The 57,671-nt window shown below is 32.4% G+C and carries 47 protein-coding genes and 5 pseudogenes (2 of these 52 cut by a window edge); 8 read left to right on the top strand and 44 right to left on the bottom strand.

Translation table 11 applies throughout. From position 1 onward, the window contains the following. On the top strand, window positions 1-94 hold the end of the coding sequence (locus ATHE_RS04650; protein WP_015907456.1) for an FMN-dependent NADH-azoreductase. Its footprint begins 512 nt before the window's first position; the window shows 94 of its 606 coding nt (coding positions 513-606); its start codon lies off the left edge, out of view; its stop codon occupies window positions 92-94. Window positions 95-222: 128 nt separating this feature from the next. Here the strand turns inward: ATHE_RS04650 and ATHE_RS04645 are convergent, their stop codons facing one another. The 10 genes from ATHE_RS04645 to ATHE_RS14985 form a co-directional block, all read right to left on the bottom strand. Then, entirely contained in the window at window positions 223-1,302 is a 1,080-nt protein-coding gene (locus ATHE_RS04645) for a hypothetical protein (RefSeq protein ID WP_015907455.1), read from the bottom strand. After that, window positions 1,284-1,571, bottom strand: coding sequence for a septal ring lytic transglycosylase RlpA family protein (locus tag ATHE_RS04640; protein ID WP_015907454.1), 288 nt, complete (start codon window positions 1,569-1,571; stop codon window positions 1,284-1,286). Before ATHE_RS04640 ends, ATHE_RS04645 begins: the two co-directional genes overlap by 19 nt. A 98-nt stretch (window positions 1,572-1,669) precedes the next feature. Then, the gene (locus tag ATHE_RS04635) at window positions 1,670-2,077 is read right to left on the bottom strand and encodes a hypothetical protein (protein ID WP_015907453.1); all 408 of its coding nucleotides are present in this window, start codon (window positions 2,075-2,077) and stop codon (window positions 1,670-1,672) included. A gap of 384 nt (window positions 2,078-2,461) precedes the next feature. Beyond that, entirely contained in the window at window positions 2,462-2,875 is a 414-nt protein-coding gene (locus ATHE_RS04630; protein WP_015907452.1) for a hypothetical protein, read from the bottom strand. A gap of 36 nt (window positions 2,876-2,911) precedes the next feature. Then, complete coding sequence (locus ATHE_RS04625; protein ID WP_015907451.1) at window positions 2,912-4,114, bottom strand: hypothetical protein; 1,203 nt, start codon at window positions 4,112-4,114, stop codon at window positions 2,912-2,914. 198 nt (window positions 4,115-4,312) lie between these two features. Then, window positions 4,313-4,690, bottom strand: a complete 378-nt coding sequence (locus tag ATHE_RS04620) for a hypothetical protein (protein ID WP_231503281.1) — start codon at window positions 4,688-4,690, stop codon at window positions 4,313-4,315. A 25-nt stretch (window positions 4,691-4,715) separates the two neighbouring features. After that, window positions 4,716-5,183 (bottom strand): DUF5412 family protein, encoded by a 468-nt coding sequence (locus ATHE_RS04615; protein WP_041727110.1) that lies wholly within the window; start codon window positions 5,181-5,183, stop codon window positions 4,716-4,718. Window positions 5,184-5,304: 121 nt separating this feature from the next. Beyond that, window positions 5,305-5,571 (bottom strand): polymorphic toxin type 44 domain-containing protein, encoded by a 267-nt coding sequence (locus ATHE_RS14990; RefSeq protein WP_232422018.1) that lies wholly within the window; start codon window positions 5,569-5,571, stop codon window positions 5,305-5,307. 987 nt (window positions 5,572-6,558) lie between these two features. Further along, window positions 6,559-7,320 (bottom strand): hypothetical protein, encoded by a 762-nt coding sequence (locus ATHE_RS04605; protein WP_015907446.1) that lies wholly within the window; start codon window positions 7,318-7,320, stop codon window positions 6,559-6,561. Window positions 7,321-7,341: 21 nt separating this feature from the next. Further along, window positions 7,342-7,686 carry a zinc metalloprotease gene (locus tag ATHE_RS14985; RefSeq protein WP_015907445.1) on the bottom strand — a complete coding sequence of 115 codons (345 nt, stop codon included), beginning with the start codon at window positions 7,684-7,686 and terminating at the stop codon, window positions 7,342-7,344. Window positions 7,687-8,036: 350 nt separating this feature from the next. Between ATHE_RS14985 and ATHE_RS04595 the strand changes: the two genes are divergently transcribed. Both ATHE_RS04595 and ATHE_RS04590 read left to right on the top strand, forming a co-directional pair. After that, complete coding sequence (locus tag ATHE_RS04595) at window positions 8,037-8,333, top strand: hypothetical protein (RefSeq protein ID WP_015907444.1); 297 nt, start codon at window positions 8,037-8,039, stop codon at window positions 8,331-8,333. A 21-nt stretch (window positions 8,334-8,354) separates the two neighbouring features. Continuing rightward, window positions 8,355-8,804 carry a zeta toxin family protein gene (locus ATHE_RS04590; protein WP_015907443.1) on the top strand — a complete coding sequence of 150 codons (450 nt, stop codon included), beginning with the start codon at window positions 8,355-8,357 and terminating at the stop codon, window positions 8,802-8,804. A 632-nt stretch (window positions 8,805-9,436) separates the two neighbouring features. Here ATHE_RS04590 and ATHE_RS04585 read toward each other — a convergent pair. The 7 genes and pseudogenes from ATHE_RS04585 to ATHE_RS04555 all read right to left on the bottom strand — a co-directional run. After that, on the bottom strand, window positions 9,437-10,522 hold the full coding sequence (locus ATHE_RS04585) for a radical SAM/SPASM domain-containing protein (protein ID WP_015907442.1): 1,086 nt from the start codon (window positions 10,520-10,522) through the stop codon (window positions 9,437-9,439). Window positions 10,523-10,531: 9 nt separating this feature from the next. Next, a complete protein-coding gene (locus tag ATHE_RS04580; RefSeq protein ID WP_015907441.1) occupies window positions 10,532-11,638 on the bottom strand; it encodes a radical SAM/SPASM domain-containing protein in 1,107 nt (368 codons plus the stop codon). Next, window positions 11,639-11,902, bottom strand: coding sequence for a PqqD family protein (locus ATHE_RS04575; RefSeq protein WP_015907440.1), 264 nt, complete (start codon window positions 11,900-11,902; stop codon window positions 11,639-11,641). It abuts the gene before it with no gap. A gap of 28 nt (window positions 11,903-11,930) precedes the next feature. Further along, complete coding sequence (locus ATHE_RS04570; RefSeq protein WP_015907439.1) at window positions 11,931-13,103, bottom strand: MFS transporter; 1,173 nt, start codon at window positions 13,101-13,103, stop codon at window positions 11,931-11,933. Window positions 13,104-13,780: 677 nt separating this feature from the next. Then, entirely contained in the window at window positions 13,781-14,542 is a 762-nt protein-coding gene (locus tag ATHE_RS04565; RefSeq protein ID WP_015907438.1) for a hypothetical protein, read from the bottom strand. Window positions 14,543-14,563: 21 nt separating this feature from the next. Further along, window positions 14,564-15,253 carry a hypothetical protein gene (locus ATHE_RS04560; protein WP_232422007.1) on the bottom strand — a complete coding sequence of 230 codons (690 nt, stop codon included), beginning with the start codon at window positions 15,251-15,253 and terminating at the stop codon, window positions 14,564-14,566. Window positions 15,254-15,711: 458 nt separating this feature from the next. Next, window positions 15,712-16,115, bottom strand: a pseudogene (locus ATHE_RS04555) (MMPL family transporter); the annotation flags it as partial. Window positions 16,116-17,457: 1,342 nt separating this feature from the next. Here ATHE_RS04555 and ATHE_RS15460 point away from each other — a divergent pair. Next, window positions 17,458-18,711, top strand: a pseudogene (locus tag ATHE_RS15460) (IS110 family RNA-guided transposase). Between the two features lie 167 nt (window positions 18,712-18,878). Here the strand turns inward: ATHE_RS15460 and ATHE_RS04535 are convergent. From ATHE_RS04535 to ATHE_RS04520, 4 genes and pseudogenes are all read right to left on the bottom strand, one after another. After that, window positions 18,879-19,310, bottom strand: coding sequence for a DUF3244 domain-containing protein (locus tag ATHE_RS04535; protein WP_015907435.1), 432 nt, complete (start codon window positions 19,308-19,310; stop codon window positions 18,879-18,881). A 770-nt stretch (window positions 19,311-20,080) separates the two neighbouring features. Continuing rightward, window positions 20,081-21,027: pseudogene (locus ATHE_RS04530) on the bottom strand (transposase). Window positions 21,028-21,274: 247 nt separating this feature from the next. Then, a complete protein-coding gene (locus tag ATHE_RS04525; RefSeq protein WP_256861303.1) occupies window positions 21,275-22,174 on the bottom strand; it encodes an ABC transporter ATP-binding protein in 900 nt (299 codons plus the stop codon). 80 nt (window positions 22,175-22,254) lie between these two features. Beyond that, window positions 22,255-22,680, bottom strand: coding sequence for a hypothetical protein (locus ATHE_RS04520; protein WP_015907431.1), 426 nt, complete (start codon window positions 22,678-22,680; stop codon window positions 22,255-22,257). A 177-nt stretch (window positions 22,681-22,857) separates the two neighbouring features. Between ATHE_RS04520 and ATHE_RS14260 the strand changes: the two are divergent. Next, window positions 22,858-24,292, top strand: a pseudogene (locus ATHE_RS14260) (transposase). Between the two features lie 669 nt (window positions 24,293-24,961). Here ATHE_RS14260 and ATHE_RS04510 read toward each other — a convergent pair. The 6 genes and pseudogenes from ATHE_RS04510 to ATHE_RS04485 all read right to left on the bottom strand — a co-directional run. Next, window positions 24,962-26,174 (bottom strand): annotated as a pseudogene (locus tag ATHE_RS04510) (MMPL family transporter); the annotation flags it as partial. A 273-nt stretch (window positions 26,175-26,447) separates the two neighbouring features. Continuing rightward, entirely contained in the window at window positions 26,448-28,064 is a 1,617-nt protein-coding gene (locus tag ATHE_RS04505) for a nucleotidyltransferase family protein (protein ID WP_015907430.1), read from the bottom strand. A 29-nt stretch (window positions 28,065-28,093) separates the two neighbouring features. Beyond that, a complete protein-coding gene (locus ATHE_RS04500; RefSeq protein ID WP_014042880.1) occupies window positions 28,094-29,698 on the bottom strand; it encodes an ATP-binding cassette domain-containing protein in 1,605 nt (534 codons plus the stop codon). A gap of 17 nt (window positions 29,699-29,715) precedes the next feature. Then, entirely contained in the window at window positions 29,716-31,323 is a 1,608-nt protein-coding gene (locus ATHE_RS04495; RefSeq protein WP_015907429.1) for an ATP-binding cassette domain-containing protein, read from the bottom strand. 44 nt (window positions 31,324-31,367) lie between these two features. Beyond that, window positions 31,368-31,559, bottom strand: a complete 192-nt coding sequence (locus ATHE_RS04490) for a hypothetical protein (protein WP_041727102.1) — start codon at window positions 31,557-31,559, stop codon at window positions 31,368-31,370. Further along, complete coding sequence (locus ATHE_RS04485) at window positions 31,556-31,864, bottom strand: hypothetical protein (protein WP_232422004.1); 309 nt, start codon at window positions 31,862-31,864, stop codon at window positions 31,556-31,558. Before ATHE_RS04485 ends, ATHE_RS04490 begins: the two co-directional genes overlap by 4 nt. A gap of 566 nt (window positions 31,865-32,430) precedes the next feature. Here ATHE_RS04485 and ATHE_RS04480 point away from each other — a divergent pair. Together ATHE_RS04480 and ATHE_RS04475 are read left to right on the top strand one after the other, a co-directional pair. Further along, complete coding sequence (locus ATHE_RS04480; protein ID WP_015906731.1) at window positions 32,431-33,870, top strand: ISLre2-like element ISCbe4 family transposase; 1,440 nt, start codon at window positions 32,431-32,433, stop codon at window positions 33,868-33,870. Window positions 33,871-33,986: 116 nt separating this feature from the next. Then, the gene (locus ATHE_RS04475) at window positions 33,987-35,216 is read left to right on the top strand and encodes an IS256 family transposase (protein WP_015907427.1); all 1,230 of its coding nucleotides are present in this window, start codon (window positions 33,987-33,989) and stop codon (window positions 35,214-35,216) included. Between the two features lie 418 nt (window positions 35,217-35,634). Here ATHE_RS04475 and ATHE_RS04470 read toward each other — a convergent pair whose 3' ends face one another. The 16 genes from ATHE_RS04470 to ATHE_RS04390 all read right to left on the bottom strand — a co-directional run bounded on the left by ATHE_RS04470 (window position 35,635) and on the right by ATHE_RS04390 (window position 55,452). Further along, window positions 35,635-38,715 (bottom strand): MMPL family transporter, encoded by a 3,081-nt coding sequence (locus ATHE_RS04470; protein WP_015907426.1) that lies wholly within the window; start codon window positions 38,713-38,715, stop codon window positions 35,635-35,637. A 468-nt stretch (window positions 38,716-39,183) separates the two neighbouring features. Then, complete coding sequence (locus ATHE_RS04465; protein WP_015907425.1) at window positions 39,184-39,936, bottom strand: hypothetical protein; 753 nt, start codon at window positions 39,934-39,936, stop codon at window positions 39,184-39,186. A gap of 561 nt (window positions 39,937-40,497) precedes the next feature. Beyond that, window positions 40,498-40,848 carry a hypothetical protein gene (locus ATHE_RS04460; RefSeq protein WP_015907423.1) on the bottom strand — a complete coding sequence of 117 codons (351 nt, stop codon included), beginning with the start codon at window positions 40,846-40,848 and terminating at the stop codon, window positions 40,498-40,500. 406 nt (window positions 40,849-41,254) lie between these two features. Beyond that, complete coding sequence (gene tyrS / locus ATHE_RS04450; RefSeq protein ID WP_015907422.1) at window positions 41,255-42,445, bottom strand: tyrosine--tRNA ligase; 1,191 nt, start codon at window positions 42,443-42,445, stop codon at window positions 41,255-41,257. 30 nt (window positions 42,446-42,475) lie between these two features. Beyond that, window positions 42,476-44,032, bottom strand: coding sequence for a murein biosynthesis integral membrane protein MurJ (gene murJ, locus ATHE_RS04445; RefSeq protein WP_015907421.1), 1,557 nt, complete (start codon window positions 44,030-44,032; stop codon window positions 42,476-42,478). A 35-nt stretch (window positions 44,033-44,067) separates the two neighbouring features. After that, a complete protein-coding gene (locus tag ATHE_RS04440; protein WP_015907420.1) occupies window positions 44,068-45,354 on the bottom strand; it encodes an amidohydrolase in 1,287 nt (428 codons plus the stop codon). 5 nt (window positions 45,355-45,359) lie between these two features. After that, complete coding sequence (locus ATHE_RS04435; RefSeq protein WP_079504052.1) at window positions 45,360-46,610, bottom strand: adenosylhomocysteinase; 1,251 nt, start codon at window positions 46,608-46,610, stop codon at window positions 45,360-45,362. Between the two features lie 32 nt (window positions 46,611-46,642). Continuing rightward, window positions 46,643-47,986, bottom strand: coding sequence for a replicative DNA helicase (gene dnaB / locus ATHE_RS04430; RefSeq protein ID WP_015907418.1), 1,344 nt, complete (start codon window positions 47,984-47,986; stop codon window positions 46,643-46,645). A 25-nt stretch (window positions 47,987-48,011) separates the two neighbouring features. Continuing rightward, on the bottom strand, window positions 48,012-48,458 hold the full coding sequence (gene rplI, locus ATHE_RS04425; RefSeq protein WP_015907417.1) for a 50S ribosomal protein L9: 447 nt from the start codon (window positions 48,456-48,458) through the stop codon (window positions 48,012-48,014). A 29-nt stretch (window positions 48,459-48,487) separates the two neighbouring features. Continuing rightward, entirely contained in the window at window positions 48,488-50,491 is a 2,004-nt protein-coding gene (locus tag ATHE_RS04420) for a DHH family phosphoesterase (RefSeq protein WP_015907416.1), read from the bottom strand. Beyond that, entirely contained in the window at window positions 50,488-51,399 is a 912-nt protein-coding gene (locus tag ATHE_RS04415; RefSeq protein WP_041727355.1) for a DUF2232 domain-containing protein, read from the bottom strand. The genes ATHE_RS04420 and ATHE_RS04415 overlap by 4 nt, the downstream gene beginning before the upstream one ends. A gap of 20 nt (window positions 51,400-51,419) precedes the next feature. Next, window positions 51,420-52,253 carry a prephenate dehydratase gene (gene pheA / locus ATHE_RS04410; protein ID WP_015907414.1) on the bottom strand — a complete coding sequence of 278 codons (834 nt, stop codon included), beginning with the start codon at window positions 52,251-52,253 and terminating at the stop codon, window positions 51,420-51,422. Between the two features lie 154 nt (window positions 52,254-52,407). Continuing rightward, a complete protein-coding gene (locus ATHE_RS04405; protein WP_015907413.1) occupies window positions 52,408-53,346 on the bottom strand; it encodes a thiamine pyrophosphate-dependent enzyme in 939 nt (312 codons plus the stop codon). A 17-nt stretch (window positions 53,347-53,363) separates the two neighbouring features. Beyond that, on the bottom strand, window positions 53,364-54,545 hold the full coding sequence (gene porA, locus ATHE_RS04400) for a 2-ketoisovalerate ferredoxin oxidoreductase subunit alpha (protein WP_015907412.1): 1,182 nt from the start codon (window positions 54,543-54,545) through the stop codon (window positions 53,364-53,366). Between the two features lie 32 nt (window positions 54,546-54,577). Beyond that, the gene (locus tag ATHE_RS04395) at window positions 54,578-54,877 is read right to left on the bottom strand and encodes a 4Fe-4S binding protein (protein WP_013290123.1); all 300 of its coding nucleotides are present in this window, start codon (window positions 54,875-54,877) and stop codon (window positions 54,578-54,580) included. Beyond that, entirely contained in the window at window positions 54,877-55,452 is a 576-nt protein-coding gene (locus ATHE_RS04390; RefSeq protein ID WP_015907411.1) for a 2-oxoacid:acceptor oxidoreductase family protein, read from the bottom strand. The genes ATHE_RS04395 and ATHE_RS04390 overlap by 1 nt, the downstream gene beginning before the upstream one ends. Window positions 55,453-55,688: 236 nt before the next feature. On the opposite strand from ATHE_RS04390, the gene ATHE_RS04385 reads away from it, so the two are divergent. Further along, window positions 55,689-56,399: a TVP38/TMEM64 family protein gene (locus tag ATHE_RS04385; protein ID WP_015907410.1), complete on the top strand. Its 711-nt coding sequence runs from the start codon at window positions 55,689-55,691 to the stop codon at window positions 56,397-56,399. A gap of 37 nt (window positions 56,400-56,436) precedes the next feature. On the opposite strand, the gene serS is transcribed toward ATHE_RS04385, so the two are convergent. Further along, window positions 56,437-57,671 carry the 3' portion of a serine--tRNA ligase gene (serS, locus tag ATHE_RS04380; RefSeq protein WP_015907409.1) on the bottom strand. 28 nt of this gene lie beyond the right edge of the window, so the window shows 1,235 of its 1,263 coding nt (coding positions 29-1,263); its start codon lies beyond the right edge, outside the window — the gene reads right to left on this strand; it ends in the stop codon at window positions 56,437-56,439.

The raw sequence follows: 57,671 nt of genomic DNA, 5'->3' as shown, positions 1-57,671 counted from the left end.
AACAGCTCAACGGCTTGACATCGTAGGTGAGGATGTAGAAAAGATTATGTTCACTGCGTTGAAAGAGGCTGAGGAAATAGCAAAAGGATTTTAAAAAGAAAATTTTGGGAACAGATTAAAACAGGGGCTGTCAAAAAAAGATAATTTGATAGCCCCTTTCTTGCAATACAAAGTGTTCGTTTATTTCATACTTTGATACAGTAATTAGATTTAACATTATTTTTATTTTCCATATGAAACTGTCATTCCTGTTACAAAAGTATTCTTTTTTTCAAATATTTTTCGTACCTTTTTCTCTCTTAAATCATATTCAAAAACAGCGCTTGGATAAGCTTCAATCCCTTCACCAAACATCATTCTCTTTACATTTTTAGGAATACCGATAAACCAGAGTTTTTTTCCATCATTACTTAAATAACCTTCTATCGGAGAGGCAAACTCCTCAACAGGTGTATCTTTTATTTTTTTTAGCATACTTTCAGTTAGTATTGGCACTATTACTTTTGACTTTAGATCTAACTTGTATATGCCCGTTTCTCCCTTTTTTCTGGTAGAGTTTAGATAAATATTGGTTGCACTAAAAGTAATAATATTACTCTTTGGTACAAAACCTAAAGCTCCAATTGATCCCGCTTTGAGTTCAGTAATTTTTGTATATTTTTGATTTTTTAAATCAATGATGTAAAAAGTATGTTTTATTGAATCAACTGAGGAATTATCCTCATACATCTTTTTCTCATCCATAGATGAATAAGAGACAGTAAAAATATGATTACTATCAATCACTTCAATGCTATCAAATACCATATCAGAATTTATAGGTTTTACCATTTGAGCTTTTTTCTTTTCAACATCAAAAATCCATATTCTTGGTATTGGAGAACTCAATCCAACTCTTGATACACATATTTTCAAAGGTTTTTCACTGAGAATTTCAATATCTATTTCTCCAGCTTGATCATTAGTAACTTGGAATACTTTCTGATTTTTTAAATTCTTCACAAACAACTCCCAAGGTCCAGTTCCAATTGCATCAGCATACGCAAGCCATTCTTCATTTGTGGAAATATCACCAAAGGTCATGACTTCCCTGTTTTTAAGAATTAGTTCTTCCTTTTTCTTTTTAGGTATAACCTTCCACATATGAGTCTTTCCATTTTTATCATATACTGAGACAAGTAACTTTTCCACTACCTCTTCTTTACCGGCTTCTGCTTTATTATAAATTCCTAAAGATAAGGATAGTAGCAATAAAATTGCTACTATCCTTATTACATCTATTTTTAACTTTGAGTATTCCATTCTATTTTCCCCCTAAAAATTCCTTTACTTGTATTATGAATTTTTGAAAATGCTGTTTTTACCATATCCAATATTCTACCTTGCACATATGGACCTCTATCTAATATTTTTACTGTTGTGCTTTTGCCATTTTCAAGACTGGTTACCTTTACCCTTGTCCAAAATTCAATTGTCTTATGTGCAGCACTTTCGCTATCCAATATTACTCCTGCTGCTCCTTTTTTCCCTTCACCATTATACCATGAAATATAACCTGTTTCTGTATTCAACTTTTTAGCACCCTGTTGCAAAATGTTATTACTATTTTCATCATCGTTTGCTTTATTTTCTATTTTTTCTGATTTACTATCATTAGTTTTGATTTCATCTAATTCACTTCTTTTAAATCAATTTTCAAAGGTTCTTCTTGCCCCTGATGAATAACAACTGGTGCACCTAATGCGTCATATACAACTATCATTCCAGGCTCTACTTCAGGTAAATCCTCTTCAGGTAGCGGTTTACAATTTTCTGCTATTTTTTTGTCTTCTTTTGATAATGAAATTAAATTATCACTGCCTTCAGACAAAATAATTAATTTCCCATTTTCATCAAATGTAATAATCGTGCCTGGCTTCATATAAGAGGGTATTTTATTATTATGGCTTTTATCAATTTCGTTACTATTCAAAGCCGTTGCAGCTAAAGAATTCCAACTACTTAACACTAAAAGCAAAACTGAACAACAAGCAATGATTTTGACAAAGTTCATTCTAAGCATTTTTTTGGAAAACATCTACCATCCACCTCCCATTTTATTTTGCATCCCTTCATGGGCGCCCATGAAAGGTTAATGCCAATACCAGTTGAAATATCTCAAAATTAAAATAAATAATTTCTTTTTTATATTCCCTGGTATACCATCCTATTTGCATATAAACTATCTCATTTGCGAAAGGCAATATGGAAATTGCTATATTTATTAATATTCTCCTTGGAATTTTCACCTCAATTTTACTTTATTAACTTTCATCCTGTCAAACTCGTTTTTTTAGTTAATTTTAAGCAATTTTTAGCTATCAGCTCTCTCTTTCTTCAAATATCTCTAAATTCCTTAAATTTTCTCTTGTTTTTCCGCAAACAAATAGAAACCCCTTTAATTTTTTAGTAAAAAACTTTGTTATTTTATATCGTCAATTTTATACTCTTTTATTCCACTACTGCTTCTAATCTGAATAGAATTATCAGTAAACGTTACCGCTCCCGTTTCTTCATCCCACTTTACCCTTTTATTAATTACAATCCTTTCATCTTTAACTTTGCCTATATTAAGCTTCACTTCATCTTCAGCATTTATATCTTTCGTGTAGAATGCAATATCATTATTTTCAGAAATATAAGGACCTTTGAGGATACTCTCATTATCAGACGTTTCAAAAATGACTTGGTCATTTTTATAAATCTTTTCTCTGCCTCTCAGATTTGAAAAGTGTGGTTGCGGCAAAACATAATAAATATTTTCTTTCCGACTATCCCAAACAAATCCTATCCCATAATACTCTTTTACTTTTTGTAATTTGTTTGCATCAAGCAAGCAATAGACATCTAAACTTGGATTAACATAAAAGTTTTACCTTGAAATCACATCATAACTCACAATACCGCCCTTTATTTGAAATAATAGCTCAACCTTTTTATTTTTTAGTCTATAAATATTAGTATCAAAAATTTTATTAGGTACAAATGACTGATAGTTTCTGTCAATAAAATAAATTGCTTTATCATTTCCATATATCGGCCAATAGGCATTAATGTCTTTGGGCACATCGTTAACAATCTCCAACTTTCCAGTATTAAGGTCAAGAATAACTGGTTTTGATCTAAATGGGTCAATAATAGAAGAATAATCCCCAAATTCTCGATATTCTGGTTCTCCCTGTGCAAACATGTATTTATCATTTGAAATAAAGAAACCTGGTGAGTTGCATAAACCTGTAATTTCAGAAAATTCTCTTATAGTTCCGCTTTTTAAGTTTACAGCCATTAGATATACATATGGTGGAGACGCCGATGAGGAGGTGCTAATTACAACCCACTTATTATCGTTGCTTATAGCAGTAGAAAATATCAATCTATAATCTTGTGTTAAGGGTAAATTATCTATTTTTTCAGAGAGAATCTTTTTCTTTGTATTATTCTGCAAATCAATCATAACAAACGATGTAGCTGAATAGTTTTCCTTATTGTTATTTTCTCCACACACTATATATCTGCTATCACACGAAAGAGAAGGCCAGCAAAATTTGCCTTCTGCTATACGTGCCAATATGAACGAAGATTTTTTCTCATTACTCTTTTTTTTCTGATATTTCAATATATATAGTGCCTTTTCAGAGGCAATTACAAATTCTTCTCTTTCCTTGTTTACATTAATAAACTCAACCCTCTCATTTAGTCCTTGCCTATATACTTCTTTTCCGGTTTTATAATCAACCAGAATTACTTCTTTAAGATTTTGTGTATAAGCTACATAATTTTTCCCCCATGCAAAAAATCGACGTGGAAAAAGCGTAAAATTATTGTCAATCCCAGCATCTGTTGTTTTAAATTTGAATAATAATTTATCATTCCCTCTGCTGTCAACAAGTCTTCCCTCAAACTCTCTACCATATAACACATTTCGATTTTTGTTATTTAATACTTTTACATATCCTATTTTTTCAATGTCTGATTGAAGAAAATATGCATACAAAAATCCTATTAAAACTATTGCAAATAATATCAGTCCAGCAAAAAGAAGTTTTTTCATAGTAACTTTATTATTTGACTTCATGTACTCACATCCTTTTTCTTATTTTGTTATAAAATTATCAAAATTTTATTTAACACATTTGCAATAGAGGTTTTTAAACATCGTAAACCTAACAAATTTAAAGTTAAGAAATATGAAAATCCTCTCTTATGGTCAATTAGACATACAACCACAAGAGAGGCATCACTATCATGCATAATGCAATCAATAAAAATATACTTAATTACTTACAAAAGGACATTTGTATGCACCATATGAACTTTCTACATCAGACTTACTTCGCGCGCGGTGAATAACTTGAACATAACCTGGTCTTCGCCACAAATTAGGATTTGCTGCCTTTGAACCATCATAATTTTGTTTTGAACAATACCATTTGTAATTATTGTACTGGTAAGCAATAGACATTATTTGGTCTCTTGTCAGACCAGAAGTACCTATACTATATTTAGTAGTTTGCTCTTTAAACTGTGTAGCATAGTTCTTGTTTTCAATTAAATTTTCATTAATTCTCAATGATTCTTTATATTTGATATACTGCTCACTTGTCATCCATGAATCGACTTTTAATACATATACATTCTTTTCATACGGCAACAATACAAAAACATCACCGCCTTAATCACTTACCGTGAAATTTTGTTTTTTTACTTCGAAGTTTTTCTATCAGCCTTTTTAAAGATTCTTTTCTAAAATCAAAAGAGTCTTTAAAAATGTCTAATCTGTGACCATTAATTATAACTACATGATTATTTATCCATTTAACATCAGCTTTATCTTCCGGGTAGTTCCAGTATATGTTTCTAATTTTTAAGCCATTTTTATAACACAGCTCCCCTCTAACTCCATATGCTGTTGTTGCACCACCATTGATTAAGTAAAATTTAATTTTATATTTTCCATCAGGGGATAAAGATTCACTTAAAAATTCGCCATGCGGAAGTCTGTTTATATCAAAAAATAGCCAGTAGACAAAAAAAGAAAATAATAATATAAGCATTAATATTGTTTTCAGTAATTTGATTAATATTCTTTTAAAAGAACCATTGTTTACTTCAGCTGAACCATTAGATTTATAAACCTTGCTCATACCATGATATCCCTTTCCTAATTGCTTCTTGATCTTTCGGATCATCAAAATAGCTTTTATAGTAAGAAATATCCCATGTTCCAGATAATATTTGAACAAGTCCGTCAGCTGCACATAAAACTTATGCTGGAAGAGGTAGTGATCTACCTGTATATCCATAATGAATATTACCAATATCTTCTCCATGTATATACTCTATCTTACCATCAACAACGATTTTATATAATTTATTCCATCCATATATTCTTTTGTAATCCCAATCACCACCTTCTCTTACTTTAGATGTCCAATATGCAACTTTTGCAGAATACGCTAAGGCAGCATTTCCATTAATAATTAATGTTGATAAATAAATACCGTTCAATTCATTTACATTAGCTCTGCACATTTCTATCAAATATACACGCTCTGGCTCATCTGGATCATGCTGAATAACAATTGAATTTTTATTGCTTTTTACACTTTTATTTTTTAGTTGTATATTTTTTGAAAGCTGTATACTAAAATCATCTTTTACTTCTATAATTCATTCCTCTATAGCTAAGTTAAGGTATTTTATGCATTCTTTACACTTCAATATTAAATTATCGTCTTTGACTATATCTTTTATTGATTCATTGACAGTAATACTTCCATCATCATTAATCCTTAAATAATTTTTAGGACTTTTTAGCACAAGACTATTAATGTTGAGCAAACTTTCTATCAATTTACTATCTTGCAATGTATAGTTGCCAACTATCTTATATTTTTCATCTTCAGCATATGACAAAGAGAAGTTAAATACATTAAATATTAAATACAAAAATCGTCATAATACTTAAAAAAGCTAACTTCTTTTTACTGCTTTTCATATTCCCATTCCTCCTACCTATTTTATTTTGCATCCTCTCATGAGCGCCCATGAGAAGTTGATGCCATTGTAACTTGAAATCTTTTAAGTATAATAAACAAATAGACAAATAATGGTAACAAACATAAACATGTTGCAATATATTCTTTTTATATTCCCTGGCATACCATCCTATTTGCATATAAACTATCTCATTTGCGAAAGGCAATATGCAAATTGCTATATTTATTAATATTCTCCTTGGCATTTCTCTTTCAATTCTACATTAGTAATTTTACTTGGTCAAACTTGTTTTTTCTCTTTTTAGGCTGATTTTATGCAATTTTTAGCTATCAGCTCTCTCTTCCTTCAAATATCTCTAAATTCCTTAAATTTTCTCATATTTTTATGTAAATAAAAAGCTACCCCTTTCATGGAGGTAGCTTTTATATTCTCTCAAAGATGCTTTTTTTAGACTATATTCCTTTTTATCCTCACCAGTACCCTTCGCTTTTAACTTAACTTCAAAATTTTATTAACTCTTTAGTTACTTGTGTTATTGTCCATTTTTTGTTTTCTTATTAATTCCTCATACATCGTTTGCGATGCGCTTGGCGGCAATTTCTCATACATGGGTGGATTCTTCACCTTTTCTGCTTCTTTAATTTCTTCTGCTAACTGTTCTATAGTAATATTCAAAAATCTTTTCCTACTTTTTTCATCATACCACCAGCAAGCTGGATATACCGTGTTGTCATCGTTAACCTTGAAAATAAATCTGTCATCAGCTCTATGCCACCATATACCAGGTTTATCTGACTCCTCTAACATAAAGACAAATCTTTCTCCTGGGTTCATTTTGAAGAGATCTTCATTGTTGTCACAAAGCTTAGTAAATTCAAGGATTAGTCGTTTATCGGCTTTTCCTTTAAGAAACTTTTCAACTTCAATTGTAACATAAAATCTCGGTATTTGAATAATTACAGGATAATTTAAAGAGGAATCTTTATTCATTATTTTTGATAATACAGCATGCTCTGGTGTTCCTGGTTTTGCTTCTATATCTTCAAGTTTTTCATATTTATTAATAACTTTCCCAACAACTATTACTTTTGCCTTTTGAACTCCATATTCAAATGTTAGTGGTATTGCTAAGCCAATTCTTGTTACTGCACCTGTGAAGAAAGGTTTTTCATAGGATTTCATTTTAATAGCATTTTTAACGTAATGAACAAAGATGATAGATATACCTACAATCATTGTCAAACTAAACATCAAAGCTATAATTTTAGTTTTCTTTTTCATTCGATTTGCCCCCTTCATTTTTTACTTCCAATTTCGACAAGAAAAGCCATACATTATTTCCACATCATATATGTCATGTAGAGTTGGAAATTGCGCTAAGTAATCATAAGTCATAACACTTCTACCTGGTACTGTATTAGGTGGGTAAGGATTTAACAAGTCATCATAGCTTATATGACCAAGTCCTATAATATGTCCCATTTCATGCATTAGGATATACGTTCTCTCAAATTCGCTTGTACTTGCAGTTATATATGGACTTACGAAAATAGAACCAGCACCAATGTTTCTGTTGTTAATTCCTATAACATTACTTTCTGTAATTTGAATCCCATCTGTATTTGTGATGAAAGCAAATCCCGCCATATCCCCATTATTTCCAACGGTAGCTTTCCACTATTCTTTTGTCGGTGTCGCAAAGAACAGTTTAGCTGAATTGAATGAAGTATTTTCAAACTTCACATGTGAGTATGTGTGTATTTTTAGGTTCAAAGATCTTGCAAAGCTAGATGATGAATTTAAGCTCCAAGCATTGTTCCAGTTGTTTAGTGCATTGTTGTATACCTCAACAAATGGTGATTTCAAATAATCGCTATTAATTTTAACACATGGCTAACGCTATTTCAATCTCAAAATAACTCAACATTTTTTTATAACAAAAACTTGCATATTTCAGCTCAAAAGTGCTATTATTTAATTGAAGGAGGATGATGAAGATGAGCGATATAAAAACTATTCAAGAAGATATTAAACATGAGGTTGCTATTGATACAGTTATGGGACTTCTCGGTAAGCTAACCAATATAAAAATTAAAATTGAAGATTTGTCTCTTGATAACGAAACAAAAGAACGAAAGATTCAAAAAATAGAAAAAATCTTAAAAACACTGTGGAAAGAAAGAGATCTCATCTATCGTGGTGACAAAGATGCAACTGAAAGGGCACTAACTGCTTATGCTCTCCTCTCTCGGTCAATCGATGAAGAAAAAATTATAAACTCTAAAACCTTTTAAATCAAGAAGGGAAAAACACAAATGATTAATGAAAATCTTTATAAACTAAATAGTAAAGAGCATGATAAAGTTTTACATGATATAAGGGAAAAAATTTTTGAAAACAAGAGTCCAGTTGATTACCCTAAAATAATTATTCTTGGCGGACAACCTGGGGCAGGAAAAAGCAAAATAATAACATTATCAGAAAACGAATTTTTTAAAGATGGCAACGTTGTAAAAATAAACGGTGATGATTTTAGAAAATATCACCCGAAAGCTGAAGAAATATTTAAAAATTACAATAAGCTATTCGCCAAATTAACAGATCCAGATGTAAGAGAATGGACACTGAAAATCTTTGAAGAGAGCATGGATAAAAAATTTAATATAAAGCTTAGTAACTCCTCCTTCTGTAATTTTCCAGTACCACCGAACAGAATATTTCTGACCGATTATATAATACAATTCGTGAGAATAGGCAATGGTTAACAAAGAAGAAACTACGATTAAAATAATTAAGGCAATTGATATCACAATCTTATTGTATAACTTTTTTAAATTCTCAGCAATCATTTGCTTTTCCCCTCCTGTCAGTATACTTTGTTTTACTAATATTTGCTAATGATACTAAATTTATATTTTCTACAACATATTCACATACCACCTCCTCTTTAGGACTCTTAAAGAAGTTAATGCTCCTGTAATCTTGCAGATTGCTATATTTACTAATTTTCTCCTTGGCATTTTCACCTTAATTTTACTTTATTAATTTTCATCCTGTCAAACTCGTTTTTTTTTTTTTAGTTAATTTTAAGCAATTTTCAGCTATCAGCTCTCTCTTTCTTTTAATATCTCTAAATTTCTTAAATTTTCTCTTGTTTTTTCGCAAACAAAAAGCTGCCCCCTTCTCTGGAGGCAGCTTTCAAATTTTTTCGAATTTCCTTTTATATTATATCCCTTTTTACTCTTATTAAAGTACTATACAAAAACGGATGTAGGAAAAATGCAGGCAGAACTAACTCTATTACAATGCAGATATAAACTTCTATCAAAGCTAAAATTCTTAATAAAAGTACATTTATGGAAACATTTGGTTTGCTAACGAAATAAAAAAATATAAACTATGTCTTTAAAGATTCTTTAGGAAATAAACCAGCTTCGTAAATTTCTTGACATAATGGATCAGAAGCATAAAAACTACCTGTTTTGATATATGCATAAGCTCTACAGCCACCTCTACAAGTAGAGAGAAATTTACACATTGAGCAGACTCCTTTTAATTGATTTACATTGATATTTCTTATTTCCTCCATAACAAAACTGTACCAGCATTCTTCTATAGTTTTTTTTCTAATATTCCCAATAATTAATTCATTTATATTTAATAAACCATCACATGGTGCTATATTCCCATTAGAATCAATTCCTATTATGTTTGGAAATGTACAGTAATAACCTTTCCCATACTTTCTTGTTGATAATACTTTTGGTATTAAACCAGGTGGTAAAATAAGACTTAGCTCGGTAGAAGTATTTTTACTTACAAAATATTCTGCTATATTACTAAAAATATCCATTTTTTCTTTTACTGATACATCTATTGCAGAACAAGCTCTTCCTGTTGGAAGTAATGGAATTAATGCATATGTATCAACGTTTAATTCACAAGCTAAATCATATAACTTGAAAATTTGATTTTTGTTATCTTCCATTAATGTCGTTGCCATTATTACTGTAGTATCAGAATTTTTAAAATATCTCTTTGCTAAATTTAATGCTTTTATTCCTTCTCTAAAAGCTCCTATTTTATTTCTTATTTTATCATGTGTTTCTTCTAATCCATCTATACTAACTTGAAAAATCTTCAAATTAAATTTTGATAATATTTTTATTATTTCTTCGTCGATAGTAATTCCATTAGTACTCACTGAAATTCTCAATCCTTTATTATGTGCAAATTCACAAATTTCTAATATGTTTTCATTTAGAAAAGGTTCTCCACCATTTAAATACAAGTCTAAACAACCTGCCTCATATAACTGTTCAATTATCAATTTAATCTCGTTAACAGAAAGTTCACTTTGATAATCAAAATTTTTATTTGCTACATAACAATGTTTGCAAGCTAAATTACATTTGCGAGTAACTTTAACCGAAGCAGATAATATGGGTATGCTACTGAAAATATCTTCACTATTTACAAACATTTTCAAAATTCACTCTCCTACTATACAATCTGGCGGGAAAAGACCCTCTTCATATAGTTTTTGGCACGTTGGAAATGGTGCATGTATATCTTTATAATACGCATACGCTGAGGCACGACAACTACCTGCACATGTACTTAGAAATATACATTTACTACAAACACCTTTAATATCTAATCTATTTAGTTCGGACAACTTTGAAAATACATTAGACCTTTCCCATATATCCAAGACAGAAGATTCTCTTATGTTTCCTGCAATATACTCAGGAAAAGTAAAAAAACCATCACATGGAGCAACATCACCATTTGCTTCAATACCTATGATATTAGGAAATGCACAACATACCTCAAATTGCTTATGCAGACCTTCTTCTCGTAAATCGGCAGGTACTAAAGCTGGCGGAATAATACTATTTTCTGCTAACTTGAATTTTCCTTTATATTTTCTATAAGCACTAAACAAATCATTAATTGCTAATTTTAATTCTTGCGAAGTTACATCTAATTCACTATTAGCTCTACCAGCTACTAAAAGTAAAACTAAAGAATATATATCAACTTCATATTCAACTACAATATCAATTATTTTATTAATTTGATCATAATTTTCTTTCATAAGACAAGTAGCTATTGTCACATTTTTAAAATTCAACTCTTTTAATAATTTTAAAGCATTTATTGCTTTTTCGAAAAACCCATCACCTCTAATTTTATTATGAATTTCCTTAGGTCCATCAATACTAATTTGAAACATAGAAAAGTTTATATTTTGTATTTCTTTTAGTATATCTTTTGTGAGTAGAGAACCATTAGTACTTATTAATATTTCCATATTTTTATAGTACGCATATTGTAATATCTCTACTATATCTCCTCTTGCAAATGGCTCACCGCCTGTAAAAAAGATTTTCTTTACTCCAAATTCATCACTATAAACGTCTATTAGCTTCTTAATTTCTCGAGTAGTTAACTCATTATTAAATGGTTCACCTGAGTTACCATAGCAATGTTTGCAAAATGCATTACATCTTTTTGTTACTCTTATTGAAGCAGCAAGTATTGGTATATCACCTAATATCTTCCTAATTCTAATAGAAGTATCCACTAATTCCATTCATTTACCAATCCTTTCGATAAGATTCCCTTCTATCAATAAATTCAGGCAATTTTTTATATCTTCAATAATCATTTTTTTATCTTCATCAGATTGAGGCATATATTTTTCAAAGAACTTTTTTACAATTATATTCTCATCTACAGGTTCTCTACAACATTCCCATATTTCAAAAGCTGTCTTGTTTAAAGCAATTCCATTACTAAATAAATATCCATTTTTAAATATTCTATAATCCACTTTTACTTGTTTATATTTAGGCATCTAAACACCCCCCATTTTAATCAATATTTCAATATATCCTTTCAAAAAATAACAAAACAAAAACTGCTAAACCCGAAATTAAAATAAATACGGCACTTACAAACAAACCATATGAAATGCCTAAAACCTTTATAAAGTAACCAATTCCTATACCTGCTAAAATTTCGCCGCACGCTTCTGCAAATTGAAAAAAAGATAATGTAGTAGCCCTTATTTCAGAATCAATAAATTTATTTAGATAGCTTTGAAGATAAGGTCTAAGAATAACTTCTAATACAAAAAAGGACACTAAACATAAGTATGAGATAATATTTAAGTTTATAAAGATAGCAACAGTTAGTATTATAAACATTGAAATTTTTAGATTGCCAATTATTAATAAATCATTTTTTTTATTGTTAATCAACATGTTTTGTAAAAACATAAACGCAAGACCAAAAATAGCACTAATTATATATATATTGCTTATCCAAAAAACGTTGAATTTTCTATATTTTAAATATGTCTGATAAAATCTTTCTATACCATCAAATCCTATTGCAAATAAAAACATTGCTAATGACAATAACAATAGAGTTTTACTTGACATCACATAAGAAACAGATAATTTTATTTTATTTATTATTGACTTATTGATATTCGAACTACGAGATACTGGCAACGATTCAGGTACAAAAATACATGTTATTAAGGTAGCAATTAAATATAATACTGCTGACACTAAAAATGGCATAATAGTATTCATTTTGTACAAATGGGTTATAAAAATTGCTCCAATAATACTTCCAGCAATCAAAATAATGTACATTTTTCTCAACTCATTTTCAAGTTTATCGACTTTCCCTTTCAGAATCAAATGATCAGCTAACCATGCCTCTAATGCTCCAGATTCGAAAGAATCAGCTAATCCCATTATTAATACTGAAAATACAAACATATAAATTGTATTTCCCAATGAAAATAAGAAAAAAGCCATAAAATATAAAAAAGCTGATAAAAATAATGAAACTTTTCTACCATATTTATCTGCAAATGCCCCAAGAGGAATTTCTGTGATAAACCTAACTGTTTCCAAAATTGTACCTAATATGCCAATAAAAAACAAAGAAATTTTGTTGTTTGATATATGCAATATCCAAATAGGAAAAAATAACCCTTTTGCAGTGCCTTTTAAAAAAATTGTTACATAATAAGCTAACATAAAATCCCCTCGCGTTTCTTGATAGTAGTGGCAAGTCACTTTTAGTGACTTGCCACTAATGATTTAAACTTTGTGACCGCCCATTACTACTAAACCTCTAACTACCCTTTTAACAACAGGTTTAGAGTAATTTTTCATCGTTAAATAGCACCTCCTCTCTTGTTAGAATATTTTGTAATGTTATAAAACGCTCATTATGAGCGTTTTATGTAATAGTTTAGATGATCAAGTGTCAAATCATTCTTTTGTAAGATAAAATTGAACCTCAATAATTATATATAAGCATGTTTTAATATTTTCTTTTTTATATTCCCTGGTATACCATCCTATTTGCATATAAACTATCTCATTTGCGAAAGGCAATATGCAAATTGCTATATTTATTAATATTCTCCTTGGCATTTCTATTTCAATTCTACATTAGTAATTTTACTTGGTCAAACTTGTTTTTTCTTTTTTTAGGCTGATTTTATGCAATTTTTAGCTATCAGCTCTCTCTTCCTTCAAATATCTCTAAATTCCTTAAATTTTCTCATATTTTTATGTAAATAAAAAGCTACCCCTTTCATGGAGGTAGCTTTTATATTCTCTCAAAGATGCTTTTTTTAGACTATATTCCTTTTTATCCTCACCAGTACCCTTCACTTTTAACTTAACTTCAAAATTTTATTAACTCTTTAGTTACTTGTGTTATTGTCCATTTTTTGTTTTCTTATTAATTCCTCATACATCGTTTGCGATGCGCTTGGCGACAATTTCTCATACATGGGTGGATTCTTCACCTTTTCTGCTTCTTTAATTTCTTCTGCTAACTGTTCTATAGTAATATTCAAAAATCTTTTCCTACTTTTTTCATCATACCACCAGCAAGCTGGATATACCGTGTTGTCATCGTTAACCTTGAAAATAAATCTTTTATCAGCTCTATGCCACCATATACCAGGTTTATCTGACTCCTCTAACATAAAGACAAATCTTTCTCCTGGGTTCATTTTGAAGAGATTTTCATTGTTGTCACAAAGCTTAGTAAATTCAAGGATTAGTCGTTTATCGGCTTTTCCTTTAAGAAACTTTTCAACTTCAATTGTAACATAAAATCTCGGTATTTGAATAATTACAGGATAATTTAAAGAGGAATCTTTATTCATTATTTTTGATAATACAGCATGCTCTGGTGTTCCTGGTTTTGCTTCTATATCTTCAAGTTTTTCATATTTATTAATAACTTTCCCAACAACTATTACTTTTGCCTTTTGAACTCCATATTCAAATGTTAGTGGTATTGCTAAGCCAATTCTTGTTACTGCACCTGTGAAGAAAGGTTTTTCATAGGATTTCATTTTAATAGCATTTTTAACGTAATGAACAAAGATGATAGATATACCTACAATCATTGTCAAACTAAACATCAAAGCTATAATTTTAGTTTTCTTTTTCATTCGATTTGCCCCCTTCATTTTTTACTTCCAATTTCGACAAGAAAAGCCATACATTATTTCCACATCATATATGTCATGTAGAGTTGGAAATTGCGCTAAGTAATCATAAGTCATAACACTTCTACCTGGTACTGTATTAGGTGGGTAAGGATTTAACAAGTCATCATAGCTTATATGACCAAGTCCTATAATATGTCCCATTTCATGCATTAGGATATACGTTCTCTCAAATTCGCTTCTACTTGCAGTTATATATGGACTTACGAAAATAGAACCAGCACCAATGTTTCTGTTGTTAATTCCTATAACATTACTTTCTGTAATTTGAATCCCATCTGTATTTGTTATGAAAGCAAGTCCCGCCATATCCCCATTATTTCCAACGGTAGCGTTCCACCATTCTTTTGTCGGTGTCGCAAAGAACAGTTTAGCTGAATTGAATGAAGTATTTTCAAACTTCACATGTGAGTATGTGTGTATTTTTAGGTTCAAAGATCTTGCAAAGCTAGATGATGAATTTAAGCTCCAAGCATTGTTCCAGTTGTTTAGTGCATTGTTGTATACCTCAACAAATGGTGATTTCAAATAATCGCTATTAGTTTTAATATAAAGCTTAGTAACTCCTCCTTCTGTAATTTTCCAGTACCACCGAACAGAATATTTCTGACCGATTATATAATACAATTCGTGAGAATAGGCAATAGTTAACAAAGAAGAAACTACGATTAAAATAATTAAGGCAATTGATATCACAATCTTATTGTATAACTTTTTTAAATTCTCAGCAATCATTTGCTTTTCCCCTCCTGTCAGTATACTTTGTTTTACTAATATTTGCTAATGATACTAAATTTATATTTTCTACAACATATTCACATACCACCTCCTCTTTAGGGCTCTTAAAGAAGTTAATGCTCCTGTAATCTTGCAGATTGCTATATTTACTAATTTTCTCCTTGGCATTTTCACCTCAATTTTACTTTATTAATTTTCATCCTGTCAAACTCGTTTTTTTTTTTTTTTTTAGTTAATTTTAAGCAATTTTCAGCTATCAGCTCTCTCTTTCTTTTAATATCTCTAAATTTCTTAAATTTTCTCTTGTTTTTTCACAAACAAAAAGCTGCCCCCCTTCTCTTGGAAGCAGCTTTCAAATTTTTTCGAAGTTCCTTTTATATTATATCCCTTTTTATTCTCATCAAAGTATTGTACAAAAATGGAAGCAGGAAAAATGCAAGCAGAACAAGGCCTATCACAACACAGATGGAAACCTGCATTAATGTCAAAATCCCAGATGGCAGCATTGCCGCAAATGTGCCAGCTAAAATTATCACCGCTGATGTTACAACATGACCAATGTTTGCTGAGGTAAACTTAAGTGCTTCTGAAAGTTCTAAATTTCTATATTCGTAAAACCTTATCAGTAAAAATACACTGTAGTCTATACCCAGAGCTAATAACACAACAAAGGTGAAAAATGGCACTGCCCAGTTGAGTGCTTCGTACTTGAATATTCCTTTGAAAATCATCTCTGCTATTGAAAGATATAAACATAATACTTAGCAAAAACTATTAACAGAAATACTTCAATAACGAAAATTAATTTTGAAAATATTTAATTATTTTCTTCATTTAGATGAAAACTTTTCACTTTTGATAAATAAAAATTGAACAGTAAACATAAAGATTAAATAACTCAAAAGTATAAAAAATGATCCTAACAGCGAATTATATGCTTGATTCTCAGGAACTATTATTATGCTTCCATATTTTAAATTTTTAAAAAATCCATTTAAGAAACCGTATATATTAAATATAACCAAAAACTTTATATAAAAAGCTTTGATAGAAAATTTATGAATTGCTGGTTCAAAAAATATCAGAAATAAGGGTAAACTTAAAGAATAAACAAAATTCTTAGTTAACAGATGCAACGTATATGATAAATTTCCCACCAAATATAAACAAAAAACAACACTAATTAATTGTATAATTAGTTTGTACCATGGTAAAGTAATAGCAATTATAACTTCATCAAAAACCACACCCAAAAGTATAGAAATCAAACTGAAAAGTAAAGAACACCAAAATATTGTAAATTGCTTAAGTAAAAAAAAAGTATTTTCTTTTCAGAATTGTAGAATAAATAAAGAGTAAATTTGCTTGGTATTCTCTATCACATATTAGAGCAGAAATAATTGTTATCGCTATACCGCCAATTAAATTACAATATAACAACAAACCTGATGCATAAGGAGAAAAAATACTATTTGAAGTTATGTCTCTATTTGTGTTTCTATATATCATAATCATTAGTATTACGTAGAAAAAATATATTAAAAGAATAAGTTTAGATTTAAACAGCTTTTTTATCTCAGATTCTAATGTTTTGAAGCTTATCACTATACCACCTACCACTCGTAACATATAATTATCAAATCACTTAAAAATTCATATCTCAATTGGTACATTAAATTATTAGTACCAATTGATTACTGGAAATTCATTTTGATAATGCACCTTTCTTAAAATACTCACTTCTCAAAAATTGAATATTAAAATTGACTGCTACAGTTTAAATTTGCCCTTTATCTTTGGTAAACTAAAATCAGAAAAAGTTTAAGCCTGATTTAGTTTATTTGGATATTTTTGAACACCTCCTGCTGGACGTGCTTTGATATCTGCACGCCACAGCTTGAGAAAGACTTCAGCCCCAAAGGATTACATGAGTAATGTTTACTCGAAGGCTTAAGCACTAGCAGTTTACCACATCTGATTTGAGCATGTCAGATGTGTGCTACAGCATAAACTGCTCAAGTAGCTCTAATATCGGCGAGGCTGCTATTGTCATGTAATCCCCAGGGATAAAGGGCTTAATACTTTTTCTTACCACTACTTGCAAAAAGGAGGTCTTCAAATTGCCAAATACTTTAATAGTGGGCATTGATATCAGTAGTCAGTCAAATTCTATCTTCTTCGTCGATGATGCCGGTAATCACTTGATTAAAAAATCTTTTTCCTTGCCTAACCATCAAGAAGGTGCTAATGAATTAATCAGAAGGAGTTATTGATTACTTCAGCCAGTACAATCTATCCTACGTTAAATTTGGCATGGAAGCAACTTCACATTACGCTTGGCATCTGCACTTGTATCTTGCTTCTTCATCTGAACTGCTGCCATATAAACCAACTTTTTATGTTCTCAACCCAAGCATAGTCAAAGGCTTTAAAAAAATCTATACTTTCTTGCCTAAAACAGATAGCATCGATGCAATTATCATCGCTTCAATAGTGTCAGGTTCAGCAAACTCAACCCAACACCTTTGCCTGATTTTAAATATGCTGCGCTACAACGCCTTACCAGAATGCGCTATCATCTTGTTCACAATTTGACACGTGAAAAAAACAGAGCCCTCAATCTCATATACCTTAAATTCTCTACTTATTCTCAAGACTGTCCATTTTCAGATATCTTCGGTAAAGCTTCTTGTGCTATCATCGAAAACTTTACACCTGACGACATTGCCTCCATGCCACAAGAAAGATTTAATTAAGTTCATATCCGATAACGGCAACAATAGACTCTCAGATGTCAATAAAATCGCTGAAATACTTAAAACCGAGGCTCAAGCGTTCATACAGATTACATCCTCTGTTGGCTGAGGCAAATGACTTAGCTTTGTCTATGACTCTTGAAAACATCAGATTTATGCAAGAACAACTCAAAAAACTCGACAAAGAAATCTCTAAACTACTTAAAGCTTTCTCTCAAACCCTGACTACCATCCCTGGCATAGGAGATGTTCTTGCAGCTGCTATCTGTACTGAAATCGGTGATATCAAGCGTTTCAAAAATGTAGCTGCTTTGGCAAAGTATTCTGGCTTGATTTGGACTTAGTACCAATCAGGCAACTTCAATGCCCAAGATGTTTCATTAGCTAAGTGTTGTAACCAATATTCTCAGAATACTATCTTGTTGAAGCTGCTAACTGTGTACTGTAGCACACAGTACGTTACAAAGCCTTCTACAACAAGAAGTTTTCAGAGGTGGACCTGTCATCAGCATAAACGTGCCCTCGTCCTCACCGCAAGACGATTAATTCCTCTGATCTTTGCAATGCTCTAGCCTTGGTCAAATATATCAAGAAAGAGGTGATGTTTACAATACTTAGTTAGTCCCAATTTTTTAATTTAATAATCTTTCCCAAACAAGCTGCCAGTTAAATTTTTCCATGCTGAGCGGCTCGGTATTCTATTGCCTTTTTCACCCTAATTATCTAAAAAAATTTTTTTAAAAACCTCCTTGACATTATACCGTTTGTCTTAGTAATACAATACTTTACTCTATTTTTATATACCCTTCTCCTACACCTTTATGAAAAGCAAGAATAACCTCATACTCTCCATTTTTCAAGTTACTGATCTCTAACTTTTCATCTTTTTCATCCCCAATGTCTTTTTTGTAAATTATCCTGCCTCTTCTGTCTTTTATTTTAATTGTTACCTTATTAGTACACTTTATGTGTTGACAATTAAGCACCAATGAATCCTTGTTTACATAAATCAAAAAAGGTTTTTCTTGTCCATATGTAACACTGTAGTTAAATTTTATTTCTGTTGTATATTCTTTTGTGCCAATCCTATTAATAGAAGTATTATAACTTATTTTATCACTACTTAACTGCCGAAAATTTACTAAATTAAAAAACAACAACACACCTAAAAATAGAAAACAAACCAAAATAACTTTTAGTAAAAATTTGGCTCTCATTTGCTCAACCACCACCACCTGTACACACTAATTATCTGAAACAAAAAAAGCCAATTAGTAATATAATTACTAAAAACACTATAAGATAACTAATAGAAACTAATAACAATAGATTGAAACTATTTAAAATGCTCTTATCAATCAATTTTATTGTTACATAATTTTCTGAAGAAGCTATATTAGAAAAAACTTGAGATATTAACATAGAATTAACTGTAGTAAACCAATATTGATTTAAATATTTAAATACATTAGAGATGTTACATAAAATATTTATCAAAAACGGTAACAATACTGCAACAGAAATCGCAACATATATTTTTCTTATAACGATTGCTAATATATATGAAAAAAGACTTAATTCAAATGAAATCAGTAGTACAACTAACGATTGTCCGATTAATCTTTTAAAATTAAATCTAAATTCAATATCAGAAATTCGAAAAACACAGAATACGTTTGTGATTATAAATGTAATTAACAAAATTCCAATCAATAAAATAAGTAGTGTAAATATTTTGAGAACATGTTGTTTTATTCTACCTTCAAATATATGAGAAAAACAAAAAGTGTTACTATGAAACTCATATCCTCCTACGTACCCTCCAAGTACAGCTCCTAAAAACAGAACATGCATTATATAAAAGAAAATCAATGAAAATGAATTTAGCTTTTCTAATTCAATCTTATATAAATAAACTCCTGAAGTTTTATTAAAAAACCTTAAGTTGTTGAATAAATAATTATACCATTAATGTTACTATATAGGATTACAAATTATTCCACGTGTATTTAAAAGAAAATTTACAGTTTTCAATTTTTTGAATATAGACTTCTATCAAATAAGTAATCATTATCCAGTCCACATGCCTCTTATACGTTCTAAAACCTCTTAACCTTACTTGTTCTAAATTGTATTCTCCTTTTAATTTCCCAAATAATCTTTCAATTTTTGTCCTTTGCTTATACAACCTTTGCCCTTCTTCACTTCCTAAAAATTCTATATTCTTTATCCTCAAAATATTTTTTACATTACCGAAATCCTTACTATTTCTCTTATTTACCGCCGCTACAAACTTTATCTCAAGTTTATCTGCCACCTCAAACCACTTTACACAATCATAACCTGCATCCGCTAATATCACATCAAGCCAAATATCTTAGATCAATACAAAAGTTCTACTACTTTACTGTCATGGACATTTGCACGTGTCAACCACCATACTATTGGTATAACCTCATCTCCAATTGTTGCTATTACATGTAATTTATATCCATTGTAAAAACCTAAACTAATACATACTCCTGTTCCTGCTTCTTTGTCACCCCTCAAACTTCTCAAAGGGGTAGAATCTATAGCACAAATTTTTGTCTGTGGATCTATTTCTCTCACTAAAATTCTTGCTATTCCTTCTATATATTCTTCTTCAATTATCTTGGCCCATTTCGAAAAATATGAATGATCGGGGCTCTTCTCTATCCCTATAGCTTTTTTAAATTCTTCATCTTCGTTTATCTTGTATTCTAATTCCCTGAAGCTGTTTATCTTGTTTTTGACTTTGTAAACAAAACAAGCTATTATATGGCTTAACTTAAACTTCTTTGGTTTTTTACTTCTGCTGCTTTTTATCTTTAATCCCAGAGCTTTTATTACTTTCTCAATTGTCATAAGTATCTTTAAAAATTTTTGATTTTGTGTTTTAATAAAATTAGTCATTGCCATCCTCCTTTGTTATGTGTTTTTTGTCTTCTCTTCCTATAATTTTACCTCAAGGAGGATGGCTTTTTATATATCTATTTATTATCTTTTATGTTAATCTCTTTTATTCAACAACCTAAAAAAACCTATTAACTAAAGCTACCACAAAAATTAAAATATAAATAATCATTGAAATTAAAAATAATTTGGATTTTAAAACTTTCTTTAATTCACCTGCAAGAATATTATAAATCATTTTCAACACCTACTCCTTTGTCACTGCCTTAAATACACTTTTTATTGTTTCCCTATATGTTTCAAACCTCTGTAACTTAATACCATTTACTACTATTTGTTCAAGTAAATTTATTTTTTCATTTTCTTCAACTATAAATTCAGTATTAGCAACTCTCGTGTAATTCAACTTTAATAAATCTACAAGTTTAGTAAATTTTTCTGTATCTTTGTTGCTAACTTTTACAAATTTTTTATTTTTAATTTCTAAATCACAAACATCGCTTTTTTTCTTTATTTCTCCTTTGTGAATTATGATAAACTCATCTATTACATTTTCAAGCTCCTCGAAAGCGTGTGTTGAAATAATTATAGTCTTATCTTTTTTTTCTTTCACTTCTTTAATCTTTTCTTTAAACCAAAACACACCTTCAATATCAAGTCCATTAGTTGGTTCGTCTAAAATAAACAATTTTTTATCACCAATGCAAAATGCAAAAGCAAGTTGAAGTCTCCTCTTCATCCCAAGCGAAAAATCTTTAACTTTTTTCGATGCTACTTCTTTCAAGTTAACAGACTCAAGAATTTTAAAAATTTCTTCCTTTCGTAATTTTACTCCCTGCATTTTAGCTATTATGTCAATATTATCATACGCATTTAAGTCAAAATATCCTGCTAAATTTTCGGAAAGATAACTAACTTCTTTTAAGCCACCATCGCGTGGATTTTTACCAAAAACAGAAACACTTCCTTGTGTAGGAAGCAAAAGTCCCAATATAATTTTTAACAATGTGGATTTTCCTGCACCATTTTTGCCAAACAAACCATAGACTTTACCTTCTTCAAACACAATATTTATTCCTTTTAAAACTTCCTTGTTGCCAAAGCACTTGAAGATATTATTAACACATACTGTTGTCAATTTTTTCACTCCTTTAAACGCTTAATATTCCATAAAGTGTTATCAATGGGGCAATTTCTTAACGAAATTGCCCCGTACTTCTTAAATACTTAAGGCAATGCTGTAGCCTGAACAAACACATCTCGTGTTTGTATTGGTAAACCCAAAAATAAATATTGTGTTTGAACACCAACACCTAAGGTAAATCTAGCATATGCCTCACAAATACCTTTAGTGGAGGTTTGATAAATCCATGACGAGCTAGCATTACTATATTGCCAAAGCGATAAAGTGTTTATCCATGGGAGACTATAAGTAGTAGAATAATTTACAATTTTAGAACCATCTGAAGAATAATGTCCCTTTACACCCAGTCCAAATATAGGAACACCACACCACGAATAATATTGTACCGAATTTTGCGCTGTTTTTAAAGTTGTTCCACCCAACGTAGCAGTAATATTATTTAATGTAAAAAAGATAAAAACAAATACAAAAACCGCAATAAATTTTAGTAACTTTTGCTTTTTGAACATCTTACTTCTTACCCTCCCTACTTTTTATTTTTGCATTTAGCCTTTTGCAAAAACGCTCAAGATGAGCGTTATCAAGCTTTACATAGAATCAAAAAAGTCTGGTCACCTTCCTCATAATTGTAGGTAGTAAAATATGATTATATAAAACAAATCTTCTACTATGAGGAGGGTTCCAAAATCTTCAAAACCAAACCTAAACAACTTTCATTTTTAGACTTATTTTCCCACCTAAAGGTTTTGGCTCTCTACAAGCCTTGATACCCTCTCGGGCTTGTTCAATAGATTTATCGACTTGTCACATTATATACCTTCTTCTTTCTACAATGCTTACTATAAACATTTTGCAAGCATAGATACTTCTCCTTAGAATCTATGCTTCTGTGCTTCCTTGTCCAAAAATTACTCAAACTAAATACCCTTACACAGCTTCGCGCTGTTCTTCTTAACTCTTATGAACTTCGTTCTTTCTGTAACCTAAATGGAAATGTTCCCTCTATTTCCACTTTCTCTCGCTTCAGAAAACTATTTAACAGTGAAATCCATAAACTCTTTCAAAATATCTCTATCCACGCAACAATATTTCTCTCCAACAATGCCCTCAAGCTTCTTCAATCTTAATCTTTGATACACAACAGGTATTGTCCCTCAGGTCCGTGAAAATAACCCTAAGTTCATTCATCTACTGCTGAAAAATACATCAAAAGCTAATCCTGAGCTGTCTTCCGATAAAATCTACTTCTGCTGTTTATTCTTCTTTGCCTAAAAGTGCTAACGCTAATCCTAACATCCGCCTTATGTTCACAAATGGCCATTTCTGCTGGGCTTTGAAATTTGCTGTCATCATAAGCGCTCTCGGTATTCCTTTAGCATTAGTCCCTCTGTTTAACTCTGATTCTACTTCTTCTGACCCACATCAAGAAAAAGCTATCTCCGACTTCTGCCGCTTTAATTCCTTCGCTCGAAACTTTATTCTCTTATATCCCCAAAAATTTCTCCACTTTCATCGCTGACAGTGCTTTGGATTCCCACAACATATACTCCACTTTAAAAAATACTTTTAACTTCTTCAAAATCGTTATTCTTCTTAATACAAGAGCTTCTAAAAATAATACTACACCTACATCAAGCCCTAATATTGTTATTTCTGAAGATGGTGCTTCTTCTTGTAAAAAGTTCAATCTACCTTTTAAACCCAAAGGCAAATGTCAGGGTAAAAATCGCTCTTTGCGCCTTAAATGGACTTGCCCTATGTCACAATACAAAGATGGCAAACGTGTCTGCTCTTGCCCTCAACCTTGTACTACCTCTAAATCGGGGGCAATAGTTTATATATCCTGACGATTTTCGCTCTTTCCCAAGTCTGAGCAGAAATTCTCAAGAGTTTTTTGACCTCTACAAAAAACGTGTTGCTGTAGAGCAGACTATTTTCCACCTGAAATCCTACATGGGCTCTGATACTATTCTGTCCTTATGACCATATTTCTATTTTCTCTGATTTCTTGCTATCTGCCATTACTTTTTCTCTTTTATTTATCCTCGCTCACAACATTAAGCTTTATTGTTCTAAATTGACTATAAAAAACTGAACAAACTTAAAAAGCTTATAGCTTAAACTCACAATTTTTATCGAATTATTAACTTTTGAAAAATTTACGATTTTGTTTTTTCTTAACCTTCTAAAACCAAGAAGCTTAGAAGGCTTAGGATATTATTGTCTTTTTAAAAGTTGTTAATTTTCGTCATATGTTTGTTGCTGATTAATCTTGTTTGTATTGATAATGTTTGGTTATCATTTTGCTTTTCTTTTTGTATCTTGATTGTATTTCATGTTAGTATTGGCATCTCTTACCTTCAATCACCACCCATTTTGCAAACGCCTATTTTATTTTTTGCATCCCTTCATGAGCGCTCATGAAAAGGTAGATGCCTCTGTAAATCAAAATTTTTTATGCAATGTAAGTAAGTTACAATATCTTTTGCATTCCCTGGTATACTAACCTATTTGCATATAAATTATCTCATTCGCAAGAGACAATATGCAAATTGCTATATTTATTAATATTCTCCTTGGCATTTTCACCTCAATTTTACTTTATTAATTTTCATCCTGTCAAACTCGTTTTTTTTTTTTTTTTTTAGTTAATTTTAAGCAATTTTCAGCTATCAGCTCTCTCTTTCTTCAAATATCTCTAAATTTCTTAAATTTTCTTATGTCTTTTCACAAACAAAAAGCTGCCCCCCTTCTCTTGGAAGCAGCTTTCAAATTTTTTCGAATTTCCTTTTATATTATATCCCTTTTTATTCTCATCAAAGTATTGTACAAAAATGGAAGCAGGAAAAATGCAAGCAGAACAAGGCCTATCACAACACAGATGGAAACCTGCATTAATGTCAAAATCCCTGATGGCAGCATTGCCGCAAATGTGCCAGCTAAAATTATCACCGCTGATGTTACAACATGACCAATGTTTGCTGAGGTAAACTTAAGTGCTTCTGAAAGTTCTAAATTTCTATATTCGTAAAACCTTATCAGTAAAAATACACTGTAGTCTATACCCAGAGCTAATAACACAACAAAGGTGAAAAATGGCACTGCCCAGTTGAGTGCTTCGTACTTGAATATTCCTTTGAAAATCATCTCTGTTATAGAGAGTGCAAGGTAGCAGTCGACAAAAACTATTATTACCATTATTGCAGCATTAAAGATTGACCTTGAAATTAGGAACATGAGAATAAAGATGCTTATTATCATTATAAGTCTCAAAGTCTTGAAATCCTTAAAATAAATGCTTCTCAAATCGTGGTTTGAAGATGATATCCCACCAACTCCTACCGACACAAACTTTGTGTTTATAAACTCTAAAGAGTTATTTAAAACCTTTTCCACATTGTCAACTATGTCAATTGCCTTGTTTGTATATGGATTTGTGTCAAGAATCAAGATTATCTTTGTTATTGTTCTATCTTTGTTCATATATGAATCTAAAGCCTTTTTGAAGCTACTGCTTTTTATAGCCTCTGGTGGGACGTAAAAGATGTTTGTTGTTTTGTATCCTTCAAAATAACCCTTTATACTCTGCATAGAATTTGCCATCTTGTTAAGTGCATCAGAAATCTGCAAAAGCGCTGATTTTAAACTTGTAAACCATGTCTGAAGTTCATCCACTTTTTTTAGAATCTGTTCTTTTTGTTTGTCAAACTCCTGAATTTTTGAATACATAAGATTTACACCTGAGATTATTTCCTTTTGCCCCTTGTCAATTTTGTTATAACCACTTACAACTTTTCCTTGAGCATCTGCAAGATGTTTGGTAGCTACAGCAATACTGTCAATCGAATTTGAGATAAAGTTTTAAAGAATTATCTGCCTCTGAAATTTGTAATGAAATCCTTTCACATTCAGATGAAAATTCTTTTAGCTTAAGGGCAAGTTTGCTGCTTTCACTTTCAATCTTCGATAGAATCTCTGCAGCCATAATATAATTGATACACTTTTCGCTTGCAAAATTTACATAAATTTATGGATGCTTTCAACTTTCTTTTGTTTTTAAATAAAACTACTTTCTTTGCTGAAAATGCACATTTTATATTACCGGTAATTGCTTTGTTATTATCTATTTTACCCAACATTGAACCAACAATAAATATACCCTTGCGCAAAAAAATAAATCTAACTTCTATAAAAATTGAGTCTACTATTGATATTTCGTCATCGTTCTATCAATCTAATTCATCGCTCTAATTCATAGATATAACAAAACAAATCTTTATTTAACTAATATTACTTCTGCCATTGTTGTAGGATCATTTATTGCTAAAAACCAACAACCCAAATAATTTATTTTATCAATATTTTTATCTACTTTTCCATTAACTTGAATATCAAATAAAAATCTATTGCCCTGTTTTTGATTAATCAATATAACATTCCAAGGAATTTTTAGCTGAAGTAAAAAGCTATCATCGTTTTTTGTTATTTGTACTTTATCAAGTATATTTTCTAATATCTTATCTTGATTAACATTATACTCACCTTCAATTATTCTTTTCTCCCCACTAACATCTTTGATTTTAATATCTATCATCTTTAATATTTGATAATTGTAAAAACTTAAAATAATTTCCATATCTTTTTTATACCAATGCTCTAATTCTGATGATGGTAATTTTATTACAATAATGAAAAAACTATAGTCCCAGCTAACTCCAATAGAAATATTTTCTCCATTTAAAATTATTTCATTCCTTTCATATGTTTCTGTATTCAACAAACAACATTTCAAATTATAAAATAATATATTTTCGCAAGATTTTCTAATTTTATATGGGCAAATAAGAAATATACCTTCTCTCAATTTAAAAATAGCTGTTTTTATTATGTCTGCTTTGTTACTAAAAATAAGCTTTGAAGCATTATATTTCAATAACTCTTTAATAACTTTTTTTCTAAAACCTTCTTTTACATTATGAAGAGAGTTATGATAGACATTTTGGAGTTCAACTATATATTTTTGATACATTCCTTTAGGAAATATTTCTGAAATTAACTTTAATGCAAATAGAACTTCACCTACTATATTTAGTTTTTCGGCATTTTTTAATATCTCCTCCCAAACAATCTTATTTCTATACTTATTCTCAAAAAGTAAAATATCTATAAGTAGTAATAATCTTAAGTATGGCTCCTTCCCTTCTGTTAACATAGAATAATAATCCAAGATAAAATCCTTTGAAAAATGATATAATAAATATAAAAAATTATTGTTAACATCTAACCGATAGAAAATTTTCCCTTTAACTTTATATTGTTCTGCTTTATTTATCAATTGTTTTATAAATTCATTTTCATCATCCCAGTTACATGTAAATTTTAAATGAACTTCAATCGGAACATTAACTAGCATATTCCCAATAATTAACTGTTTGTTCATAGAAGGTAAATGATTATGTCCTCGTAGTTTTAAATCATAAACGTTAATTAAATTATCACTTACATGTAATCCTTTTTCATCTTTATATCCTAACTTACCTAAATGGTCTAATAATACTGGTAAATCGTCACAAGTAACTAAAATATCTATATCACTTGTTTTTCTAATTTCTGGGTATTTATATAAATCATAGCTTAGTAAAATACCTTTCAAAAACAAAACTTTTATCTTCGAACAAATTTCATTTATATTTAACATCTCGTTAAATATAATATCATTGATAAATTTTTGAAATTTTATTTTTGCGGTTGTTCTATTTAAGACTTCGTCATCTATATTATATTTTGAAAATAATACTCTATCTAGTTCGTAACTTTCAGCAAATTTATATAGAAGACTCTCATCTTTTATATAATTTATCAAGTGATTATATAAAACCTCACATACTTTCATTATATACCATTCTCCTCCTAAAATAAAATTTAATTGAAATCAATTTGATAAATTTTATTAAAATATCTCAATAAGTTCCTTTCATGAGTAACCATAATAATAGTAGTGTTTGGATCTTCTAGCAGACTGGAAATAACTTTTTTCCCCTCTTCATCTAAATTTGCAGTTACTTCGTCAAACAAATAAAATTGCCTCCCTTTGAGCATTGCTCTTCCAAGAGAAATTCGTTGTTTTTGCCCACCTGATAAATAAATTCCATTATCACCCGCACGTTTGTCTTTTATTTCTTCCAACATTAGTTTTTTCATAACGCTCTCTAAAGTATTTATTTCTTTGTTGAATTTCACCATCTTGATATTATCTTCCACTGAAAAGTTAAATATAAATGGCTGTTGAGAACAATACCCAATTCTTTCTCTTAAACTCTCTAAATTTATTTCCTTGAGTTCAATCCCATTAATGTAAATTTCACCTTCATAGTCCTCATAGAAACCTAAAAGAATTTTTAAAAAAGTAGTCTTTCCAGACCCATTTTCACCTATTATTGCTACTTTATCTCCTTTTTTTATGTCAAGAGAAATATTCTTGAAAATATAATCTTTATCAAACCTATATCCTATATTTTTTATCTCTACAATTTCTATGTCCTTTGTTAGTACTTTTCCTCCATATCTTTCTGGAGAGTTTATTAAATCTAATATCCTCTTTGAGAATATTTTAAGTTTATAAAACTGGTTAATCGTATTAATGATGTAATTTATCATTCCCTTTATCAAAATTGAATATCCAGTTATTTTTATAAAATCTCCCAAGGAAATTTTATTTCTTAACATAAAATAACTGCCCAAAATATACATAAATAGCATTGAAATCTGAGAGAAAGTATCATCCATTGTCTTTAAAATAACTGAAGTTTTGATCTTCTCTTTTACATACTTTTCAATAAAGTCTTGGTAGCACTTTTTTATCATTTCCTTTATTTCCTTTTCTAATGAATGAACTTTAATATACAAAAAACTTTGAACAACTTGATTTTCTAATTCTCTTAATTCATCTTTCCTCTCCTGACCATATTTTGTAATTCTCTGGTTTTGTTTTTTTGTGATTAGAGGAATTATTATAGGAAGTAAAACTAATATAAAAGATAATATTGAATAAAAAATTTCTATTTTTATCATTACATATAGTACGTAAAGTATGAATATACAAGAAAACAAAATTTCAACAACATCCAAAATTGCAAATCTAAATAATCTTATATCATCATTAAATCTTGTCAGCACTTCACCAACTGTCAATTTATTTAATTTCAAAAGCTTTTGACACAAAAATTTTTTGTAGATATTAGTATCGTGTAGGACTACTACCTTCCCAAATAATAAAGCTCTATATATAGAAGATATGCACGGCAAAACAAAAATAACAATACACAGAATAAATAGAAGATTAATTATGTTGTTTTTCAATAAATAAAAATCTCTTTTTAATGCTGCATCCATATAAACTCCTAATTTTGATACCAAATATATGTCTACAATATTTTGTAGAGAAAAAATAATTATATCACACAACAATACATACCAATATTTAACCAAAAAATCCTTAACTAATCTATTTTTTTCTTTAATCACCATAAAAAACTACCTCGCTGTTAATAAATTTCAGCAATTTCGTTTACTGATTGGTTTTCGATTCTCCAAATTTTATTTACACAACTTGCCAATTCAATATTATGTGAAACAATTATTATTGTTTTTTCACTTTTACAAAGAATATCTTTCAAAATTTCTATACTTTTAGTATCAAGATAATTAGTCGGTTCATCAATTATTAAGATTGAAGACTTTTTCAACAACCCTCTTATTATTGATATTTTCTGTTTTTGCCCATCTGAAAGTTGATTAATTTTTTTTGATAAAATATCATCCAAACCAAACAAGTGCAGTAAACTTCTTTTTCTATCTTCCAAATTGTCTTGAATCATCATATTAAGGTTATTATCTATATCCTGTGTAAAGAAAGTAAAATTTTGAGGAATAAATGAAATGTGTTTGCTGAAACTCTTAAAATCTACTTTTGAAAGTGGTACACCATTAATAAGAATATCACCTTTAAAAGATTCATAAAGTCCCATTATAAGCTTCAAAAGAGTAGTTTTTCCACTTCCATTAGAACCCATAATCAATATTTTATCTCCTTTGTTGATACGAAAATTTAATTTGTTGAAGATACTCTTAGAATTTTCATAGGAAAACGAAACATTTTTAAACACAATATTTTCAATTTCATTTATTTGTATCATATTCCCATATTGATCTTCTATATCAAAATTTAGTATTTCACTAATTCTTTCAAAAGAACTTTTTTCAACCCTCAAATTTTGAAAACCTTTTGCTGCTACTTTAAAATTATCAATTACAATAGGAAAAAGTGATATGAACACTACAACCAAATCAGGAGTTATTAATTTTTTATATAAAAATAAACCTAACATGATATATGTACTAAATTTTGCTATATTGTTGCATAAGTTGTAAAGTATATCTTCAATTGTTCCTACTTTTTCCATTTCATTTGCACATTTTTTGCTGACTTCTTCCAAGGAAAGAAATCTTAAAGAGGCCCATTCATAAAGATTATATGCTTTTATTACTTCAATTCCTTCAAAAGACTGTTTAATAAAACCTGTTAACTCATCATCTGCACGATGACTTTCCTCAACTATTTTATTCATATATTTTATTGTAAAAAACAGTGGAAATATAGGTAAAATCCAAAGACCAAAAAAAATAACTGAAAGAGAAAAATTTTTTAGACCCAAAAAAATAAAATAACCTGCTAAACATATTAAGGCTGAAAAAACTGAAGAATAATGAACATAAAAACACTTTACTATATCATTAAAGTCCTGCTCTAATCTATTTAAAATCTCACCTTGTCCATATTTTTCTATTAATGAATATTTGTTATTCAAAAACAACATAAATAACTTTTTCTTTAGTTCAATAATTCTATTCTCTTTAAAAAATTCAATTAACAATGAAAAAAATAATTTGCCAGAAATAATAATAAGATAAATTAAAAGAAAGGTAACTACATTACATATAAAAACCTCCATATCTTTTTGGATAGCTAATGAAAATAATTTAGCAAAGGTATTAGAAATATATATGTTTATGATACCCTCAATTAAATTTATAAAAACAATGAAAATAGTAGGTAATAACAATACTATTCTTACATAGTATTTAAAATTCATCCTTTTGCACCCTTTCCCAATAAATATAAGCTTATTCAATAATTCTACTCTGTATTGTTATATAAATTATCTAATAACCAATTACATGTTACTTTTGAATCAATCACCTTTTCTTCTAAATTCCAATCTGGCAAAAGTAATCTGTAATAGGTACATTTATTAGAAAGCTTCTCAAATAACTCAAGTGGAATGTACAAATCAACAATTCGTTTGTTAGGATTAATTTTATTCTTCAAAAAAAATATAACGCTTCTTTCCTATTTAATCTTTTTATTTTCGGTTCACTTATTGGCACTTTTTCTACAAATATAACATAATCAATCTTTGAAAAAGCAATAAATTTATCTCCCAAAACCTCTCTTGCTTTATAATATGTTTGACAATTATCACAATATAATGGTTTATGATTATTCGTTAACAAAGACCAATAATTATACAATAACTTATTATTTCTATCAACCCTCAATCCTATGCTTTCATCAATACAATATCCAGTTATATCATTTGATATTATTAAGCAAATAAGATCATTTGATAACAATTTGCCTCCCTCTCTCAATATACCTTTGATTTTCTCAAAATATCTCACGATTTCTTTAAATTTCGTTATCGAAACAAACAATTTTGCTCTTGATATTGTTATTATTGCTTTATTCTACCATGTTCAACTTAGAATTGGCCTCCATCTTGTATTTATCTTGTTATTCTACCATATTACGGCGGGTATTTATCCACAATAACCATGGCGTTTACCCTCTCATGTCTCTCAGGGTCTTTTCTCCCTTGCCCTCAATTCCTTCGTCCCATCTACCATGGCGTGGACTTAAGTTTCAGCTCGTATGCAGGGGCTTCGCCCGTATTGGGATGTACTCTGACCACCCGCTCACACTTTTCAATCTACCTTCTATAAAAAATCATCTAATCCCTTCTCCTTCACTTCTTACCCTCAACACATTTTTTAAGATTTGAACCTTAGTGTAAAATATTTATAGGACATTGGATGGAAAAAAGCTCCCTCCTCTTGGTAGAAGAGAAAAAATGAAGTAGAATATAATGATGAAAAAATAAAAAAAGAAAAAGGAAAAACAAACCAAAGGAGGGAGCAAAATGACTGAAAATATTGTATCAAAAATAGAAGAACTTTTAAAGACTTTTGAGGAAGGATTAGAGAAGATAGTGAAAAGGGAGAAGGATTTAGCGGAATATTCAATTGAACTTAAGAAGCAGTTAGACCTGATAGGCAAGGAGATGATAAAGGAAGCATGTGAACTTATAGATGAATCATTGAAAGAAAACGAAGAGAGGAAGAAGAGGTATGAAGTTGTGAGGAGAGACAAGAGGGGTTTAAAGACAATATTTGGTGATATTGAATATGAGAGAACATATTACAAAGATAAGGAAGGCAAAGGATATGTTTATTTAGTTGATATAGTTTTAGGGATAGAGAGATATCAAAGGATAGACAATGCGGTAAAGGGAGCGATAATAGAGAGAGTAGTAGACATGTCATATGAGAAGGCAGCAAAGGAAGTATTAGGGGAGGATAGGATTAGTAGACAAAGTGTAATGAATATTTTGAAAGGGATAGATAGTAAAGAATTAGATGAAATCCAGCATAGCAAGAGTGTAAAAGGAGAGAAGAAAGTTGTAAAAGAGCTTTATATCGAGGCGGATGAAGACCATATTTCATTACAGAATGGGAAGAAAGAGATAGCGAAGCTTGCTTACATAAATACGGGATATAAGGAAGAGAAGGGCGTTGTTATTAGGAAGGAATTAAAGGATTTGCATTATTTTAGCAGTGTAAAAGAGGATGCAGATGATTTTTGGGCAAAAGTGGGTAAGTATATTGAAGAGAATTTTGAAGTTGAGAAGATAGAAAACATATATCTTTTAGGAGATGGAGCTAATTGGATAAAGAAGGGATTAGAGTGGATAGATGGAGCGGAATTTGTATTAGATAAGTTTCACTTAACGAAGGAGATAATGAAAATAGCAGGAGGGGATAGAAAATTATTTAATGAGATTTTGAAAGCATTAAGAGAGAAGGATAGAGAGGGATTTGAGGCATTAGTAAAAGAAAAGATGGAGGAGGTAAAAGAAGATGAGTTAGCTAAGAGGAGGATAAAGAAGGGAAGGAGATACATACTTTCGCACTGGGATAATATAGTATTAGAAGCAGCGAATGTTAATATAAAGGGATGTAGTGCAGAAGGGCATGTAAGTCATGTATTAGCAGAGAGGATGAGTTCAAGACCAAGAGGATGGAGCGAAGATATAGCGGAGACCATGGTAAAGTTATTGAGTTTAAAATATAATGGTTTTGAACTTATGAATGTATATTTAGAGAAGATAAAAGCCAAGAAGTCAGAAAGGCAAGAAGTTAAAGAAATAGCAAAAGGAATTATAAAGAACGGGAAAAGAGTACGAAAAGGTACGGAAAAGTGGAATAATATACCAGTTATAGCAAATGGTAAAGTTAACCAGTTACGAAGAGCATTAAAGTCTTTGATTAGTTGTAGCTTCTATAATGCAGGTATATTCTGATAAAAATTTTTTCCTACAAACTCTTGACACTATCGATTTGAACTCCGGGAGTTAAAATAAAATTGTGTCCACTGTATAATTAGTATTGAAATAATCATCAAAGGGGGTCACTGAGAATGAATAAAAACGAAATTCACGAAACTGCTAAAAACATGGCTGTAGAGCAAGTATTAAATATGTATTGCTCCAAAGATGATCCTAACCGCCCAGCTCTAAAACAACTCTTAGAAAACTTGCTCGATTGCTTTATGTTATCGGAAAGATCAGTGTACCTTGCTAAAAATGACAATGACAAAGGCAATGGTTTTTACGATAGAAAACTTGCAACACCTGTTGGCAGTCTTGAAATCTCTGTCCCTCGCACACGTACTGGTAATTTCCGACCTTCTATCCTCCCTGACCGCTACAAAAGAGTTGATAGTTCATACACTGACCTGCTTATGTCTTTAGTCGTCAATGGTTATTCCGAAAGTTCCCTTGTCCAGACTTTGAAAGCTTTGAATCTTCCATATTCCGAAAATGAAATACTAAAAATCAAAGAAGACCTTAAAAATGAGCTTCAGTTATTCAAACAAAGAGAACTACCAACAAGTGCTTTTGCTCTCATCATCGATGGTTATCATTGTGAAGTTAAGGATAATTCTAAGGTTAAACAAGCTACTTGTTATGTTGTCCTCGGTATCGACTTAGAAGGTAAAAAAGACATTTTCGGTGTCTACACTTTCTTCGGCAAAGAAAATAAGGCTGATTGGATGAAAGTATTTGAAGACTTAATTACAAGAGGGCTAAAAGAGATTCTAATTGTCATAAGTGATGACTTCCCAGGTATTATAGATGCTGTCAAACTTGCTTATCCTCTTGCTGACCATCAACTGTGTTTTGTCCACCTCCAACGTAATGTCAGAAAACATATGACAAAAGAGGATGCTTCAGCTTTTAACAAGAGCTTGGACAAAATCAAAACCTTTTCTCCTGATTTCGATGAAGCTGTATTGAAATTTAAAGAACTTTGTGATGAATACCTTGCAAAATATCCTCGATTTATTAAAGCAATATCAGAAAAAGCAGAGTTTTATCTTGCCCATATGAAATACCCCGAGGAATTAAGAAAGCATATCTATACCACAAACGCCGTTGAAAGTGTAAACAGCATGATTGAAAAGATTAGAGTAAATTCAGGTGGATACTTTCAGACTGCCAAAGTCTTAGAAATTAATATTTACTTACAGCGAGAGAACTTACGCCGTACAAAATGGAAAAATGGAGTTCCCAGTATTAGAAAATGCATCAATAACATAACCCAACTTTACAACTTGCGTTATAAATTGGAAACACAAAATTCTTGACAAGTCTCTCAAAGAGGGTACCTCCTTTGTTGTGTTTTGTCGTAAGTTGTACAACTTACATTCTGTATTTTACCAGGAGGTACCTTATCTTTTCAAATCTCATTTCTCGTCATTTTCACTCATTTTCGTTCATTACAGGAATGCTCGTTTAGTACCCATAAAAAGAGGTTAATGGCTTTGTAACCTTGCAGATTGCTATATTTACTAATATTCTCCTTGGAATTTTCACCTCAATTTTACTTTATTAATTTTCATCCTGTCAAACTCGTTTTTTTTAGTTAATTTTAAGCAATTTTTAGCTATCAGCTCTCTCTTTCTTCAAATATCTCTAAATTTCTTAAATTTTCTCATGTTTTTTCGCAAACAAAAAGCTGCCCCCTTCTCTGGAGGCAGCTTTCAAATTTTTTCGAAGTTCCTTTTATATTATATCCCTTTTTATTCTCATCAAAGTATTGTACAAAAATGGAAGCAGAAAAAATGCAAGCAGAACAAGGCCTATCACAACACAGATGGAAACCTGCATTAATGTCAAAATCCCAGATGGCAGCATTGCCGCAAATGTGCCGGCTAAAATTATCACCGCTGATGTTACAACATGCCCAATGTTTGCCGAGGTAAGTCTCAGTGCTTCTGAAAGTTCTAAATTTCTATATTCGTAAAACCTTATCAGTAAAAATACACTGTAGTCTATACCCAGAGCTAAGAACACAACAAAGGTGAAAAATGGCACTGCCCAGTTGAGTGCTTCGTACTTGAATATTCCTTTGAAAATCATCTCTGTTATAGAGAGTGCAAGGTAGTAGTCGGCAAAAACTATTATTACCATTATTGCAGCATTAAAGATTGACCTTGAAATTAGGAACATGAGAATAAAGATGCTTATTATCATTATAAGTCTCAAAGTCTTGAAATCCTTAAAATAAATGCTTCTCAAATCGTGGTTTGAAGATGATATCCCACCAACTCCTACCGACACAAACTTTGTGTTTATAAACTCTAAAGAGTTATTTAAAACCTTTTCCACATTGTCAACTATGTCAATTGCCTTGTTTGTATATGGATTTGTGTCAAGAATCAAGATTATCTTTGTTATTGTTCTATTTTTGTTCATATATGAATCTAAAGCCTTTTTGAAGCTACTGCTTTTTATAGCCTCTGGTGGGACGTAAAAGATGTTTGTTGTTTTGTATCCTTCAAAATAACTCTTCATATTCTGCATAGAATTTGCCATCTTGTTAAGTGCATCAGAAATCTGCAAAAGCGCTGATTTTAAACTTGTAAACCCTGTCTGAAGTTCATCCACTTTTTTTAGAATCTGTTCTTTTTGTTTGTCAAACTCCTGAAGTTTTGAATACATAAGGTTTACACCTGAGATTATTTGCTTTTGACCTTTGTCAATTTGATAGTAGCCACTTAGAACCTTCCCATGAGCATCAGCAAGCTGTTTTGAAGCTGAAGCTATGCTATCAATAGAATTTGAAATAAGCTTCTGAGCTTTGTCAGCTTCATTTATCTGGGCTGAAATCTTTTCATATTCAGAAGAAAACTCTTTTAACTTTGGAGCAAACTTATTTGCTTCAGTTTCAATTTTTGATAAAATCTCAGATGCCATAATATAATTGATATCCTTTGAGATTTCCGGATACTTATTTGAAAGTGCTTTTAAATTGTTATTAGCAGTATTAATACCTGTCAATAAAAGTTCAATTTGATTTACATCAAATCCCTGTAATTCCCTTTTTACCTTATTTATTGACCTTGTATACTCAGAATAGAATTCTTTAAAGCCTTCAGACAGCTTGCTGCTTCCAATTGAAAGCTTATTAAGACCATCATATATCTTCTTAGAACCATTTAACCCCTGTTCAAATCCACCATTTAGTTTTTCTAAAGAAATTTTCAATTCATATACACCATTCTCAAGCTGTGAAATGCCAGTTATAAGTTTTTGAACATCAAATTCTTTTGTTGACATATTTAAATTTTTGTTTATAGTCTCAATTGCATTGTTAACTTTCAAAAGACCATCTCTCAAACTATCAATACCTTTTATAACAGTATCTGCTTGGTTTGACAAAGTAAATTGTTTTATAATCTCCCCTTGAGGTCTTGTTACTGAATATACATCTTTTATACCTTTTTGCTTGCTCAATACCTCAGTTATTTTTTCAATGTCAGATAGTGCATCCGAAGTTGCTAAGCTCTTATTAGATTTTAAATAAATCGTAACAGGAAATGTCTTTCCACTACTAAAGTTTTTTGAAATTATGTTAAATCCTTTTACGGATTTGTACTTTTCAGAAAGCTCGTTTAGTGTGTTGAATGACAAATCGCCTCTGACTGATAAAAGAAAAGGTATTAAAATTAAAATAACTGTTGTCAAAACAACATAAGGATATTTAGTCGAAAGTCTCGCAGCAGCTTCCCAGAGTCTGCTATGGGTGTGCTGTATTTCTTTATTAAATGGCCAGAGAAGATTTTTACCAAAAATTTTGAGCACTGCTGGAACCAAGGTTAAAAGCACAAGTAAAAGTACAAGTACACTTACTGAAATTGCTGACATTGCTCTGAAAAAGTTAAAAGATGCTGCTGCAAAAGCTGCAAAACCTGTGAAAACTGCAAGACAGCTAAATACCACTGTCTTTCCTGCGGTTTTAAATGTGGTTATTATTGCATTGTCGACATCTTTTCCATTTGCAAGCTCTTCTCTAAATCTTGAAATAATCAATAGATTATAATCCGTTCCAATTCCAAACAAGGATACAACAATAAATGTTCTTGTGAAAGTATTGATTGGAAAATTAAACTTATCTGCTATGTGCCCAACTATGCTAAGTGAGATTAAAAACGAAACACCAACTGTTAAAAGTGAAACAATTGGAGTGACAGGTGAGCGGAAAACAAGGACCAACACAATGATTATAAATACAATTGTGATGACATCGGTCTTTTTAACACCATCTTCTGAAGCCTTTACAAAGTCTTGGGTAATTAAATCTCCACCTGTCAGATACACTTCTAAACTCTTTGGTTTTCTAACAGAATCTATAAACTTATAAATATCGTCTCTTATCTCAATAATTTCTCTCTTTGACTTGTCTGCCTGAATGCTTGCAAGGATAACCTTGTTGTTGCCTGATACGTAGTAGTTTTTTAGCTCAGGATTCTTGAAATGAGTTGAAATATTTTCAATGTTGTATTTTTCTCTGTTGCTGTTAAGTCCATAAATTATCCTTTTAATTGCCACAATGTCTTCATCTGAAAGACCGTTTTTGTCATAAAATACAATTGCTACTGTTGAAAGCTTTTTATCCTTTGGCACTCCCTGATATTCTTTTTCTAACGCTGCTGCAACTTGAAATGGGTATTCCTGACCAATTTTAGGTTCACCTTTGAGTCGCACTATTTTATTTATATCTGGCATAGTAACTACAAATATTACTGTTAAAATAGCCCATATAATAGTACTCAGCCACGGACGCTTTAAAATTACTCTCACACACCTCACCTCTTTTAAAATTTTACACAGCCTATTTTAACATATGCACTGCCAAACGTCAATGACTAAAAGTCAATTTAAAAATTAAAAAATTAGCTTTTGCAAAGGAATATACCCTTTACAAAAGCTTTATCTTCACAAATTTGAGTTTTCTAATTTGCAAGACATATCCATTTTGAAGTTCAATGTTAATAAAAACCCTATCATCGCTCTGTTAACTAAAATTAGTACAACCTAAGCTTAGGTTATGAAAATTTGGAATAACTTTTGATATCATTATACTACATTCTTATCAGTATTACAATTGACTATTATAAAATCCTTTATATAACAGCCCAAACTTCTGCTTTTTCAAAAACTTTTTTATTTTGTCTCAACACCACAATTGAATAAAGCAAAAGTTTTTAATTAATAAAAGGGCCTGCAGATTTTGCTGTAAGCCCTTTTTAAATTATTGTTATACATTACTTATTCTGGTATACCTGCCTCTTTGGCAGATTCCTCAAGTTGTTTTCTGACTTCCTCTCTTGTGTATTCTTTCACCTCTTCATACCTCTTCTGCCATTGTTCAATGACTTTTTCGGTTATTCCACCTTGCTTTGCTAACTCCTTACCTTCTTCTGTCTTTAAATATGTTATCTTTTTAACTTCTGGATCATAATCAAAATTTCTTACCTTAGCATAATATTCAATAGCATAGTCTTTATATCTCTTCCATACACTCTTCCAATTCTGTGGATTTCTTTTAAGTTCATCCATTAAACTTTCATAATAAGCCATTGCCTCTTTATCAAGTTCTTTTTTCTTCTTCCTGATTGAATAAAATTCATCATCTCTGTCTTCTGCTAAAGAAGATTTTTGCATATAATTATTATCTATATTGTTTGTGTCTTGATACCTATCAGCTATAACTGAATGACTAATTAAAATTAAATCAAAAACTTTTCTTGCAATTGGATCATTTATTTCAGTTGCAAGATTAGTATAAACAGCATCGCATGTGGTCTGACTCTGGTTGCTATCTTCCTGCTTTCCACTTACCCCTTCTTCAGTATTTTCTGCTCTATTATTTAGCTCAGATGCCCAAACTACCTTCTCCCCTGCTTTGACTGTGTCCCCCTTCGATTCTGTCTTTCCTCCATAAAAAAACCAACACAACAATCCACAGCCTGTCAAGATAAACATGCATATTATACCAATTATTATAATTCTCCTTCTCATTTCCATAGCTCCTTTCTCATTACATTTAACACCTGTCGTTTATACATACAATAATTAGCAGCTGATGCCACCAGAGTTTGAGAAGGACTGTATAGAAACATACTGTAACTTATATTTTGATTCACATTTATATAATATATTCCAAGCTTGTACCATATGCTCTGTTAGTTTTAGTATACCAAAATATTATCAAAAAAACAATTGGAAATACTATTAAACCTAAAAAATACTTTAAAAACTTTATTTATCAATAAATGTTGCCATTATTTATTGGCAATTTAATTTGATATTAGTACAGTTAAAATTTTTACTGATATAATTCTGATATAAAATCAAGCTTTACATAATAATATTACTTCTTAAATTATTTATTTGCTTTTTATCTGGCACAACAACAAACAACCTACTAAACTCAAATTCCTGCGTTTGTAAAATCGTAATGTTTCTTAATATGAAAATCAAAAAAGCTTTACGAAGATTTTTCCTTCACAAAAGCTTTAGTTTTACCAATTTTATCTTTTAGCTGTATGGCATCAAAGCTTTTAAGGTCAATCTTAAACTTCACACACCAAAACAAATCATATATTTATTCTCCTCTTTTGCTTTTTTAATCTTCTTCAAAAGTTCCTTAAGACTTGGATCTTCTTTTGTCCTCGGGTCACTTTCTACTATTTTTTCAAATACAGAAAGTGATTCTGGTGGTATCAATGACACCCCATCTACGTCTATACCATAAAATTCCTTTTCAAAACCTACACCAATATACGTTTTTACCTGGTTTAATCCTACTTCCCACCAATCCAATACAATATCACAATTTATATATACGCAATCATATCTCTCCGGTTCATATTCATAATATTTCTTCCCCTGATCTATTTTGTAAATAATTCCAAATTCACATGTATACATTCTCTAATAATGCCTCCATTTGGTAATACATAATAATTCATAATTCATATAAAAAATATTAATGGTTTTGATATTTGTATTATTCAGTTTTTTTGATAATTAATTAAGGACTAGAATTTTTTTCGCCAAAACTAATTAAATCACCAGATGGAACATAGTTTACGCATACCGCATGCAAATAATATATTTTATATTTGAATCTATATACATTTGGAATTGCACCTTCAACAGGCTTTACAGGCTTTAACTTTTGTTTAATAATATCCTGCCTTACTTTATCAGCCAGTCTCACGTACTCACATATATTTGATGCTGCTACTTCTTTACCGTGTGTTTTGAAATGATAATTTAAACACTCAGCTCTTGAACCAAAACTTCCTGGGCCCCAAAGATAAGGAAAAATCCTTCACAAAAGCTTTACTTTTACAAATTTTAGCTTGCCAACCTGCAAAACATCACCGTTTTGAAGTTCAATGTCAAGCTCATTTACCTTCTCACCGTTGAGTTTAACAGCACCGCTTTTAATAAGCCTCATTCCCTCACTTGTAGAGGAGCAAAGTTTATTTTCTACCATGAACCTTGGAAGATAAACCTTAGCATTTGCAAGCTCAACTTCTGGAATATCATCTGGAACATCTTTTTTCTGAAACACTCTTATGAACTCCTCTTCGGCCTTTTTAGCTGCCTCTTCGCCATGGTATAGCTTTACTATCTCTCTTGCAAGTCTCATCTTTGCATCTCTTGGGTGAAGAGTCCCTTCTTCAAGCTTTCTCTTTATCTCCTCAATCTCTTCAGGTTCTAAATCGGTTGTGAGTTCATAGTACGAAATCATAATCTCATCAGGAATTGACATCACTTTCCCATACATTACATTGGGCGGTTCATTTATTCCAATATAGTTTCCAAGGCTCTTGCTCATCTTGTTAACACCATCTGTACCAACTAATATTGGCATCAAAAGCGCAACTTGGATTGTTTTGCATCCATACTCCTTTTGCAGCGTCCTTCCCATCAATATATTGAATTTTTGCTCGGTTGCACCAAGCTCAACATCGGCTTCAATCACAACAGAGTCATAACCTTGCATAAGTGGGTAGAAAAACTCATGTATTGAGAGTGGCAAGTTCTTTTCCATTCTCTGTCTAAATGTTTCCCTTTCAAGCATTCTTGCAACTGTGTATTTTGATGCAAGGTTTATTACATCCAAAAAGTTCATGGGTTCAAGCCATTCACTGTTATATCTTATTGTGGTCTTTTGCGGGTCAAGAATCTTTAAAACCTGCTGTTTGAAAGGCTCAGCATTTTTTTGAACCTCTTCTTTTGTAAGTTGTTTTCTTGTCTCAGACTTTCCTGTCGGGTCACCAATCATTGCAGTAAAATCGCCAATTATCAAGATTATGTTGTGCCCAAGGTCCTGAAGCTGTTTAAGTTTCCTTAAAACAACAGCATGTCCAAGATGAACGTCTGGCACGTTTGGATCAAGCCCAAGTTTTATGTTTAATGGTCTGTCTTGCTTCAACTTTTCAACAAGCTCCTCTTCTGTAATTATCTCAGCAGCACCTTTTTTAAAAACCTTCAATTGATGTTCGATATCCATCTTGAAGCTCCTTCCCCTTTCCGTAGTTTTTCAAATTCCAAATTTTTCTCTTACCATTTTAACAATCAAACCCACTTCCTCTACCTTTAAAAGGTATATAAGCCCTGCATATATTCCCATTCCAAGCAAAATACTTGCCGAGGTATAAATGGCAAAGTATTTAAATGGCATTGTTAAATAAATAAATTTTTGTTTAAATGCATATACAAAGACACCCATTGCCAAGCTTGCAACAAGCGCCTTTACAAACACACCTGCAATCCTTTTCCAGCCAATTGAACCAAGTTTTTTTCTGAGCGAAATAAACAACAAAACTGCTGCAATGTAGTTTGCCGACGCAAATGCCATAGCAGCACCTGTGTGCTTGAACTTATAAATAAATATTATGTCAAGTACAATATTACAAGCAATAGCAATAACACCGTTTTTTACAGCTGTTTTTGAATCCTTTAAAACATACAAAGTTCTGTTTAACATATCCCTAAGACCAAGGCCTACAAAACCCAAACAGTAAAACATAAGTGGTGAAGCCGTCAGCAATGTAGACTCAATTGTAAAGTTCCCTCGCTGGTAAATTAACCTTGTTATCTCTTTTGAGAGAATCACTCCTCCTATAGCAAACGGCATCATCATCAGAATAATTGAGTTTAAAGCAGAGACAAAGAACTTTCTAAAATTCTCTTTATCTCCTTTTGCCTGCAGATTAGAGAGGGTTGAAAAAGCTAAAACAGAAATTGAGGATGAAAAAACTCCAACCACCATATCGTTCAGCTTCCCTGCATATGCAACAGCCGCAACAGCACCGGTTGACGTCCCTGTCAGAAGGTATCTGTCAATGAATGTGTAAAGCTGAGCCATGCTACTGCTTATGAAAACCGGGAAAGAAAATTTTATCATCTTTTTTATGTTTTCATCCTTCAGTCCGACCACAGGATAAAACTTAAAGCCATATTTCTTTGAATTATAAAGCTGGTAAACCAAACTCCAAAAATACCCGACAACAAATCCTACCGCCACTATATATATATCAAATTTCTTGAACGGTTCAAAGTATGACAAAAATATTGCGATAAAAATTGAGAGATTAAAAGGAATGCTTGATAGTACCGGCTTTGTAAAGTTCTCGTTTGCCTGCAAAAAGCCCTGAAGTATGTTTGCTGAACTTGTAAATATTATCATAAAGATTGTGATTTTCAAAATTCTTGACGCATACATTATTTGAAGTTCTTTACTTTGGTGCACTTGAAGTTGAATTAGCTGTTTTGAGAAGATAAAGCCAAAGATTGCAACAATGCTTGATGCAAGAAGCAATGTATTTATCACACTGTTTGTAAATTTTATTCCCTCATCCTCGCCTTTTTTTTCACGTATATCTGTGTAAAACGGTATAAATGAGGTTGAAAAAGCAGCAAAAATAGAAGCAAAAAGGATGTTCGGAAGCTGCAGTGCAAGGGGGAAAGCATCTGCCTTTACGCTTGTACCAAACCTTGCACCAAATGCTACCTCTCTTATGAATCCTATCAGTTTTGTAAAGACTGTTACTATAAATAGCTGCAATGCTATTTTTGTTGCCTTTTTATATTGCAATTCTTGTCCTTCCTTTCATGGCTTTAAAAAAATTTCTAAATACTCTCTTTCAAAAACTTCTCTATGCTCTTTATCTCTTTCACAAGAGCCTCTTCATCAATTGTAAAAAGCTTCCCATCCATGTAAAGGATCTGACCATCCACTATTGTAGCATACACATTCGAAGGATTGCTACTGTAAACAACATTTGAAATTGGATTATAACATGGCAGCATGTTAAAATCATTTGCTTTCAGCAGCACTATATCAGCGCAAAAACCTTCGTGAAGAACACCCATGTTGTTGATACCTGCTGCCATGGCTGCATTTACTGTTGCCATCTTTAGAATCTGTTCTGCCTTCAAAATATCTGATAACCTGTACATTCCCTTTTCAAGCAAAGAGGCAATGTGCATCTCTTCAAGCATATTCAAGTTGTTGTTGCTTGCTGCCGAATCTGTACCAATGGCAACATTTACACCAGACTTTATCATATTTTGCACAGGTGCAAAGCCATTGCCAAGCTTGAGATTGCTTGTCGGGTTGTAAACACAAGATACATTTTTCTCTGCCATAACTTCGATATCTTCATCATCAACATACACGCAGTGTGCTGCTACACAAATCGTATCAAAAAGCCCTGCCTGATTGCATAGCTTTACAGGTGACATGTCATATTTTTCAAAGCAGCTATTTACTTCATTTTCTGACTCACTAAGATGTATCATCACACCTGTCCTAAACTCCTGTGCAAGTTGTGCAACCTTTTCTAAAAGCTCATATGAACATGTATAAACCGAATGTGGACCGAAAAATACTTTTATCTTATCACTTGAATAATTATAAATCAGCTCTTTTGTCTCATCAAGTCTAACATCTTCTTTCTCATCTGATTGAAGTCCTCGTGATAAAACTGCCTTTATACCAGTCTCTTGCACAGCTTTCGCTGTCATATCCTCATGAAAATACATGTCAAAAAACATAGTTGTGCCACTTTTGAGCATCTCTGCAATACCAAGAAGAGAAGAAAAATAAATCATCTCTTTTGTGAGCTTTTCTTCTGCCGGGAAAATCTTTTCAAATAACCATTCATACAAAGGCAAATCGTCTGCAAAAGAACGCAAAATTGTCTGACCGCAGTGTGTATGTGCATTTATAAGTCCCGGTATGGCTATTAAATCTTTTCCTTCAATGACTTTAACACAAGCTTGCTCATAAATAGATAACTCTATATTTTCTGCTATCCTTGCAATCCTGCCATTCTTGATAAGAATATCACCCTTTAGAACCTCATTTTGCGCATTACAAGTAACAATTGTAACATTTTTAATTAATATATCCATCTTACTTACACTTCCCAACTTTCAAGGTATTTTTTCTGATCTGGCGTGAGCCTATCTATTTCTATCCCAAGAGACCTTAGCTTAACTTCAGCAACAAACTTGTCAATCTCCTCTGGAACATTATATACTCTTTTTTCCAATTTTTTATGATTTTGAACAACATATATACTTGACAGTGCTTGAATTGCAAATGACATATCCATAATCTCAATTGGGTGTCCATCTGCTGCGGCAAGGTTGACAAGCCTTCCCTCTGCTATTACAAAAACCTCTTTGCCGTTTTCAAGAACATATCCCTGGATATTCTTTCTTGCTTCGTACTTTTTGACTGCCTTTTTCTCAAGCGTAGCTATATCAATCTCAACATTAAAATGCCCACTATTACACAAGATTGCTCCATCTTTCATTTGCAAAATATGTTCATACCTTATTACATCCTTGCACCCTGTTGCAGTAACAAATATATCCCCAATCTTTGCAGCATCTTGCATCTTCATTACCTCAAATCCGTCCATGTATGCTTCTAAAGCCTTGATTGGGTGAACCTCGCTAACTATCACTTTTGCACCAAGCCCTTTAGCTCTTTTTGCAATTCCCTTGCCGCAAAAACCATATCCCGCAACAACCACATACTTGCCTGCAACTGTTATATTTGTGGTTCTCATTATCCCATCCCATGTAGACTGACCAGTTCCAATACGATTGTCAAAAAGATGCTTGCAAAAAGCATTGTTGACTGCAATCATAGGGAATTTGAGTTTTCCTTCCCTTTCAAGCGCTCTGAGCCTTATTACACCTGTTGTTGTCTCTTCACAGCCACCAATTACTCTGTTTGCCAAATCTTCGCGCTTTGTATGAAGAATATATGTCAAATCTCCACCATCGTCAATTATAAGGTCTATATCATTTTCAAGAGTTTTCTCAAGATGACTAAAATATTCGGATGTATCCACACCTCTTATCGCAAATACTTCAATGCCCTCATGAACAAGAGCGCTTGCAACATCATCCTGAGTAGATAAAGGATTAGACCCTGTGACAAAAACATTGCTACCTAAGTCTTTCAAAAGCAGGGCAAGGTTTGCTGTCTTTGCCTCAAGATGAACAGAAATTGCTATGTTCAAGCCTTTAAGCGGTTTTTTGTCTTCATATTCTTTTCTTATCTGATTTAAGATAGGCATAAACCTTCTTGCCCAGTTAATTTTTTTTAGCCCATCTTCCCATAAAGAATAATCCTTGATAATTGCCAACAGTATCACACCCTTTTTCAATCTTATAGTTATTTTACTTATCTATTTTTCTCCAAATCTTTGAACTTTGTATGTTTGTCTAAGAAAAGGAGCTCAATTGTGCCAGTAGGTCCATTTCTGTGCTTTGCAATTATAAGCTCTGCTATGTGTTTTTTGTCAGTGTCGGGATTGTAATACTCATCCCTGTACAAAAACGCAACAATGTCAGCATCTTGCTCAATTGCCCCACTTTCACGAAGGTCAGAGAGAATCGGTCTGTGGTCAGCCCTTGTTTCAGGTGCACGGGACAGCTGTGAAAGTGCAAGTACTGGGACATTGAGCTCTCTTGCCAAGGCTTTTAATGACCTTGAAATCTCGGCAATTTCCTGTTGTTTGCTTTCAAACCTGCCACGGGCAGTCATAAGCTGCAAATAGTCAACCATCACAAGACCAAGACCTTTTTCTTTGAGCTTGAGCCTTCTACACTTTGCTCTCATCTCAGAAACTGTTATGGCAGGTGTATCGTCAATATAAATTGGAGCGTTTGACAAAAGTGCTAAAGCTTTTGCAAACTTTTTCCACTCTTCATCCTCTAAGTTGCCAGTTCTAAGTTTGTGACTATCTATCATTGCTTCTGAGCAAATCATACGGGTTACAAGCTGTTCCTTTGACATCTCAAGACTGAAGATAGCAACAGGAACACCAGCACGCAGTGCTGCGTGCTGGACAATATTTAGCGCAAAACTTGTCTTGCCCATTGCAGGTCTTGCGGCAATCAAAATCAGGTCTGATGGTTGAAGACCTGCTGTCATTCTATCAAACTCAGCAAATCCTGTGGGAACACCTATTATATGTGATTTTCTAAGGTATAGTTCTTCTATCTTGTTGTAGGTTTCAATTAAAATCTCTTTTAAATGAGAAAAATCTTTTGAATTCTTGTGAGAAATCACATTGAAGATTGTCTTTTCAGCAAAATCAACAATATCTTCAACTCTTTCTGTCTGGCTCTTGCACTTTTCAATAATCTTCATTGAAGAGTTTATGAGTTTTCGCAAAAGAGACTTTTCTTCAACAATCTTTGCATAATATGTAGCATTTGCAGTTGTCGGAGTATTTATAACAAGATTTGTCAGATACTCACTTCCTCCGACTGCTTCGTATGTCCCTCTTTCTCTCAGTCTTTCAGCTACAGTTATAACATCTACAGGTTTGCCCTCTTCAAAAAGGTCCATAATAGCAGAAAAAATCTCTTTAAGCTGTGGTGTTGCAAAATCCTCTTCTGTTAAAATCTCTGCAACATCAGAAATTACCTCGCGGCTCAAAAGCATTGCCCCTACAACCGCCTCTTCTGCTTCGCGGTTTTCGGGTATTCCTTCTTGACTTTGAACAATGTCGGGCTCCATCTCTCTCTCACTTCCTCATATTCACTTAGCTTGCTGTCACATGAACTTTGAGCTTTGCCACAACTCCCTGATATAGTCTGATAACAACATCATAGCTTCCAATAAGCTTTATAGGGTCGTCAAGTTCTATTTTCTTCTTGTTAATGTCAAATCCAAGCTGCTTTTTTATCTCTTCGGCAATCTCTTTGTTTGTTATTGAACCAAAAAGTTTTCCATTTTCCCCTGCTTTTGCTTTTATAATAATCTGACTCTTTTCAAGCTTACTTGCTAAATCCTTTGCAGCCTCAAGCTCTTTTTCCTTCTTTTTCTGTTCAGCTTCTTTTTTCTCTTTTAAATGTTTCTCTAAACCTTCTGTTGCAGGCACTGCAAGCTTTCGTGGAATCAGATAGTTTCTGGCATACCCATCGTTTACTTCAACTACTGAATCTTTCTTCCCCAATCCTTTTACATCCTGTAAAAGCACAACCTTCATGTTAGAATCTCCACTCCTTTTTGCTTTAATTAGAAGTTTCGGTCTTCATTAATATACTCTTGGATGGCTTTTAAAAGAACCTCTTTTGCATCTTCAATGTTTATATTTTCAAGTCTTGCCCCTGCAGTCTCTAAATGACCTCCACCACCAATCTTTTCTAATATAACCTGAACATTTATCTTGCCATTTGAGCGACCGCTTATTAGTACACTGTTTTCTATTTTGCACACAACAAAAGAAGCGTCAATCCCTTTTATGTTCAAAAGCTCATCTGCCACCTTTGCTATTATAACATTATCCCGACACACTTGTGAATAATCAACCACAAGCGCAATATTGTTATATATGATTTCCAGGTTGGAAATGAGCTGATTTTTTAAAATGTAACTTTCCAAGTCTTCCTTTAAGTACTCTTTAATAGTTTCCGGCATAGCATCATTCTCTCTGAGGTACGTTGCAACCTCAAAAGTCCTCACACCAACATTTTTTGTAAATCCTCTTGTGTCAATCATTATACCCGCTAATAATATTTCTGCCTCAAATTTTTTCAGCTTTATTCCTTCATAGCTCAAAAGCTCTGCAACAAGTTCAGATACAGATGAAGCGTATGTTTCTGAATAGCAAATAAGAGCCTGCTCTATCCAGTCGGCAGGTCTTCTATGATGGTCAATTACGATTATCTTATCAAACTCCAAGATCATCTGCGGCATATCGATGTAACTTGATCTTTGAGTGTCTACCACAAACAAAAGAGAGGTTTTGGTTTTCATCTTCAAAGCTTTTTGCTGGTCAATTATTATATTCTGGTATTGAGGGTCATCAAGTAGCATCTGAAGAAAGTTTTTAATTGTAGGATTGTAGGAATTAATTACAATGTACACTTCCTTGACCAAATTCAGGCATAACTTGCTCAAACCCACAGCTGCACCCAAACAGTCAAGGTCAAAGTACTGATGACCAATAATAAATATCTTATCAGAATGTTTCACAATCTCTTTTATTGTCTGTGCCATAACACGTGAACGCACTTTTGAGCGTTTTTCGTGTTCTTTTGTTTTACCACCAAAAAATTCAAACTTGCCGCCGTAGAATATTACAAACTGGTCACCGCCACGGCTTAGCGCCATGTCAAGAGCTGTCCTTGCATCCTTTTGTGCCTGGAATATAGAATCTTGCCTTATACCTATACCGCAGCTTATGGTAGGAATTATCTTATTGTACAGATTCACTTCCTTTATCTGCTCTAAAATATTAAATCTTCTTTCCTGCATCTTGTAAAAGGCTTCTTTATTGCATATAAAAAAGTACTTGTCCCGTTCATACTTCATTAAAAACACATCTGACCTTATTTGATTGTAAAACCAATCAGTAATACGTTTCTCTATCTCAGAAACAATAGAAGATTTAGATACCTCCGGTGCTGAATTCAGAACATCTTCATAGTTGTCAATGGTCAAATAACCAAAAACAACATTTTGGATTTCATATTTCTTTTGAAGAAGAACAAAATCAGTAACATCAACAAAGTAAAACAGGTTTAAAAACCTCTTTTCATTTTTGCCTTCCTCCACCTCAACAATGGTTATCATAACATCAAAAAAATTACCCTCATACTCAAATTTCTCTACTTTGCTTTTTCCTTCCAATATGGCTGAATAAAGCTCAGGAAGCTCATCTTTAAGATTTTTGCCTATTAATTTCTTGTTCTTAACTGTATTTAGGAATTTATGATTGTACCATATTATATCCCCATTGTACTCTGAAATAAGAATCGGAAATGGAAACTTCAAAAGTGTATCTTTTGATGCTGTGTCTATATTAAGTGTGAGAGTTTCTATATATTCTAAAAGTTGTTTGTTCTTTTTTCTATTGAGCCTTATATTATAAATAGTAAGTAGAACAATTAGTGAAAGACAAATTAAGCCAATTTTTATATTAAAATATATAATTACAAAATCAAAAAGCAGCGAAAGTATAAAACCTGCTTGCGATACAGAAAAATCAAATCTAAAGTGAGACTTTTTATCTTTCACAATTCCACCCTCTTTGGTTTGCGTTTTTTAAAATCAACTATAAGGTCTAAAAAACCAATGAACATCATCAAAAAGAAAATTAAAAAATGCATACTGAACATAATCAAGACTGCAAAAAGCCAGCCTCCAATAAACGGTGAGCGAATTTTTTCAGTTATGACTGCATACATCAAAGAAAGTGCTTGAATAAATAAAAGCCACGAAAGAATTATTGTCATATTGCTCACAATAATATAAAGAACATTGATGCTTGTCAAAAATAAAGAAAGAATAAAGAATACAACAACTCCAACTGTCACTTCTTTGGGCATAAATAGCTTTGAAAAAGGTAAAAATTCCTTTTGAATTCCAACCATGTTTGCTACAAATTTGGTAATATAATACCCAAAAAGTGCAAATGTGATTGCCTCAACAATTACAAATCCTGGCATCAAAAGTTTCAAAAATTCCACAAGTTTATTCAGTTTGTCATCGCCAGCTGGGTTAAAGTAACCTTTTAAAATGCCTTCTAGAATAGAAAGAACAAGCTCTATGATATCTATCTTGTAAAGAATTTTTATAGCCTTTATAAAAAGGACATGATAGAACAAAAATCCAGCGATGTATATTACAAAATCCATAACAGTAGTTTTTGAAACGCGTAAAATCAAAAATACGCACACCGGCAAGATAAATGTTATTAGAATAAAAAGTAAATTAATTGGGGATTTTCCAAGAATCATAATGATTAAGGCAGAAATAACATACGATATAGCCATCTTTTTTAAAAAATTTTCTTTAGCTGCTACAACGTAAAGAGGAAAACCTACCAAAGCAAAAATGGGATTAAACTGAAGTAAAAACAAAACCATCTGAAAAACTCCTGTAACTATTGATATAAGCCCTTCTTTTAGCAATTTATTGTTCATACTCCATCCACATCCATCCACTAATTTTTATTCTCCGAATCTGGACAAACAACAGAATAAGAGCCTAAAAGCTTAAAAAATGTAGATTTTCGTTGAACCACTCTTAGCGCATCATTTACATCTTCATCATCCACAAATCCATCTATATCAACAAAAAAAACATATTCACCAAGATTAGTCTTTGCCGGTCGTGACTCTATCTTTGTCAAATTCAAATCATAAAGATTAAAAATAGCCAAAATTTTGTAAAGACTTCCTGGCTTGTCATAGGTGGAGAAGATAATTGAAGTCTTGTTTTTCTCTCCCTTTTCAAAGTTAGGATTCTTGCTTATAACAAAAAATCTGGTGTAATTATTGTCGTGGTTTATTGGCCCAGCCAAAACTTTGAGGTTATTTTGCTGTGCTGCAAATAAAGAACAGATTGCAGCGTCCACATCACCGCCTGAGCACATCCTTGCAGCATATGAGGTACTGCTAACCTGTATCAATTTTGCTTCTTTGAAATTCTTTCTCAAATAGTCATGGCACTGAGAAAACGCCTGCGGATGTGATGCAATTGTTAAAATTTGCTTTGCTTCTTCCCTTGCACAAAGATAATGCTCTACCTTCAAAACTATTTCCTTTACTATATAAACCTTGGACTTTAAAAGATAATCAAGGGTTGTTGAGACACTTCCTTCAATGGAGTTTTCAACAGGAACAACTCCAAACTCAACCTCATTCTCTTCAACAGTCTCAAACACATCATCTATTGTGTCACACGCTACAAGATTTTTCTCTTGTTCGTCTGCAAAAAACCTTCTTGCAGCTTCATATGAATATGAACCAATAGGACCTAAATATGCAACCTTCACCTTTTCACCTCATAACCTGCTTTTTATATATTTTAACATTGATTGTGAAAGTATAAAAGACAAACATATCAAAAAGGCTCCCCGCCTAAAACTCATTTCAAACTTCTCAGGCAGAGAGCCTTTTTACTTTATGCTATATATATTATTATATTGCTTATTTTTCACCACAAAGTTCTAAAAGTCTTTCCCATCTTCTGTCAACTTCCTGCTGAATCTGCTCAATTAAGTGTTCATTTCCTTTCTTGAAAAGGTGTCTGAACCTTCCCTGTGTCTTTAAAAACTCAACAACAGGAAGCTTTTCTTTTGGCTTGTAAGTGAGCCTGTACTGACCATTTACAACCTCGTAAAGTGGCCAGAAGCATGTATCAACTGCAAGTTTTGAAATTTCAATTAGCTTTGATGTCTCATATCTCCAACCTCTTGGACATGGAGCCAAAACATTTAAAAATGCTGGTCCATTCGTGTAAAGTGCCTTTTCAGCCTTTTCAATCAAATCTTTCAAGTTTGGTGTGATGAAAGCTGTCTGTGCAACATATGGTATACCATGCGCAACCATAACCTCTGTAAGGTCTTTTCTTGGCTGCATCTTACCTGGTAAAACCTTGCCTTGTGGTGATGTTGTTGTATCAGCATAAAGCGGTGTAGCAGAAGATCTCTGAATACCTGTGTTCATATAAGCACCATTGTCATAGCAGACATATACCATGTTGTGTCCTCTTTCCATTGCGCCAGAGAGAGACTGAAGACCAATATCGTATGTTCCACCGTCACCACCAAACGCAATGAACTTAAACTCGCTCTGGACCTTCCCTTTTTTCTTCAAAACCTTGTATGCAGCCTCAGCACCAGCAACTGTTGCAGCAGCATTCTCAAATGCACTGTGGATGAATGAGTCTTTCCATGCTGTGTATGGGTAAATACAGCTTGAAACCTCCAAACATCCTGTTGCAACACCAACAACAGCCCTATCTTCTGGTTTGAGTGCACGCAGTACTGCTCTTACAGCAACAGGTGCACCGCACCCTGCACACATTCTGTGTCCGCCTGTAAACCTTTCAGGTCTTGCAGCAAGCTCTTTTATATTGTATGCCATCTTTAATTTGCACCTCCTTATTCTCTCACACCAATATAGTTGTAAACTTCTCCAACATTTCCTGTCTTGACAATGTCAAGAAGCCTGTCATAAACCTTTGCGATGTCATCTGTCTTGACATCTCTTCCACCAAGACCATAGATGTAGTTGATAGCCTTTATACCATCTGCTCTTCCATAAAGAGCACTTGTAATCTCAGTGAAAAGTGGACCGCCAGCTGCGTTAAAACCATCTGACTTGTCCATTATAGCAACTGCCTTTAAGTGTTTGAGTGCCCCTACAATCTCATCAACAGGGAATGGTCTGAAAAGTCTTGGTTTTAAAAGACCTACCTTGTATCCTTTGCTTCTGTACTCATCAACAACAGCTTTAGCTGTCCCTGCTGTTGAGTTCATAACAACTATTGCAACCTCTGCATCGTCAAGCTTGTAGCTTTCGAAAAGACCATACTTTCTTCCTGTCAAGGCAGCAAACTCTTCCGCAACTACAAGGACTACCTTTTTAGCGTTTCTCATAGCTTCAGCCTGCTGTCTTTTGTGCTCAAAGTAGTACGGTGGTAAATCTAACGGACCCATTGAAATTGGGTTTTGTTCGTTCAAAAGATAAAACTCTGGATTGTATTCGCCCACAAATTTCTTTACAAGTTCATCTTCTAAAAGCTCTATATTTTCAACAGCATGGCTTGTGATAAATCCGTCATAGCACACCATCACAGGAAGTCTTACATCCTTGTGCTCAGCAATTCTTATTGCCTGAATCAAAGAGTCGTAAGCTTCCTGATTGTTTTCGCAGTAAATCTGAATCCAGCCACTGTCTCTTGCACCCATTGAGTCTGAATGGTCGTTGTGAATATTAATAGGACCAGAAAGAGCTCTGTTTATAACTGCCATAACAATTGGAAGTCTCATAGATGCTGCAATGTAGAGCATCTCCCACATCAGCGCCAATCCTTGGGAGGATGTTGCTGTCATAGTCCTCGCACCAGCAGCTGACGCACCAATACATGCGCTCATTGCGCTGTGCTCAGACTCAACAGCAACAAACTCAGTGTCCACTTCACCGTTTGCAACATATTGAGAAAAATATTGTGGTACCTCAGTTGAAGGTGTAATTGGAAAAGCAGCAACAACATCAGGATTTATTTGTTTCATTGCAAAAGCTATCGCTTCGTTACCAGAAAGTCTATCACGAATAGCCATCTGTAGTTTCCCCTCCTTAAAATTCAAAATTCTTATTTCTTCTCTTCTACAAAATCGAAAGCTTTAAATGGACAAACCTCTGTACAAACCCCACAACCTTTGCAGTGGTCATAGTCAACTCCGACCATCTTCCCATTTTCAACCTTTATCGATGAATCTGGACATACATAGAAGCAGAACAGACACTGCTTGCACTTATCTTCATGCCATACAGGTCTCATTGTTCTCCAGTCGCCTGTTTTAAAGTCCTCTGCATTACCAGGGTCGATGATTACACCTGCCGGTGTTATTTCCTTCCATGTAACATCTTCTGTTATTTTCATCTTTCTCATTATCCTTGCACCTCCTGCATTCCTCTAACAAATGCTTTGAGGTTACCCTCAATTACATCTGGCTTTGTTGCAAACTTGTGATGAAGCGATCCTTCCATATCCTTTATCGCTTCTTCTTCGGGTATAATGCCTGTTACTTTTATAACTGCTCCAAGAACTGGGATATTCGGGAAGTACTTGCCCAAACACTCCATTGAAATCTTTCTTGCATCAATTGTGTAAACCTTCCCTTCAAAGTTCCCAAGCAACTTTTTTACTTCTTCAGGAGACTTTGAAGTGTTGACAATTATTGCACCGTCTTTTTTAAGTCCTTTTGTTACATCAACACTTCCGATTAATGTCTCATCAACAACAACTACATAATCAGGTTCATAAATGTTGCTGTGAATTGTAATTTTCTCATCGCTTATTCTGTTGTAAGCTGTGATAGGAGCACCCATTCGCTCCGGACCATACTCAGGAAAACCTTGAACGTACTTGCCTGTGTTGAAAGCAGCTTCAGCTAAAAGAAGTGAAGCTGTCTTTGCACCCTGGCCACCTCGACCATGCCATCTTATTTCAATCATCTTGCCCATGTTCAAACCTCCCTCAAAAACATTTGAAAACTTTATTTGAAAAAGCTAAACTTATCACTATAAGGCTACTTACCTTTTTATTATATATTTTGAATGTTAAAAAATCAACATATTTTTGAATACACCATAATTGCATATATTTGGATTAGGGATTGCAAAGAATTCATCAGTAGGTTATAGTAATATGGTGAGAGTTAAATTATAAAACATCTTAATTATGACATTGGAGGGCAAAAGTGAAGAGGAAAAATCTTTCAATTGTCTTAAATATCGTTGCAATTGCAGGATTTATTTTACTGGCAACGGCAGTAGCCATACGATATTCTCATTTTCTTGTAAATATTGTCTCAAATCCGCAGAAATTTAAAAGCTGGGTTTGGTCTTTTGGTCAACTTGGTGTACTTGTCTTCATCCTCACTCAAATTCTTCAGGTTATTATTTCTGCTATTCCAGGTGAAGCTGTACAAATCTCTGGCGGATATCTTTATGGTACGCTGCTTGGCACAGTATATTCACTAATTGGAATCATGATAGGCTCTGTGTGTGTATTTTATATAACAAGGCTTTTGGGATATAGTCTTGTGAGGAAAATTGTCTCAGAAGAAAAGCTCAGAAAATTTTATTCACTTATCAATTCTCCAAAAGGAGAAATAGCCATATTCTTGCTCTTTTTGATACCAGGACTTCCAAAAGACATTCTGACATACATTGCTGGACTTTCGCCAATAAAACCGCTAAGATTTTTTGCAATTGTTGCCATTGCAAGACTGCCAGGAATATTTTTTTCATCATACATTGGAAGCAGCCTTGAAGAGAAAAACTACACAATGGCAATTGTAGTTTCTGCTGCAGCTACTATTTTGTTTGTCTTGGGTGTTGTATACAGAGACAATATCATAAAAACCATTCATAATTGGGTGCACAAAAAAGGTAGCAGCAATCTTTAAATGATGTCCTGCTGCTACCTTTGTTCTTTCCTAATTTTTACTTTATCACATCTGTACCCATATACTTTCTCAAAACCTCTGGAACAACTACTGTTCCATCTTTCTGCTGGAAGTTTTCAAGTATTGCTGCTAAGGTTCTTCCCACAGCAAGGCCTGAGCCGTTGAGTGTATGAACATAGTCAAGTTTTCCGTCTTTCCTTCTGAATCTGATGTTTGCTCTTCGTGCCTGATAGTTTTCAAAGTTTGAACAAGAAGAAATCTCAACATATCTTCCATAGCTTGGCATCCAGACTTCAATGTCGTATGTCTTTGCAGAAGAAAATCCTAAATCACCCGAACAAAGAAGAACAACCCTGTAAGGAAGTCCCAATTCCTTTAAAACATCCTCTGCATCAGCTGTGAGTTTTTCAAGCTCATCATAAGAATCTTCTGGCTTTGTAAACTTTACAAGCTCAACCTTGTTAAACTGATGCTGACGAATAAGCCCTCTTGTGTCTTTGCCAGCAGCACCAGCTTCTGCCCTAAAACATGCTGAGTAGGCAACATATTTTATTGGCAAGTCTTCTTCTTTGAGTATCTCTTCTCTGTGGTAGTTTGTAACAGGAACTTCTGCTGTTGGTATCAAAAAGTAATCATCTGTTGTCTTAAATGCATCCTCTTCAAATTTTGGAAGCTGTCCTGTGCCTATCATAGATTTTCGCGCAACTAAAAAAGGTGGGAATAGCTCAGTATAGCCATGCTTTTCAATGTGAAGGTCAAGCATGAAGTTGATTAAAGCTCTTTCTAACCTTGCACCAAGTCCTCTGTAAAATGTAAAACGGCTTCCTGACACTTTTGAGGCTCTTTCAAAATCCAAGATTCCAAGATTTACACCAATTTCCCAATGAGGCTTTATTTCAAAGTCAGGTTCTCTTACCTCACCCCAGCGCCTTACTTCAACATTTTCTGTATCATCTTTTCCAACTGGTACAGACTCATGAGGAATGTTTGGAATTGTGAGCAAAATCTTTTCTATCTCATCTTCAACCTCTTTGACTTTGCTATCTAATTCTTTAATTTTATCAGATAGATCTTTTAGCTCATTCATAAGATCTGTAACATCTTTTCCTTCCTTTTTGAGCTTTGGGACCTCTTTTGATTTTTGATTCTGTAGAGCTTTCAGACTTTCAACCTCAGCCAAAAGCTTTCTTCTTCTTTCATCAAGCTCTAAAATGGGCGCAATTGAAACGTCTTTGTTTCTCTTAGAAAGTCCTTCTTGTACCTTTTCCGGGT

Source organism: Caldicellulosiruptor bescii DSM 6725, assembly GCF_000022325.1.
In the GTDB taxonomy this organism is placed as follows: Bacteria; Bacillota; Thermoanaerobacteria; order Caldicellulosiruptorales; family Caldicellulosiruptoraceae; genus Caldicellulosiruptor; species Caldicellulosiruptor bescii.
This window is presented reverse-complemented; position numbering and strand designations above follow the sequence as displayed.

Bases quoted from the DNA above. Each gene is read 5' to 3' on its own strand.
- ATHE_RS04645 (WP_015907455.1), bottom strand. From the start codon at position 1,302: ATGGAATACTCAAAGTTAAAAATAGATGTAATAAGGATAGTAGCAATT.
- ATHE_RS04625 (WP_015907451.1), bottom strand. From the start codon at position 4,114: ATGAAGTCAAATAATAAAGTTACTATGAAAAAACTTCTTTTTGCTGGA.
- ATHE_RS04635 (WP_015907453.1), bottom strand. From the start codon at position 2,077: ATGTTTTCCAAAAAAATGCTTAGAATGAACTTTGTCAAAATCATTGCT.
- ATHE_RS04405 (WP_015907413.1), bottom strand. From the start codon at position 53,346: ATGGCATACAATATAAAAGAGCTTGCTGCAAGACCTGAAAGGTTTACA.
- ATHE_RS04595 (WP_015907444.1), top strand. From the start codon at position 8,037: ATGAGCGATATAAAAACTATTCAAGAAGATATTAAACATGAGGTTGCT.
- ATHE_RS04520 (WP_015907431.1), bottom strand. From the start codon at position 22,680: ATGTTCAAAAAGCAAAAGTTACTAAAATTTATTGCGGTTTTTGTATTT.
- rplI (WP_015907417.1), bottom strand. From the start codon at position 48,458: ATGAAGGTTGTGCTTTTACAGGATGTAAAAGGATTGGGGAAGAAAGAT.
- ATHE_RS04535 (WP_015907435.1), bottom strand. From the start codon at position 19,310: ATGAGAGCCAAATTTTTACTAAAAGTTATTTTGGTTTGTTTTCTATTT.
- ATHE_RS04480 (WP_015906731.1), top strand. From the start codon at position 32,431: ATGACTGAAAATATTGTATCAAAAATAGAAGAACTTTTAAAGACTTTT.
- ATHE_RS04585 (WP_015907442.1), bottom strand. From the start codon at position 10,522: ATGTTTGTAAATAGTGAAGATATTTTCAGTAGCATACCCATATTATCT.
- ATHE_RS04565 (WP_015907438.1), bottom strand. From the start codon at position 14,542: ATGAAAAAGAAAACTAAAATTATAGCTTTGATGTTTAGTTTGACAATG.
- dnaB (WP_015907418.1), bottom strand. From the start codon at position 47,986: ATGGAGCCCGACATTGTTCAAAGTCAAGAAGGAATACCCGAAAACCGC.
- ATHE_RS04605 (WP_015907446.1), bottom strand. From the start codon at position 7,320: ATGAAAAAGAAAACTAAAATTATAGCTTTGATGTTTAGTTTGACAATG.
- ATHE_RS04505 (WP_015907430.1), bottom strand. From the start codon at position 28,064: ATGAAAGTATGTGAGGTTTTATATAATCACTTGATAAATTATATAAAA.
- ATHE_RS04390 (WP_015907411.1), bottom strand. From the start codon at position 55,452: ATGGGCAAGATGATTGAAATAAGATGGCATGGTCGAGGTGGCCAGGGT.
- ATHE_RS04580 (WP_015907441.1), bottom strand. From the start codon at position 11,638: ATGGAATTAGTGGATACTTCTATTAGAATTAGGAAGATATTAGGTGAT.
- ATHE_RS04475 (WP_015907427.1), top strand. From the start codon at position 33,987: ATGAATAAAAACGAAATTCACGAAACTGCTAAAAACATGGCTGTAGAG.
- ATHE_RS04575 (WP_015907440.1), bottom strand. From the start codon at position 11,902: ATGCCTAAATATAAACAAGTAAAAGTGGATTATAGAATATTTAAAAAT.
- ATHE_RS04615 (WP_041727110.1), bottom strand. From the start codon at position 5,183: ATGAGCAAGGTTTATAAATCTAATGGTTCAGCTGAAGTAAACAATGGT.
- ATHE_RS04465 (WP_015907425.1), bottom strand. From the start codon at position 39,936: ATGAGAAGGAGAATTATAATAATTGGTATAATATGCATGTTTATCTTG.
- ATHE_RS04415 (WP_041727355.1), bottom strand. From the start codon at position 51,399: ATGAACAATAAATTGCTAAAAGAAGGGCTTATATCAATAGTTACAGGA.
- ATHE_RS04460 (WP_015907423.1), bottom strand. From the start codon at position 40,848: ATGTATACATGTGAATTTGGAATTATTTACAAAATAGATCAGGGGAAG.
- ATHE_RS04590 (WP_015907443.1), top strand. From the start codon at position 8,355: ATGATTAATGAAAATCTTTATAAACTAAATAGTAAAGAGCATGATAAA.
- porA (WP_015907412.1), bottom strand. From the start codon at position 54,545: ATGGCTATTCGTGATAGACTTTCTGGTAACGAAGCGATAGCTTTTGCA.
- ATHE_RS14990 (WP_232422018.1), bottom strand. From the start codon at position 5,571: ATGTGCAGAGCTAATGTAAATGAATTGAACGGTATTTATTTATCAACA.
- ATHE_RS04570 (WP_015907439.1), bottom strand. From the start codon at position 13,103: ATGTTAGCTTATTATGTAACAATTTTTTTAAAAGGCACTGCAAAAGGG.
- ATHE_RS04440 (WP_015907420.1), bottom strand. From the start codon at position 45,354: ATGGATATATTAATTAAAAATGTTACAATTGTTACTTGTAATGCGCAA.
- ATHE_RS04500 (WP_014042880.1), bottom strand. From the start codon at position 29,698: ATGGTGATTAAAGAAAAAAATAGATTAGTTAAGGATTTTTTGGTTAAA.
- tyrS (WP_015907422.1), bottom strand. From the start codon at position 42,445: ATGGATATCGAACATCAATTGAAGGTTTTTAAAAAAGGTGCTGCTGAG.
- ATHE_RS14985 (WP_015907445.1), bottom strand. From the start codon at position 7,686: ATGGCGGGATTTGCTTTCATCACAAATACAGATGGGATTCAAATTACA.
- ATHE_RS04395 (WP_013290123.1), bottom strand. From the start codon at position 54,877: ATGAGAAAGATGAAAATAACAGAAGATGTTACATGGAAGGAAATAACA.
- ATHE_RS04495 (WP_015907429.1), bottom strand. From the start codon at position 31,323: ATGAATTTTAAATACTATGTAAGAATAGTATTGTTATTACCTACTATT.